36 protein-coding genes, 1 tRNA gene and 2 pseudogenes (2 of these 39 running past the window's edge) are annotated in these 57671 nt (G+C 42.1%); 21 read left to right on the top strand and 18 right to left on the bottom strand.

Annotation, left to right across the window (positions count from 1 at the left end):
• Nucleotides 1-1362, top strand: the 3' portion of a protein-coding gene (locus tag AC07M6_RS13595; protein WP_494890219.1) for a DUF5686 and carboxypeptidase regulatory-like domain-containing protein. Its footprint begins 1095 nt before the window's first position; only the last 1362 of its 2457 coding nucleotides appear in the window; the start codon falls outside the window, past its left edge; the stop codon is at nt 1360-1362.
• Nucleotides 1363-1627: 265 nt separating this feature from the next.
• A complete protein-coding gene (locus AC07M6_RS13590) occupies nt 1628-3610 on the top strand; it encodes a sensor histidine kinase (RefSeq protein WP_494890217.1) in 1983 nt (660 codons plus the stop codon).
• Nucleotides 3611-3614: 4 nt separating this feature from the next.
• On the opposite strand, the gene AC07M6_RS13585 is transcribed toward AC07M6_RS13590, so the two are convergent.
• Together AC07M6_RS13585 and AC07M6_RS13580 are read right to left on the bottom strand one after the other, a co-directional pair.
• Entirely contained in the window at nt 3615-4667 is a 1053-nt protein-coding gene (locus AC07M6_RS13585; protein WP_494890216.1) for a TerC/Alx family metal homeostasis membrane protein, read from the bottom strand.
• Nucleotides 4667-5638: a polyprenyl synthetase family protein gene (locus AC07M6_RS13580; protein WP_494890215.1), complete on the bottom strand. Its 972-nt coding sequence runs from the start codon at nt 5636-5638 to the stop codon at nt 4667-4669. The genes AC07M6_RS13585 and AC07M6_RS13580 overlap by 1 nt, the downstream gene beginning before the upstream one ends.
• A 286-nt stretch (nt 5639-5924) precedes the next feature.
• On the opposite strand from AC07M6_RS13580, the gene AC07M6_RS13575 reads away from it, so the two are divergent.
• A tRNA-Ser gene (locus tag AC07M6_RS13575) sits at nt 5925-6012 on the top strand.
• Between the two features lie 728 nt (nt 6013-6740).
• Here AC07M6_RS13575 and AC07M6_RS13570 read toward each other — a convergent pair.
• Both AC07M6_RS13570 and AC07M6_RS13565 read right to left on the bottom strand, forming a co-directional pair.
• Nucleotides 6741-7523, bottom strand: a pseudogene (locus AC07M6_RS13570) (recombinase family protein); the annotation flags it as partial.
• Complete coding sequence (locus AC07M6_RS13565) at nt 7492-7677, bottom strand: hypothetical protein (RefSeq protein ID WP_494890213.1); 186 nt, start codon at nt 7675-7677, stop codon at nt 7492-7494. The pseudogene AC07M6_RS13570 and the gene AC07M6_RS13565, both read right to left, overlap by 32 nt.
• Before the next feature lie 284 nt (nt 7678-7961).
• On the opposite strand from AC07M6_RS13565, the gene AC07M6_RS13560 reads away from it, so the two are divergent.
• Both AC07M6_RS13560 and AC07M6_RS13555 read left to right on the top strand, forming a co-directional pair.
• Nucleotides 7962-10412, top strand: coding sequence for a hypothetical protein (locus tag AC07M6_RS13560; protein ID WP_494890211.1), 2451 nt, complete (start codon nt 7962-7964; stop codon nt 10410-10412).
• 1 nt (nt 10413) lies between these two features.
• Nucleotides 10414-13038 (top strand): tetratricopeptide repeat protein, encoded by a 2625-nt coding sequence (locus tag AC07M6_RS13555; protein WP_494890209.1) that lies wholly within the window; start codon nt 10414-10416, stop codon nt 13036-13038.
• On the opposite strand, the gene AC07M6_RS13550 is transcribed toward AC07M6_RS13555, so the two are convergent.
• The 5 genes from AC07M6_RS13550 to AC07M6_RS13530 are packed head-to-tail and all read right to left on the bottom strand — an operon-like array spanning nt 13039 to nt 20232.
• Nucleotides 13039-13935: a protein kinase family protein gene (locus AC07M6_RS13550; protein ID WP_494890207.1), complete on the bottom strand. Its 897-nt coding sequence runs from the start codon at nt 13933-13935 to the stop codon at nt 13039-13041.
• 9 nt (nt 13936-13944) lie between these two features.
• Nucleotides 13945-15024, bottom strand: coding sequence for a DUF262 domain-containing protein (locus AC07M6_RS13545; RefSeq protein ID WP_494890205.1), 1080 nt, complete (start codon nt 15022-15024; stop codon nt 13945-13947).
• Nucleotides 15025-15028: 4 nt separating this feature from the next.
• A complete protein-coding gene (locus AC07M6_RS13540) occupies nt 15029-16138 on the bottom strand; it encodes a phosphoadenosine phosphosulfate reductase domain-containing protein (RefSeq protein ID WP_494890204.1) in 1110 nt (369 codons plus the stop codon).
• Entirely contained in the window at nt 16128-19364 is a 3237-nt protein-coding gene (locus AC07M6_RS13535) for an ATP-binding protein (protein ID WP_494890203.1), read from the bottom strand. The genes AC07M6_RS13540 and AC07M6_RS13535 overlap by 11 nt, the downstream gene beginning before the upstream one ends.
• Nucleotides 19357-20232, bottom strand: a complete 876-nt coding sequence (locus AC07M6_RS13530; RefSeq protein WP_494890202.1) for a DUF4007 family protein — start codon at nt 20230-20232, stop codon at nt 19357-19359. The genes AC07M6_RS13535 and AC07M6_RS13530 overlap by 8 nt, the downstream gene beginning before the upstream one ends.
• A 386-nt stretch (nt 20233-20618) precedes the next feature.
• On the opposite strand from AC07M6_RS13530, the gene AC07M6_RS13525 reads away from it, so the two are divergent.
• The 10 genes and pseudogenes from AC07M6_RS13525 (at nt 20619) to AC07M6_RS13480 (ending at nt 30238) form a co-directional block, all read left to right on the top strand.
• On the top strand, nt 20619-20993 hold the full coding sequence (locus tag AC07M6_RS13525) for a hypothetical protein (RefSeq protein ID WP_494890201.1): 375 nt from the start codon (nt 20619-20621) through the stop codon (nt 20991-20993).
• 41 nt (nt 20994-21034) lie between these two features.
• Nucleotides 21035-21841 (top strand): annotated as a pseudogene (locus tag AC07M6_RS13520) (DUF932 domain-containing protein); the annotation flags it as partial.
• Nucleotides 21842-21894: 53 nt separating this feature from the next.
• Nucleotides 21895-22275, top strand: coding sequence for a hypothetical protein (locus AC07M6_RS13515; protein WP_494890200.1), 381 nt, complete (start codon nt 21895-21897; stop codon nt 22273-22275).
• A gap of 10 nt (nt 22276-22285) precedes the next feature.
• Nucleotides 22286-22435 (top strand): hypothetical protein, encoded by a 150-nt coding sequence (locus AC07M6_RS13510; protein ID WP_494890198.1) that lies wholly within the window; start codon nt 22286-22288, stop codon nt 22433-22435.
• Between the two features lie 117 nt (nt 22436-22552).
• Nucleotides 22553-23584, top strand: a complete 1032-nt coding sequence (locus AC07M6_RS13505; protein WP_494890196.1) for a hypothetical protein — start codon at nt 22553-22555, stop codon at nt 23582-23584.
• A gap of 405 nt (nt 23585-23989) precedes the next feature.
• Nucleotides 23990-28312 (top strand): 5'-methylthioadenosine/S-adenosylhomocysteine nucleosidase family protein, encoded by a 4323-nt coding sequence (locus AC07M6_RS13500; RefSeq protein ID WP_494890195.1) that lies wholly within the window; start codon nt 23990-23992, stop codon nt 28310-28312.
• 288 nt (nt 28313-28600) lie between these two features.
• Nucleotides 28601-28792, top strand: a complete 192-nt coding sequence (locus tag AC07M6_RS13495; protein ID WP_494890442.1) for a GIY-YIG nuclease family protein — start codon at nt 28601-28603, stop codon at nt 28790-28792.
• A 163-nt stretch (nt 28793-28955) separates the two neighbouring features.
• Nucleotides 28956-29273: an ArsR/SmtB family transcription factor gene (locus AC07M6_RS13490; RefSeq protein ID WP_494890193.1), complete on the top strand. Its 318-nt coding sequence runs from the start codon at nt 28956-28958 to the stop codon at nt 29271-29273.
• Nucleotides 29273-29764, top strand: a complete 492-nt coding sequence (locus AC07M6_RS13485; protein WP_494890191.1) for an SRPBCC family protein — start codon at nt 29273-29275, stop codon at nt 29762-29764. Before AC07M6_RS13490 ends, AC07M6_RS13485 begins: the two co-directional genes overlap by 1 nt.
• A gap of 45 nt (nt 29765-29809) precedes the next feature.
• Nucleotides 29810-30238 (top strand): VOC family protein, encoded by a 429-nt coding sequence (locus tag AC07M6_RS13480; protein WP_494890190.1) that lies wholly within the window; start codon nt 29810-29812, stop codon nt 30236-30238.
• Nucleotides 30239-30669: 431 nt separating this feature from the next.
• Here AC07M6_RS13480 and AC07M6_RS13475 read toward each other — a convergent pair whose 3' ends face one another.
• The gene (locus AC07M6_RS13475) at nt 30670-34800 is read right to left on the bottom strand and encodes a hybrid sensor histidine kinase/response regulator (protein WP_494890189.1); all 4131 of its coding nucleotides are present in this window, start codon (nt 34798-34800) and stop codon (nt 30670-30672) included.
• Nucleotides 34801-35241: 441 nt separating this feature from the next.
• On the opposite strand from AC07M6_RS13475, the gene AC07M6_RS13470 reads away from it, so the two are divergent.
• A complete protein-coding gene (locus tag AC07M6_RS13470; protein ID WP_494890188.1) occupies nt 35242-37317 on the top strand; it encodes a beta-galactosidase in 2076 nt (691 codons plus the stop codon).
• A 16-nt stretch (nt 37318-37333) separates the two neighbouring features.
• Here the strand turns inward: AC07M6_RS13470 and AC07M6_RS13465 are convergent, their stop codons facing one another.
• The 5 genes from AC07M6_RS13465 to AC07M6_RS13445 all read right to left on the bottom strand — a co-directional run bounded on the left by AC07M6_RS13465 (nt 37334) and on the right by AC07M6_RS13445 (nt 43185).
• On the bottom strand, nt 37334-38221 hold the full coding sequence (locus AC07M6_RS13465; RefSeq protein WP_494890187.1) for an AraC family transcriptional regulator: 888 nt from the start codon (nt 38219-38221) through the stop codon (nt 37334-37336).
• 146 nt (nt 38222-38367) lie between these two features.
• Nucleotides 38368-39615 carry an NAD(P)/FAD-dependent oxidoreductase gene (locus AC07M6_RS13460; RefSeq protein ID WP_494890185.1) on the bottom strand — a complete coding sequence of 416 codons (1248 nt, stop codon included), beginning with the start codon at nt 39613-39615 and terminating at the stop codon, nt 38368-38370.
• Nucleotides 39616-39650: 35 nt separating this feature from the next.
• Nucleotides 39651-40652 carry a 4-hydroxyproline epimerase gene (locus tag AC07M6_RS13455; protein ID WP_494890183.1) on the bottom strand — a complete coding sequence of 334 codons (1002 nt, stop codon included), beginning with the start codon at nt 40650-40652 and terminating at the stop codon, nt 39651-39653.
• 1 nt (nt 40653) lies between these two features.
• Nucleotides 40654-42237, bottom strand: coding sequence for an aldehyde dehydrogenase (NADP(+)) (locus AC07M6_RS13450; RefSeq protein ID WP_494890181.1), 1584 nt, complete (start codon nt 42235-42237; stop codon nt 40654-40656).
• Nucleotides 42238-42246: 9 nt separating this feature from the next.
• Nucleotides 42247-43185 (bottom strand): dihydrodipicolinate synthase family protein, encoded by a 939-nt coding sequence (locus AC07M6_RS13445; protein WP_494890179.1) that lies wholly within the window; start codon nt 43183-43185, stop codon nt 42247-42249.
• Between the two features lie 338 nt (nt 43186-43523).
• Between AC07M6_RS13445 and AC07M6_RS13440 the strand changes: the two genes are divergently transcribed.
• The 5 genes from AC07M6_RS13440 (at nt 43524) to AC07M6_RS13420 (ending at nt 54586) form a co-directional block, all read left to right on the top strand.
• Nucleotides 43524-44378 (top strand): SdiA-regulated family protein, encoded by an 855-nt coding sequence (locus AC07M6_RS13440; RefSeq protein ID WP_494890177.1) that lies wholly within the window; start codon nt 43524-43526, stop codon nt 44376-44378.
• A gap of 13 nt (nt 44379-44391) precedes the next feature.
• A complete protein-coding gene (locus AC07M6_RS13435) occupies nt 44392-47994 on the top strand; it encodes a BamA/TamA family outer membrane protein (RefSeq protein WP_494890175.1) in 3603 nt (1200 codons plus the stop codon).
• Between the two features lie 21 nt (nt 47995-48015).
• Nucleotides 48016-50358 carry a hypothetical protein gene (locus tag AC07M6_RS13430; protein ID WP_494890173.1) on the top strand — a complete coding sequence of 781 codons (2343 nt, stop codon included), beginning with the start codon at nt 48016-48018 and terminating at the stop codon, nt 50356-50358.
• Nucleotides 50359-50471: 113 nt separating this feature from the next.
• Entirely contained in the window at nt 50472-53039 is a 2568-nt protein-coding gene (locus AC07M6_RS13425; RefSeq protein WP_494890171.1) for a BamA/TamA family outer membrane protein, read from the top strand.
• Between the two features lie 725 nt (nt 53040-53764).
• On the top strand, nt 53765-54586 hold the full coding sequence (locus AC07M6_RS13420) for a class I SAM-dependent methyltransferase (protein ID WP_494890169.1): 822 nt from the start codon (nt 53765-53767) through the stop codon (nt 54584-54586).
• A 63-nt stretch (nt 54587-54649) separates the two neighbouring features.
• Here AC07M6_RS13420 and AC07M6_RS13415 read toward each other — a convergent pair whose 3' ends face one another.
• The 3 genes in view from AC07M6_RS13415 to AC07M6_RS13405 are tightly spaced (at most 14 nt apart) and all read right to left on the bottom strand, a layout consistent with a single transcriptional unit that may run on beyond the window.
• Complete coding sequence (locus AC07M6_RS13415) at nt 54650-55936, bottom strand: serine/threonine protein kinase (protein WP_494890167.1); 1287 nt, start codon at nt 55934-55936, stop codon at nt 54650-54652.
• Nucleotides 55933-56724: an FHA domain-containing protein gene (locus AC07M6_RS13410; RefSeq protein WP_494890165.1), complete on the bottom strand. Its 792-nt coding sequence runs from the start codon at nt 56722-56724 to the stop codon at nt 55933-55935. The genes AC07M6_RS13415 and AC07M6_RS13410 overlap by 4 nt, the downstream gene beginning before the upstream one ends.
• Before the next feature lie 14 nt (nt 56725-56738).
• Nucleotides 56739-57671, bottom strand: the final stretch of a protein-coding gene (locus AC07M6_RS13405; protein WP_494890163.1) for an FtsW/RodA/SpoVE family cell cycle protein. Its footprint extends 3192 nt past the window's final position; 933 of the gene's 4125 nt are visible here — the last part of the coding sequence; its start codon lies off the right edge, out of view; the stop codon is at nt 56739-56741.

The raw sequence follows: 57671 nt of genomic DNA, 5'->3' as shown, positions 1-57671 counted from the left end.
AACGAGGTGATGCGCATCACCAAAGGGGTAAACAAAAAGGATTCAACCTATTGGGAAAACTCCAGGCCAATCCCGCTAACCGACGAAGAAATTACCGATTATAAAAAGAAGGAAGTACTGGCTGCCAAGCGCGAATCAAAACCATATCTTGATTCGATAGACCGGAAACGTAATAAATTTACTATCGGTAAACTCCTGGTAGGTTCGGGCTATTACCATAACAACCGCTATACGCGTCAGTATTATCACTTTAATTCACTAAGTCAGTCGCTGTTGTATAACACAGTTGAGGGCTTTGCCTTTGATTATGGCGCTTCTTACACTTTACAGATTGATAGTAACACCAACCGCTACTTAAACCTGGGCGGCAAAATACGTTACGGCTTTGCTAATCAAAAATGGCATGGCAGCATTAGCGGCAGCACCAGCAACCGCGATGGCTCGTTTGGCTGGGCCGTTGGGTCGGATGTGATGGATATGAACAACCGCCAGCCTATATCCACCTGGTGGAATACCACGCACAGCCTATTGTTCCGTCAAAATTTTGAGAAATTGTACGATAAGCAATTTATTGCCCTAAATTATAATACCCGTGTTTCGGGCACCTGGACAGCCGGTATCACCGCCGAATACGCTAATCGCAAATGGCTGCCCAACAGCGCCAGCTACAGCATATTTAAACCCCAGGGGTACGAGTTTACCTCAAATAACCCGTTTGTACCCGGGGCCGATGTGCCGCTGTTTGCCGAAAATCAGTCGTTTAAAATCAACCTGCGCACCAGTTACGATTTTAGCAACAAATACTCTACGTATCCAAACGGCCGCCGTTACGAGCCGTCAAAATACCCGCGTGTGGATCTTACCTTTACCCAGGCGTTCCAAAATGTATTTGGGTCGGATGTGGGTTACAGTCTGATTGCCGCCGATATTAATAAAAGCAACCTGAACATGGGTATTTTTGGTAAAACATCGTTCTACATTGGGGCGGGTAAGTTTTTAAATGCCAAAAACCTCACCTATGTTGATTACCGCCACTTTTCGGGTAACGAGATCCGTTTTTATACCGCCGATATCAACAAGTTTATGCTGCTGGATTATTATACCTACAGCACTCCTGACGAATACCTGGAAGGCCATCTGGAACAAAATTTTTCGGGTTTTTTCCTGAACAAGATCCCGTTGATCCGCAAGCTGAAGCTGCAGGAAATAGTTGACCTGAACTACCTGAGCACCCCCGCCCTGCGCAACTATACCGAGCTGGGCATAGGCGTACAGTACTTTGGTTTCAGGGTGATGTTTGCTAAATCGTTCAACAGCGGCGCTAATTTAACGCAGGCCTTGAGGATAGGAGTGAAGTTGTAAACTTACCCCCCCCCCCTCCAAGTTTAGAATTGTACATGGTGTAGTACTGAATTACGGGGTCATGCTACACTTATCAAGTAATTGTCTCGTGCTGCTTTCGGCATTTTATACCACCCAAAAGTTCCGCTGGAACTTCCTACAGGTGAATAATCCGCTTGCAGCCCATCATTAAATATTTATACATTAGCCATTTAAAACAATTAGGAGTATTTATTGTAATTATTGAATGTCAAAAATCCTCATCCTTTAATCCGGCTTTAATAATATGACAGGGAATACAGGGCAGCTATCGCCTAATCAGTTATCTAATACGCTTATCGACAATTTACCTGTAGCTGTTTATACCTGCGATAGCAAGGGTTATATTACCGCATTTAATAAAGCCGCCGAGGCTTTATGGGGCCGCAGGCCTGAAATAGGAAAAGACCTGTGGAGCGGAGCGTGGAAAACATATTATCTGAATGGCCTGCCGATGGACCTGGACGCCAGCCCAATAGCACGGACGCTTAAAGAACGCAGGCCTGTAGAAGGTGAAGAGATCATTATTGAGCGCCCCGACGGTACAAGGGTGAAAGTTAAACCATTCCCGGTACCAATATTAGATGATAAGGGCGAATTGACCGGCGCTGTTAACACACTGGTTGATGTAGCCAGGTTAACCGAGAGCGAAACACAGCAAGCCACCCTTGCTGCCATTGTTAATACATCCGACGATACCATTATCAGTAAAACGCTGAACGGGATCATTACCAGCTGGAATAAATCGGCCGAAAGGATGTTTGGCTATACCGAACAGGAAGTGTTGGGCCGCCATATCTCTCTTATTATTCCGCCGGCCCGTATTAAGGAAGAAGAACATATCATCAGCGAGATTAGCAAGGGTAATTTGGTTGACCATTTTCATACCATCCGCGTTGCTAAAGATGGCCATGAAGTCCCAATTTCCTTAACCGTATCGCCCATTAAGGATAGCAGCGGAAAAATCATAGGCGCATCAAAAATAGCGCGCGATATCAGTGAACAACAAACCGCCCTGGCAGCGGCAAAACAGTACACCAACCGCCTGGAAATTATTAATATGGCAGTGCAGGCAATATCGGAAGAGCTTGACCTGAATAAGATATTGCAAAAAGTAACTGATGCCACTACGCAGTTGACAGGCGCAAAATTCGGGGCGTTTTTTTATAACCACCTGGATGAAAACGGCGAATCGTTTATGCTTTATACCTTATCGGGCGCACCCAGGGAGGCATTTGAAAAATTTGGAAAGCCGCGCAATACCGCGGTTTTCCATGCCACATTTTCCGGCGAAGGGGTAGTAAGGGTTGATGATATTACTAAAGATGGCCGATACGGTAAAAATCCCCCGTATTTTGGTATGCCTGAAGGTCATTTACCGGTGGTGAGTTACCTGGCTGTTCCGGTTATTTCCCGGTCGGGTACGGTTATAGGCGGCTTGTTTTTTGGGCATCCCGAGCCGGGCAAGTTTACCCCGGAGCATGAAAGCCTTGTTGTATCGATAGCGGCACAGGCAGCAATTGGGATTGATAACGCCATTTTATACGAAGAAGTAAAAACGCTTAACGAAAGAAAGGACGAATTTATCGGTTTGGCCAGCCACGAATTAAAAACGCCGCTAACCAGTATTACCGGCTATCTTCAAATTCTTAGCCGCTTAAAAACAGATGATCAAAGCCAGAAATTTGTTGTCAAAACCCTCCATCAGGTTAAAAAATTAACCTCCCTGGTATCTGATCTGTTGGATGTTTCAAAGATAGAGGCAGGTAAACTGCAGTTGACCATTGAGCCATTTGATATCAGGGCGGTACTGGATGACGCGATAGAACTGATTCAACATACTAATAACAATTACAGGATTTCGCTGGAAACGGATCTTGATAAATTAATCATTAATGGCGACCCTCACCGTATTGAACAGGTGCTGATCAATTTGCTCACCAATGCTATTAAATACTCGCCCGGCACAAATCGGATAGAGCTGTTTTTAAATGCAACCGGAGGCGAAGTAAAAATAGGGGTGAGGGATTATGGCGTAGGCATTGCGGCTAATAAATTGAAACAGATATTTTCCCGGTTTTACCGGATAGAAGGGGCCAATCCAAATATATCCGGACTGGGTATAGGCCTTTACTTGTCGCACGAGATCATTACGCGGCATAAGGGCAGGATATGGGCCGAAAGCGAATTGGGCGTAGGGAGTTCTTTTTGGATTAGCCTGCCGGCCTAATAGACTAACTACGTGCCTTGCTGGCTTTGGGAAACACCAGGGAGGCTACCACGCTTACTACCAGTATAGCCAGGATGATGAGCAACGAGCGCATAGTGGTTAAACCAATCTTCTCGGCGTATTCCCCCGCCAGCATTTTACCCCCGATGAAGGCCAGCAAAATAGCCAGGCCGGTTTTAAGATAATGGAACTTATCGATAATATTTACCAGCAGGAAAAACATGGAACGCAGCCCCAGTATGGCGAAGATATTAGAGAAAAATACAATGTAAGGATCTTTAGTTACCGAAAATATAGCCGGGATAGAATCTACAGCAAAAACAAGGTCGGTCACCTCAATGATCAGCAGCACCAGGAACAGCGGGGTGATGAACTTTTTACCATTTAGTTTAATGAAAAATTTATTCCCCTCAAACTTAGGGTGCACCGCGAAATACCTGGATGCAAATTTAACCACCTTATGGTTTTCGGGGTCGATCTCTTCTTCACTGTTGCGGTTAATAAACATCATTACCCCCGTATAAACCAGAAAGGCCCCGAAAATATACATTACCCAATGGAAATGTGTTATTAATGACGCTCCTATAAATATGAACAGGAAACGCATCACCACCGCGCCAATAATACCCCACAGTAAAACCTTATGGTAGTATTTAGGCTGAACTGAAAAAGCGGTAAAAATCAATACAATAACAAAGATATTATCAACCGAAAGGGCATATTCAATCACATAGCCGGTAATGTATTCCAGCGCCAGGTTTTTGCGGTATAGCTGCAGGCTGCCGGCAAAATCGTCGGGGTTAAATTTAAGGCGGTGCAGGTGGTCTGCATTCACTTTTTGTAAAACAGCAAAGCTATCTACATGGTGCAGCAAATGGCCGTAGTGATATATCAGTACATAAAAGCTAAGCGATAGCAACACCCAAACGCCGCTCATGATGCCGGCCTGTTTAATAGATACCGGTTTATCAGCTTTTCCAAATAAGCCCAGGTCTATAGCCATCATCAAAAAAATGAAGACCACAAAACCTAACAGAAAGATTAGCTCATTCGACATTATTTATTTCTCTCCGTTGTAAAACGGACTAACTGTTCAAGCCCCGTGCGGGCATCGCCCGGTGCAAACGTGTTTAATATTTCAAAGGCCTCGTCCTGGTATTTCTTCATCTGCGTTTCGGCATATGCCAGTCCGCCCGCACTATTTACAAATTTGATGATCTCGGCAATCTTCTTAGGGTCGTCATTATGGTTTTTCACCAGGCTAATCATGCGCTTTTTCTCGGTTGCCGGGCAGTTTTTTAACGCGTAGATGAGTGGGAGCGTAACCTTTTTTTCTTTGATATCTATCCCCAAAGGTTTACCCACATCATCGGTGCCAAAATCAAACATATCATCTTTAATCTGGAACGCAATGCCTATCTTCTCTCCAAATAACCGCATTTTCTCGATAGTGTTTTCATCGGCCCCGGCCGATGCTGCCCCGCAGGCGCAGCAGGAGGCGATCAGCGATGCCGTTTTCTGACGGATAACCTCATAGTACACTGGCTCATCAATATCCATACGGCGTACTTTTTCTACCTGCAGCAATTCGCCTTCGCTCATTTGCTTTACAGCTTCAGATACGATCTTAAGCAGGTTAAAATCGCCGTTATCGATAGAAAGCAGCAGTCCCTTGGAGAGCAGGTAATCGCCTACCAAAACGGCTATCTTGTTTTTCCATAACGCGTTGATAGAGAAAAAACCCCGGCGCTGGTAGGAGTTATCTACCACGTCATCATGCACCAGGGTAGCTGTGTGCAGCAGCTCAACCAAAGCGGCGCCACGGTGGGTAGCCTCGGTAATACCGCCACATAAACTGGCCGAAAAGAAAACGAACATAGGCCTGATCTGCTTGCCTTTGCGCTTAACAATATAGTGGGTAATGCGATCGAGCAGCGGTACCGAGCTTTGCATAGAGGCCTTAAACCTGTCCTCAAAAACATCAATATCGGCGGCTATGGGTTTTTTAATCTCGTTAATGCTCAGCATTGGGCAATGGCAGAATTGTTTTCTGGTGTGTGTGATTGTATTTGCAGCAAACATAAGTTAAAAAAACCGTTCTGCATTTGGGCAATAAATTTTTTTGACGATTAAACCATTACCACATTTTGGTATCTGACCATATATAAGAGACCGGGAAGGCTAATTTTGGTTTTTTGGCCGGCCGGACATTATTTTTGTACGAAAAGTTTTTGGTTGAAGCGTAGCCCAAACAGGCTGCGCTTTTTTATTGGATAAAAGCAGGATTGTGTTACTTTTGCAATCCCAAATACCAGGAGAGGTGTCTGAGTGGTCGAAAGAGCACGCCTGGAAAGTGTGTATACGCCAAAAGTGTATCGAGGGTTCGAATCCCTCCCTCTCCGCAAGACGAGAAAACGTCAGAATTATCAGAGGGCTGCTCGATTTCGAGCAGCCCTAATTCTTTTAATTTCAATAGGTTGTGAGCAAACCTCGGATTGATTGAGGGTGTTCTAAACGTACCCCCAACATAGGTCAGACCCTGTTTGAACACCGCGTTTACAATAGCGTGCTGCTGGTTCAGAGAAGCATCCTTAAAAATAGCCGGGAAATTCATCATATACGGCAATACCAATAGATCCTGCCTGATCTGGTCTTCCATATCTTCTTCAAGGTAGTTGATTTCATCTTCAAGTCTTGCTTTTTCTGCGGAAAGTTTACGCATTAATTTTTTATAAGTCCGGCCATTGATATTCTCCTCAATCAAATTCATCTCTGTATTATCAATCTTCTTTTCGGCAGCAGCCAATTGCGTTTTGATAACCACTAATTGTTTATCACGAATTTTAAGGGTTTTGGTCATGCCCTCCGTAACTTCGACTACGATCTCATTGATAAAGTCCTCGGAAAAACTCAAGTTCCTTAACAACTCATTAAACCGGTCATGCACCTCGTTCCCCGATATGTTTATGTTGCTATGCTTGATACAACGGTAATACAGGTAATATTTCCTTTTACCCTTGCTCCAGCCAGCCGTCATCGTGGTGTTGCAACAAACACTCTTTAAGATGCCTTTCAAAGGATAATCTTCTTTGGGTTTGGTGCGCATTGACCTTTTTGTTTCATCCAAAATTTCCTGTACCCGCCAGTATTGGGACGGCGTTACAATTGGTTCATGAAGCCCTTGTATGATTTTTTCAGGATATTTGCCGGAAGCACAAACCCTAACCAGCCCTGCGTATAAAGGATTAATTAGAATGCGGAATATTGCGCCGTTGCCACTATGCGGAAAACCAAGTTCCCTGATTTCCTTGTGGATTAGAAAACGTGGCACTCCTGCGAGAAAATCCCGGTATATCTTCTGCACAATAAACGCTTTGGTTTCGTCAACATGCAATAGTGGTTTGCCGCCAATATCCTTACCGTTTAAGTAGGCATAAGGTGCCTGGTTAATATACCTCCCTGATTGTTGTGCATGACGCGCACTCATTTTAGCCCTGCGCCTGATGGTTAGTAATTCCTGATTGGCGATCAGGTATTTAAAAGCTCTTAAAAGGAATACTGAAGGGTCAGATGTATCAATATCCAGTGGCTCACTCGTTGCGATTACTTTTAGGTTATGCTTTTTTTCAAGATACTCGATCTTTTGCAAAGCTTCCGGCAGATTTCGGCTGAAACGGTCATGGTCAAACACGATCAGGTATTTTACCCTGCTTTTATGCTCTTTAATAAAGTTTTCAAGCGCTTTATAATCCGGCCTGTCGAAGGTGTAACTGCTTTCGCCGTCATCTATAAATACAGAACCCAAACTGATTTGATTACGGTCGCAATATTCAGTAATACTTTTTTCCTGATATTCCAACGAGTGTACTGACTGATCTTTCTTACTTATCCTGATGTATCCTATTGCGTCCATTTCTATGCTTCTTTACAATAATTTCTATGATAATCTCTGCTATTAATTTAGTTAAATTATCGGTGTTTACCTCATTTTCACTAAGGTTTTTAGCCGTTTCTTCATTCTTTTTTTCTATATTTTCCGGCTGATATATAGTTATTTCCTTACTCATATTGCTAATACTTTTACCCTAAAAATGGAGCAGAACGGGATATGCATTTAACACAAGCGTACCACAGTTTTATTCTTTTATTGGATAATGTGTTAAAATGTTTTTTTAATGGTAACCGACGACCCAGGAAATAAAATCGAACTCAAAATCTTTCGCGACAAAATACAAACCTGGATTTGAATAACCAGATATAACAAAGTCTCTTAAATGACGCTGGTTGTTATTATTAAGTTATTTATCTTATTTTTAGCTTATCTAATATTAAACCTCATCCTCAGAACATAATGCCTGAAACCAACTTAACGCAACAGCAATTATTTGAAAAACTGTATGCGATCCACACCCAGGAAGATATTGATGCTTTTATCAATGATAATCCCAGCATATTTAAGCAATCAAACTGGTATCCTTTAGGTGGAAATGAGAATAATTATGGTGTGATTGAGAATCAACAGGCATCGCCCATAGCTGCATTAATTGAGAAAATCACCAATTCAATTGATGCCACACTCATGAAGAAATGCTATGAAGCAGGTATCGATCCAAAATCTAAGGATGCTCCTAAAACAATGGATGAGGCACGCGAGCGATTTTTTCCAGACTATAAGAACTGGGATCTCTCCGGTCCGCGAAAAAAGCAGGCACAAAATCTGCAAATATTAGCGGACGGGCCTAAATTGACACCATCGCTGACAATTTATGATAATGGCGAAGGTCAACATCCGGAGGCTTTTGAAAAGTCGTTCTTGTCTTTGCTAAGCGGCAACAAGAACGAAATACATTTTGTACAAGGAAAATACAATATGGGTGGTAGTGGTGCCATCATATTTTGTGGTAAGAAGGGATATCAATTGATCGCGTCCAGGAAATATGATAAGACGGGCGACTTCGGCTTCACCTTTATACGCGAACATCCACTGAGCGATGAGGAAGAAGGACGCAAAAAGAATACTTGGTATGAGTTTTTAAAAATCGACCAAAAGATACCAACGTTCAAGATAACAAAGTTAGACCTGAACCTTCACGAAACACTATTCGAGACCGGAACGATCATCAAATTATATTCCTATGATCTGCCATCAGGTAGCCGCTCTGTAATTTCACGCGATCTCAACCAGAGTATTAACGAGTTTTTGTTTGAACCAGCTTTGCCAATTTTAACTGTAGACCGAAAATACCGTTATCCCGATGACAGGAATCTGGAAAGAGATTTATATGGTCTGAAAAGAAGATTGGAGATCGAGGACAACAAGTATATTGAGGATTATTTTTCGGAGAACTATGCAGAAGAACCGTTTGGTAAGTTCAAGGTAACTTGTTATGTTTTTAAAACTCGGGTTGACGACAAGAATATCAAGGAAACAAAAGAGTCGATACAGCGGGAATTCTTTAAAAACAATATGTCGGTAATGTTCTCAATCAATGGACAGGTTCACGGCAACTTTACTTCAGAATTTATAACCCGATCCCTAAAATTCAACCTACTTAAGTACCATTTGTTAATCCATGTTGATTGCACTCACATGAGGTACAATTTCCGGAAGGAACTTTTTATGGCATCGAGAGACCGGTTGAAGGACGGGGAGGAAACAGCTCAATTACGGAAATTTATCGCCAGCAAACTCGGTAGTAGTAAAGGGCGGTTAGCAGAAATTGAGAAAAAAAGAAAAGATTCTATATCTGTTGATTCGAAGGACACAACGGAAATGCTCAAATCCTTTTCTAAAAACCTGCCGATGGATAGCGCTTTGATGCGTTTATTGAACCAGACCTTTAAGCTGGAACAAAAAGACGATAAACCAAAACCAAAGGAACCGGAAAAGAAACATCATCATAAGCAAGAAAAAGAACCATTCAAACCGCAAAGGTTTCCGTCATTCCTAAAGATCAAATCTTCTACAGATAAGGGCATTTCAGCTGTTAATCTACCGAGAGGACAGGAAAAAACGATCCATTTCAAAACCGATGTTGAAAATCATTATTTTGACCGGATTGAAGAGCCGGGCGAGTTTAAGATAGGAATAGTAGACTACAAATCTCAAAATGAATCAGATGGCGGCACGGCTCCTGGTAAAAAGGACAATATTGAACAGGTGTTTAATGTTACTACATCGAGTCCACATGAAGGCACCATCCGACTGAATTTGTCCACCAAAAATGAAGTCCGAGTAGGCGACGAAATTGAAATGAAAGTTACCCTGACAGGGGCCGGAGAAGATTTTGAAGAGTTATTTTGGATCAAAATCGGAGATCCTGAACAGAAAAAAGAAGAAGTAAAAAAAGAAGAGAAAGAGGAAGATCAAAATATTGGCCTGCCGCCTTTTGTGTTGGTTTATAAAGAATCTAAAGAAGGATTTCAAACCTGGGATGAGGTGTCTGAAGGTATAGACTCTGAACTGGATTATGATACGGTAATGGTTCCGCAGGTCAGCGGCGGCAACTTAGATAAAATCATTATTAATATGGATAGCCATGTTCTAAAGAATTTTAAATCCAAGCATAAAGACGCGATAGCTTTAGAAATAGCCGATAAAAAGTATATTTCCTCCGTGTACTTCCATGCTTTATTTCTTTACACGATCACAAAGAACCGGAAATATGCGATTATAAAAGAGGGTGAGGAAAACAAGGAGATTGATCTGGAAACCTATTTACGGGATCTGTTTTCCAGCTTCTACTCTGAATTTATTCTGAACTTTGGAACCAATGATTTATTGCAAATGATCAGCGAATAAGATGTTTTATCAATATCCTTCCATAGGCGATGAAAATATATTCCAGCAATTTTGCATAGATGTCTACAACGAGACATACGACACAACTGATTTTCAAAATTATAAAACAAAAGGTGCTCCTCAATACGGAATTGACGCCTATTCAATAAAATTCAAAATTGTTATACAGAGCAAAAAGAAGAAATTAACACGCTCCGACAAAGAAATTGAGAAAGAATTATTGAATGACCTTACAGAAACTATAGAATTGCTGAAAGATCTTCCTTTTAATTTCGATCAATTAATCTTTGCCAGCAACACAAAACGGTATAGCGCCGTGGAAGACATGGCAGCCAAGTTATCGCAGTCTCTCTCATATACTGTCAAGTTTGTCTCATGGGAGGATTTTGAATACAGGATTACAAAGTTTAAGAACCTTAGGAAAACGTATTTTCCTGATTTTTACCATGATACAAATAGCTACCCCAAAACACTTACCTTATTACCGAACGTGGATGTCACTTCCATAGTAGGTAGGGAAAGTGATTTAGAGGGTTTACAAACTGTATTGCAAACGAGAGAAAATACAGTACTGGTGAACGGTATGGGAGGGTTGGGTAAAACCACACTCTTGAAATTATTTGTCAGACAGGTAGGCCAAAATTATGAGCACATCCTATGGATCAACTACGCAGGGAGTGATGATATAACTAATAGTGAACATGAGCTAGTTCAAGCATTTGCTCAGGACGTTACGTTGTTAACTAACTTAAACATAAATCTCAGCGGAGATGTCACTCACTATGATACATTAAAATTAATCAATAATAAATTGACCAATATCCCGGGGCCAAATCTGTTAATTATTGATAATGCACCGCGAACATTTGCAAAAGTAAGGCAGTTTCTGCCGGGAAATCCTAATTGGCAAATATTAATCTCCTCAAGAGAATATGTATCCGGTTGTAACCTATACGAACTAACCTTTTTAGATGGTCCGACATCCTTAAAGTTATTCTATCAATATTATTATTTTGAAAAACATGACGAACTGATTAATGAAATTTTGAATTACGTTGGTTATCATACCTTAACGGTTGAATTAATAGCGAAAACTGCGAATAAACGAAGATTGAGTATCCAATCATTAAAAGAATCTTTGGACCGTGAAGGATTGAATATTTCAAGATCAACTAAAGTTACGTCCGCCCACGATACTACGCAGACACCTACAAACTATTTCGAATATTTACTCGGAATTTTCTCAATCTCCAACCTGGTACCAAGCCAACAGTTTGTCTTGAGAGTTTTATCCCTATTGCCTTCTGAAACTATTGATTATAGAAACTTAAAAGCAATATTCAATATTGGGCTTGATGACAATGATTTCTTTGAAACACTAAACAGTCTTGCAGACACCGGCTGGCTGATACAAACTGATGATGTCTACCAAATGCATCAGGTGTTACAGGAGGTGATCCGTGAAAAATTGCCGCCCAATATTGCCGCCATTAAAGAGATCATTCAAAATTTGAATGGTTTGCTAAGTATCGAGTTTGATAAAAATCCGTTTAAAATAAAAAAGTTTATTGATTATTCTGAGAATCTGTTAGGATTTGTCGATGCCTGTTCGGCCGAGTTTGGAGACTTTTGCAATATATTGGGCTTGCGGAATGAAGACTTGAATAATTTAGATAAAGCTTTAGTGCGTTACCATCAAAGTGAGTCTATTTTTCAAAATCTTGGAGAAAATCACAAGCCCGGTCTGGCAGGCGTTTATAATAATCTTCAATCTGTTTATAAGACCTTAGGCGACATTGATAAAGCCTTTGATTATCAATTAAAAGCTATCGCCATTCAAGAAAAATTGCCACAGGATGACTTTAATTTATGCACATCTTATAACAACATAGCCCTGCTATTTGAAATAAAAGGAGACCTAAATCGCGCTTATGAATACATGAATAAATCGATTGTATTTGCCGAAAAACATATCGATGGCGATCATGCATATTTAGCATCTGCTTACTCCAGTTTCGCTAATATCCTTAATCGAATGGGGAATGAAGAAATAGCCCTGGCTTATCAGCAGAAAGCTTATGAAATGCGACAAAGGGTATTAGACGAAGATCATCCCCAATTAGATGAATCACGAAGTAACTTGGCGGCTTTATACCAAGCGCTCGGGGAACTTGATCTTGCAGAACAACTTACCAGACAATCTATCGCTTACAAAGAAAAAACTTATGGATCGGATAGTTTCGAATTGGGTGTTACCTATAACAATCTAGCGGCAATATATATTGAAAAAAAGGATTTTGATACCGCAGAAACTTTGCAATTAAAAGCCATACAGCTTGAAGAAAACGGCCTCGGTATAAATCATTTTGAAGTTGCTACATCCTATAGCACTCTCGCGGTAATTAAAGCCGGGCAAAGGAAATTTTTGGAAGCGATTAAATTTACTCAAAGAGCAATTACGATTTGTCGCTTAAATTTTCCGAACGGACACCCGAACATTCAGACATATCAACAATTTATTGATGTGATGAATATAAAAATGCCTCAGACTAACTCAAAAATTGGCAGAAATACTGCATGTTACTGCGGAAGCGGTAAAAAATACAAACATTGTTGTGGGAAGTAGTTAAATATCGTAAGCCCCACTAAGCTCTGCAAAAGACGCCTCTACTTCTTCGACGGATAATCTTCGATCTTTAGCATATTCAATCATTCCAAAAAAAACATTATAAAGATCCGTGTTGTCATTGAAAAAGTCGTCACGGTCTATTTGACCGATAGGGATATTACCCTGAAAAATAAACCAGAATAATTTTCCGAGTTGAAAAACATCAGACAAAGTATCTAAGTCACAGTCGTGTCCGTAATAATTATTTTTTTCACACAGAAATTTGTTCATGGCCTCAGGTGACAACCATCCGTATGGTCCGATTTTTTTCCCAACCTCATAAACAGGAAAGTCAGTGTTGCGATTGTCAACTAACCCAAGATCGCCAACTTTCCAAGTTCTATCAATGTAGAAGATGTTATCGGGTTTAATATCTCGGTGGTATATGTCTATACTATGCAATTCTTTAATACCTTGTAATATGTCACTACAAAGAAATAGCTTTTGCTGTTCCGAGAGCCTGTTACGGAAGAGATATGTAGTCAAATCAGATTGGCCTTTTTCCATTATGTAATAATGGAATGTTTTCGCACCAAAACTAATGTAGTCATCGAAATAAAAATTGACAACATGCTGGAATCCACTGTCAGTAGCCAACGATAATGCCTCAATTTCTCGATTAAATCTGGCAATTGCATTTGCATTGTCTACATTATTTTCATCGTAACGGTTGAATTTTATGATATACTCTTCCCCGCTGTCAGATTCTTTACAATTGAACACGAAAGAATTCCCGCCACGCGCTTTTGGATACTTTGTGCTATAAGGAGTCAATAAATAGGTTCGATCTTTATATATAATCAAATCCTTATGAGATTTTCCAGACAGCAATATTTCGTCATTATATAGTCTCACAATATTCGATTATAATGATTCGATATTAAATGTGAAGTATTTGCTGTTTGAAATAAGGCTTTCAGATTTTACATCTTTGCCATAGAACTTCAAAACCTGCTTTTGTCTTTTATTTGCCTTTGCTGTTGAATTAAAGAATAATTCTGTTAATATCTTATTTCTAATATCTCTAGCATTTTTAGAGTTGGATTGACTAATACAATGAAAAGCATACTCTTGGAAAGGCTCACACCGATCATTTGAAGGATTGATATCATCATTAAATTTCACCAATAATTGATAAATGTAATCCCATTGAATGGTATTTAGTTCTTTATAATATTCTTTTATAATCGCGGTCAAAGAGTAGAAATCATTTCTCTGTCTGTAACGCGTTTTTTTTATTGGAGCGATTTTATTAAAAGAATTAAAAACATCTAAAATGTCTACAAACTCTTTATACACCTTTTTGTATTCAACATCTGTTAGATCTTTTTCGAACAGTCTATCAACTTTTATTTTTTTATCCGAAATGCCCTCACTTAATAAAGTTATTATTTCAGTTATAAAATCGATATCATTCATCCTTTTTGATGTCGCATCAGAAAACAAATCCAATGATTTAAAGGAGTTTAGATCTGCTATTTGGTTGGCAAGTTTTAATACGCCTGAATCAAAAAATTCAGCTTTTTTTAGTTCAGGCCTATTTAGATGAATGCCGGATTTGTTAACTAGCGAGTAAAAGTTTTCTATGATTTCCCCTTGCTCCAGACTGGTAATAATCGTTACAGGTATTGGGTATTGTAAAAATTGCTTATTTTTTTCTTTATTAAATTTCTCTCCCTCTTCAGTTTCAATTCCCCCATCCATGAAATTCAAAATGGTTCTGGTACGCTGCTGACCGTCCACCATTTCAAATTCTGTAGCAGATTTTTGATATAGAAATAAATTGGGTATAGCGAAACCATCTAAAATCGAACCTATCAGTGTTTGCTGATCATCGAGACTCCATATAAACTTTCTCTGGTAAGGAGGGTTTAAATTCAATTTCCCGGATTTGTATCGGTCGTAGATTTGCTTTATAGTCCAAATCTCTAGTTTAAATTCCATAATATTAGATAAAACAAGCCGCGCATCCTTCTTCCTCGGCATCGAGAATATCGATTAATCTTCCGGATTGTTTGCGTTGCTTGGCTAAGGTTTGCTTGGTTAAAAATTCTTCTTTGATTTGTTTGATACGGTCAGGGTCGATCAGTTCTTCCAGGCGCTCATTTTGCATCCATGTGTAGCCGTCTTTTTCGTATTCCATGGCGAGGAAAAACTTGGCCGGATTTTGCTCATAAAGCCATACCCATTCGATCTTTTGCTGAAAAAAGCAGAAGAAGCATCCGGAACGGCTGCGGTTATAGATGCCTTGTTTACCATTCACGGTATAAGGCATTTCCTCGTAGTACTGCGGTACGCCCACACCGCTTTCTCTCAGGATACGGAAAATATCATCGCGTATCAGGATTTCATCATTATCCAGTAGAGGAAAGTCATCAACCGCGGCTATAGGAAGATCGCTTGACCGCAAAGACTGAAAAGCGACATGATTGAATTCTTTAACACCCAGGTCCAGCAGGTTCTTTAGCTTTAGATCCTGGTCATAGCTTATTGACAACGGCGTTGCAATGATATCCAACGCACGCTCATAAAGGTTCTGGGTTAAGAACTCTTTATACAATCGCTTAAGTTCAGTGATATTGCTATTAGATAACACTTTGCCAATGACTTCTTCGCTCCATATATTTCTCCTAAACGGGAAAATTGACTGTACATTTGATTTGGTCGAGATATAACCTTCCCGGTCTTCATCACCGCGTATGCCGACGTATGAAATCACAGGTGTAGTACCGATGTAAGTTTCAAATGGCTCGATCTTTAACTTTTGCGTACACCAGCGCGCGTTAGAAGAGGGTAAAAAACCACCATAAAGCCGATGATAGTAATCAAAGGGGTTGTCCTCATCCGCTGTCGGCGCGTATAGTTTTTGGACATTAACACCAAGTTTAGATTCCAGGTTCCTAATCAGCTGGTAAGTTTCATCTAATTCCTTTCCCGTGTCGCAAGTATAAAATTCTATGGACATCGACGGATATAAAGATTGCATATAGATGGCTAAAGCCGCGCTGTCTTTGCCGCCGGAGATTCCCAAAACATGCCTTACTTTATTATTTTCCATCGTTTCCTAATTCCTTTTTGAGCATTTCAGCTAATATAGCAATTTTCATGAACCGGCTTTCGTGGGAAAGCATCTGCTCAATATCAAGTTGTGCGGCATTGAACGCCGCGGTCTTTTCTTTTGGTATGGTGATCACTTGTTGCCGGGTCTGTTGACCAGGTATGGATATTTCGAGTTTAAAAGTTTCCTCATCGTCCTTCGCGATTGGCTGTTTGCTTATGTCGCTTAAGTTATCCAGTTCATGAATAAGTTCCAGGAACCGGTCAAACAATCGCAATTCATCATCGTCATTACTTTGCTCCAGCGGTTTACCGATCACTGACTGCGCTACTGATGACAACCAGGCTTTTCGGTCGTCCAGCGGCGAAAATATGCGGTCGTAAAAGGTTCGCTGATAAGGCAATAATAAATATTGTTTTAGTCCTGATTCATAACGACTCCTTAAGCGTGCTTTATAATCCGCAAAATCCAACGAGGTATTCCACAAAGAGTTGATAACCTTCTCAAACCTGCCCAACAGGTCTTCATAAGATGATCTTAACTCGCGGATCGCATTTTGCAACGCTGTAGTGAAATCAGCTAATAATTCCGGGTTCTTATTTAATTGGATGAGATCAAAACCTAATGCCGCTGGAAAATCCTCAAAAAATAATTTTTCGGGATCAGTCGCATCAGTTAATGCTTTCCGGATCTTTTGGCTTTGTTTACTCACCCTGCGTGTATTTTTTGCGTAAGGGTGCAGGTCTTTATGGAACCGCATAAACGGCACGATAGTCTGAATAAACGCTTCATTATCGGTGCGGCTTTTCTTCGGCAGTTGCAACATCTCCCGGTAACGGTTGAACATATCAATCCTAATACCAGCCACGTCGAACGCTTTTAACGAATACTGATCTGGTTTTTTTACAAGCAGTTCCAGGATCTCTGTTGTCAGATCAGTGATATACCCATGTTCACCATAAAAGGCATAGTCGGACCTTTTTATTATCAAGTAGATTGGTATCCAGAAATCCAGAAATCCTTTCTTTAGTTTAAAGGGCGCCCTGCCTAATTTCTCATATAACTCCGCGATGTTCCGCTTGGCGCCTTTAGATGAATTTAAAAAAACATCACACGCTTCAAATAATGGCGAAAAATGGAAAGGGTCTTGTTCTTGATCAGGCTCATCAAAGATCCAATGGCCTTCTTCAATCCGGTGGATATCGGTTTGACGTAACAAAGAGTAATAGATGCTTTTATGAGGTGGAAAACCTTTTATTGCCAGATCTTCTTCATGGGAACATTCAAATATAGACTGGAAGAGATCCTTCCGTGCAGTGGAAGCCGCTGGTGACAATTTCGTTTTATTTGCAATCTCGCTTTTGAAAATCGGGGTCTCCGGATAAACAGCGCGGCATATCGTTGACAGCATTTCATTAAACCGCCTGTTGTTGGTAATGGTATCGATCTCTTGGCCGTTATAGAACCATCTGACAATGCCAGGGTTGAAAAAGCTATCCATCACATAATGATTCAGCAGGTTCTTTTGAAGATCAATAATAGCGTCAAGCTCACGTTTAGCAATACGGTCCTCCTTGTGTTTTTCCTGCGCGATCTCTGCCTTCTCGATCTCTTCGATCAAACTTTTGATCTCCTCCGGATTTTGATAAAGCCCATAAAGTATGGCCTGGTGATTACCAGCAGATACCACGGCAAGATCATTGGCTGAGAGGAACGTGTTAAATATCAAGTTGACGAAACCGTCGATCTCGCCATGCGGAATGGTGGATATGTACGGGTTGTCCGATATTTTGAACTGAAATACCCGTGGCGTGCCTCTTTCAAAATAAACACGCTTGGCCGACACTGTTGGAAAATTAAAGTAGGTGTTCAAGTATTTTACAACATCGTTGGCGCGGCTGACCTCAGAGGCAGCGTTCAATATCGCGACATCAATATCTACATCACTGGCTTCATATAAAGTGTAGCGGTGGGTGCGCTGGTAATACCTGATAATAAATTTATGCTCCAGGTCGGTGATAGCCTCTTCCACATCCGGGATATTAAGTGCATTGGATAAGTAACCGGAAAGGAAATCCTTATCCACAACAGCACTTCCCGGAAGAAATATCTGGAACATGCCTATCGCTTTTACAACAGCGTAATAGGTAGGTTGCTTTTTAAAGTCAAACTCCCCATCGACCCTTTCCAGCGCATTCCGGATCTCAGCCCATTTAGAATAATGCGGATTAATTTTAGAGTGCAGGAAAGAATGGAGATTGTAATTCAGGTAATCATAGACGGCATTCACCGCATAAAAATTAGCCTTAGCAGGGTCAAAATCTTTCAGGTCATAGTAGCTGTTGCCATTTAGGAAACTAAATAACGATCGTTCATTTTGCCCATATTGCTGTAAGGATAAAGCCAGTACCGATGCGGCAAGAATATCCAGTGGGAATAATTTTTCGGCTACTTCGGTTGTAAAAAAATCACGCAAAGGATAGACCTTGGCAGCTACAACCGTATCAAACAAGTTCTTGAAAGGGACTGTTAATGCTTCCGGCACCGTTGAATTTAATCGCTGACTGGCCAGGTAAAGCAATTGTTCAACAGGTTCACTAAATACAATCTCTTTGAACCTGCCCTTTACTTTGGTCCATTCATTTCTCTGGAGCCTTGAAAGTTGATTAGCGTAACCGGCAAAATCTTGGTGTAAGGTAGTAATCCAAACAATCTCATGGTCACTATTATTGATAAGTTCAGCCAGCTGTTGTAAAAAATATAGCTCTTTCTCCGGTTCATGTTTGGCGGCGTATTCCAGCATTTTGCCGAATTCATCCACGATAAGGACTACACACTTCCCGTTCCGGTTAGCCGTGCTGACCAATTTTTCAAGATCTTTTAAAAGACCGGTCGGTTTGGAACTATTTGACGAGATCAGCATACCGAATTGTTCGATGAACGAATCGTATTCGCTGACCAGTTTTAGTATTTCGAACTGTTGGTATGTAGACCAGGTAGCCCCGTCATAAAACACTTTCTCACCATCGAGGTGTTGTGTGAAAGCCGATAGAAAAGATGATTTTCCTGTGCCATAAGTACCGACAAGGTTAATGGCACGTATTCCCGAACGGAAATTATTGGTGATCGCATCGAACACCGATTGCACATTAGAGGTGACAAAATATTGGCCGAGATCAATGTCGTTGACCAAGATATTGACCGATGGGGAAAAGTTGTTATCCATAATATTCCTCCAATATACCCCATTTATTCAAAGGTGTGCGTAATTGCAAAACCTGGTTGCCAGCTGTTTCGCTAAAACTAATATCTCCCGCATAATGGTTAGCGAGGTCTTTTAGTTTAGTTTCCAGGCTACGCTCGCTCAAACTAAATATTGCCCCCGGGCTATCCGGCGATTCCAGTAATTCGTTGAAACTAATACTTTGTGATTCGTTGCCAAAGCGATCCAGAATCGCAAATAGAAATATCTCACGTGGCAGGTCATTTCTTTCCTGGCGCAACACACGGTACCATTGAACCTGTCTTCCGTCAGTAGTCTCTTTATTATAAGCACTGATTAGATTCAGGTCAACCAACAGGTTGGCCGTTTCGTCCTCAAGATCCGCCTTGCCATCATTAGAGCGCAAATAAGTGCGCAAAAAGACAGTGGCATCTGCTTCGTAGGTCTTTTCGCTGAAGAGCCTTAACTCGTCTTCTTCAGTTTTCCGCTTCATAAAGCCAATCAAATGCTCTTTCGTAAATTCATTTCGCTCTTTGGTGAACTCATTGAAAAAAGCGTTGAAAATAAATACTTTTTGATTTTTTATGACCGAGTAATGTAATAACCATAACGATGCGATATCTTCTAAAAAAGGGTCCTTGCCATCAAAAAGAAATTCACCTAACCTGGTAATGATATTTGCTTCACGGTCTAATATATGAAACCCGCGCATCCAAAAATTGATCGCCGTCACCATGTTTTTACCTACCCCTAACCGTACCACAGCGTCGTCCTGGGAAAAAGAATGACCTTCTGTAAAAAAGTCATACCCTTTTTTCAACCAAAAGGTCCTGCATACGAACGTCTCATGCCCTGAAAAGCCTATTTTCATTAAATCTCATTATAGTAAATACCCCGGCGTGCTCGCCGCGGTGTGATGATAAAATTTAGTTAACTTATTGTCAAGTTATAATTATCCAAGAACAAATCTATCCAATCTTTAAATGATGTGACTTATATATTTATTAACACTAAGCGTTGGTGTTTTTCGGCAATGAAAAATTCTCGAATAAATAGACTGATAATTACCTTATTAGCTGTTTTTACTGTTGAAAAAATCAAGTGTAAATGACTTTGGTATTATTTTCAGCAGAATAATATTCATAGCTGATGTTTAAACCGCCCTTGATTAAATGCAAAACTTTTAACACCATCCATCCATAGTGTTAAACCACCCCAAAACCAACCCCCACCTTTGGCTTGTAATAACAATAAGCCATGACAACAACTACCAACGAACAAAAGCCAAATAACGTCATTACCTACCGTGCCGCCATCAGTTCCGGCTACGAACCCCGCAGCTACAGTTATGATAAATATGATATTCCCACCGGCGAGTATCATGTCCTATTAAATTTTATGACCTGGGCCAAAAAGCTACCGGCCATCGACTTGTACTGCACCATCAAACAAACCGGGCAAAAGATCAGGCTTACTGTATTCCTGGATAAGGAACGCAGCTATAAGCTGCATCACACCAATGTGGCAGAACTGCCCTTCGGGATAACGCTTGCTGTACAGGTCGAGCGGAACACAAGCGGCAATCCCACACTTGATAAAATCAGCCGCGTAGCGGCAAATGCGGGCGGTTAAGACCGCTAGGTCAGCGTCCTTTTTTTGAAGAAAAAAAGGAGCAAGCCGATACCGAACAGGTTTTAGGGGTAGTTGGCAATGATTACGAAGTGGTGCAAAATGTAAACGCATTTGAATTTTTTGATGCGATTGTAGGCGGTAAGGACGGTATTTTATACGAAACCGCAGGGGCATTAGGAAACGGCGAACGTATTTTTATCACCGCCAAATTACCCGATTATATTAAGGTCGGCAGGAACGATTTAATAGCGCAGTATTTGTTTTTAACAACTTCACATGACGGTTACGGCAGTATCACCGCAGCTTTTACCCCTGTAAGGGTCGTATGTGAAAACACGCTTAACGCTGCCTTGCGTAACCATAGCAATTCCATTAAAATACGCCATACCGCAAGTGCAAACGACCGGTTAAAACAGGCGCATACATTATTGGGTATTACCAACCAGTTAGCGGGTGAGTTAGAGGAAGTGTTTAATCACTGGTCGAGGATACGGATAACCGACAATTCCATTAAACGGCTGATACAGGTTGCAATGGCACCCAACAAAGAAACCCTGCAATCCCTGCAAAATGGCAAGCAGGATGAATTATCTACTACCTATAATAATATGGTCAGTAGCGTAATGGAGTTTGCGTTAACCCATCCCACCCAACAGGAAGCAACCACTAAGGGCACGTTATACGGTGCGTATAATGCCGTGTCGGGGTACTTTCAAAATGTACGCAATTACAAGGACGATGAAGCAAAGCTAAAATCCATCATGTACGGAACTGGCTTGCAAAGGTCGCAAGTTGCCTTTGACCTTTGTAAAGAATTTGCCAAGCATGGCAATAGCGCGCTCAATTAATTAACCTATAGGGGGAGCAATCCCCTTATAACCCTTCATTAAAAATCGAAATCATGACAGCATTAAGCAATTTGAATAATATCGGGAAAGCCAAACTATTGCATGAGCTTTTTCCTGATGAAATACCACAACTGTTAGAACACATTAAGGACGTTTGCACCGACCTGAAAGCCAACAAAGAAGCGTATCAAAATACATGGGATTTTGGTTTAATGACTTTTGATACGTGGTTATCCCTTGCAGAAAAAGCCGAAACATTAATAAACAGACACCGCACCCACATGGTAAAGAGCAGTAAAACGTTTTCCGAACAATTGTTTCATTCTTACGATTATACGGTGCTTTTTGTAAATGACCGCATTGTGAAATACGCCGAGGGCAAAAGTGAGAACAGCAAATTTAAACAGGCGGTAGCCTTATTGTATAACCCTTAAATTTAAAAACATGAGTTTTATAGTGATTGAGACTTTTGGCGGCCTACAGTACGCTGCCATTTGCACAGATACAGACGGCAACAATCTTGTATTTGACAACCGTGAAGATGCCGAAGCCGAAGCAACGGATTGTCAAGATGGCGTAGTTGTAGAATTATAATCAGAAAATGCCCGCTGTTATCACACAGACGGGCATTTTTGCGCCGCGCCCTAAGTGCTTTTTACCTTTTTATAAGTGCCGATCGTTGGTTACTTTTACGCTGTCAGCACCAGTATTATGGAAAAATACAGAAAATTAGATCAATATTATATAGATCTATATGACCGAAATACAATTAACAGCCTTAAAGAAAAGGACGAGCTTCTACAAAAAGCCAAACATGATTTAGACAATAGGCACACCGAAGAAGATTTAAAGAAAGTTCTTTCCTTGTCTTTGAATTTTTCTGAAAGCGGGGTAAAAGCGGCGAAAAATAAAAGGGCAACCATTCAATCATGGGTAGAGCGGGATGAAAGAAAAGACCGGATTATCGAAAAACATCCGATACCGCCTGCGCCGTATTGCGATGTATGCAAGGCTGATATGAAATTTTTTGATTACGATTTTATCAATGACGATTATGACCTGAATTTTATTTTCTCCTGCGGAAACGGCACCAAGCATAACCAAATATTATTATCTAACGGCCTGCCTTATAAGGCTCCTGCCCGTTATTGTCCTTATTGTAATGGCGAGATCAACACGACTATAAAAAAGACAAAGTATAAGATCACCTGTAAAGAACGCTGCACAAAGTGTACCTGGTCGAACGTGATCGTTTTTGATTTGCCTAAACCCGCTGAAAGAAAAATCCAGCCGGTAAATGAAGATGAGAGGAAAAAATACTGCACAGATTTTGTGCGCAGAAGAAGTTTTATTGAAGACCTGGAAGCTATCGCCTCGATAAAGCTTGACGAAGATGTTACCTACAACCTTAACGACATTGACAAAATTAACTTGCCCCAAGTTGAAGAAAGATTGACCAAAGCAATTGAAAGCAAGAATTTCATTAAGTTTCGATTTGAACAGCCCAAGATCAGCGGCAATGTTGCCGTTAAATTTTCGGTTCAAGACCCTACTGACCGCACTGCCGAAAAAAGCGTAAAGACATTAAAGAAAACAATTATAGATGAATTGTTTCCCACAAACTGGCGTTTAATGACCACTGATATTAACTATCGGTTAGGCTATCTTGACGGCCAGATTAAAGGTGCTGACTTAAAAGACGACTTGATAAAAATTGCTCAAGAAATAAGGACTGGTAAATAACAAGCCCACTTCTTATTTACTCCCTTTATTTTTTAAAATCTCCTTTAGTACTATTCCTTAATAATTTGACGAATTAAAGCTAAAATTACAGCAAGTTGTTATAATCGGGTCCCTTGATTCCGCAGAAAAAGTTCAGTAGTACTTTAAATCACTGAAAGAATTTAATAAATTTTATAGGGCTGTTTCCTTTTTGGAGCAGCCTTTGCCTTTACTGGTACGGTGATAACACCGTCCATAGGCTAAATGGATTTAGGAGAAGGAAAATCGGTTGTAACTATCTTACTCTGTGTAAATTATCAGAAGGTTTTCTCCTGATCTTTATTATTTAATTTTATATTGCAACTGCCAAAAATAAGTTTAGCTACTTATTGGCAAAGCTTAACAATTATTACCTATTACCTTACGATGAAAGAAAGCCAAAAAAAATTTCTCGCGCAATTCGATCAACCATTAAGAAAACACATCATCAATTTTTGCAATACCATTACAGCAACGAAATATGATGTATATATTTTACTAGCTCGTAAAGCAGCTTGTTTCATAGACACTCTTATTGAAATTGACTTAATTGAAATTAATGGAACATTAATTTCAGATCGGGTACTTGAATTTAATGCAAACTGGCTAGAGGAGAAAACAGTAGCAATAATTGACGACACAATCATTTCAGGAACTTCTATTCATAAGTTGATCGATAAGCTTGATAAACTAAAGATCAAGAAAATTGACGTCTATGCTTTTTGCGTAAACGAATATTGGTTTGTCGACGATATGTTAGCCGCCAAAAACGGCACAAGTTATTTACAACGTCCTTATTTAAAACTTGACCACACTTCCAGCCTTAGATTTTGCAAACATATTGTTGATGCTTTGGCTATAGCGCCACGACCGTACAATATCGATTTTCCAATTTATGAGCGAATAAAGTTAAATAATACCAAACTCGAAAAACTGTATTCATCAAATTACTGGCGAATCGTAAATACCACAAGTAACAAGCAAACTGACCACGATATTCTTTGCTGTACTATTAACCCTACGACGAAGTTCATAAAGATGTTTGATCAGCAGGTTGGCTGGAAAATTAGCGGATCAGCTCATTTTAAATTAAGGTTATATGCTCAAAAAAAGGTAGACCAAAACCACACGACTTATTTAGCGAAGGTAGTTCCGTATATAATTTTCAACCCAATAAGTATAAAAAATACAGATAAAATTATAGCTGCGATTTGCAACGCAGAAAGTATATCTATGACTGATATAAGTCATCTTTTTTATACTGAAAGCTCAAAGCTAATTTTTATCCAATTCTATTTTGCAGAAAAATTGTTCAATACCTGGCTTGATTGTACAAGCGATATCGTCGAGACCGGGGTCAAATATGTAAAAAATGTCAGAAGTCTATATTTCTTGTTCCCACCCGAAATAATAACCATCCTGAATGGTATGCCTCAAAATAAAGCTATTGAATTTGAGGTTGAGGATCATCTATTTTTAAGCGAACACCCTGTAATCGATAAACAAAAAGATGAATTTAACCCAACGCTAAACCTTTATAATTTAATTCAACCATTTTTGAATCTCTATTATGAGAAAGAGTTGCCCGCCAGAAGGATTGTAAAGAGACTCGGAAATAAAGCTTTTGAGGATATTGAATTTATTGATAAAATTAACAGACTAGATGACGGTATAAATATCCAAACACTAAAGCAAATCATTTCAGCCAGTGTAACCAGCATATCCGACGTTAATCAGATTCTATCTCTTTTCCTAGATACTTTTGTCGATAGCGGGGTCATTGTACCCATTACCGTGAATAAAAAGGGATATCTCTATCGGGGTTATCGTCATGGAGAAGAAGTGCCGTGGGGTAATTATAATAACCGATTATTAGGCAAGTATTTTCAAAGATATCTCACCAATATAAGTGCAAATGATTTAGCACAAACATATTTTCAAAAATTGCTTGTACTATTCGTAAAAATCGGCTTAAAAGAAGGGGTGCTGGAAGAGTACAGTACTTTAACACCAAAAAAACTAAAAGTCAAATTGCTTAGTATTAAAGCTCACTTATTCGGGATGGTCTCCGATTATACCGAATTAGAGCCGCTAACAAACAGGGAATATTTACCGATAATAGATCCCAATATTAAATCTTACTGGACGTCAAAGTTTCTGGAAGATCTCGGTATGATTTCTCTAAATAATAAAAGTAATTTTGTATTTGACTTTAATAAGTTTGACACACCTTATACAAGTGACCGAGAGCCAGATGAACCATCTGATCTTGACGAAGCTGATTTAGATAAGGTAAATGAAATTGCTGATCTGTTCGGTTTGTTGAGGAAAGAGAAACAACTAAACGAAGAACAATTAGTTCTACTAACCTCTTGCATAAACCTTCATGACAACACAGCTTCAATTGCTGCAGAATTACAGATATTTCTTAACTCCGTAAAAGCTTACAAAAATAAGATCAATGCGAATTTAAATTCGGGATTTACAATAAAAAGACTTAAGGATTTAAGAGATTTAAACCAAAATTATATTTGGACGGCAGTAAACAGTGGTTACTATAAATATAAAAGCTACGCGGAGGACCGGGGCTTAGCTTATATTCAAAAAATAACTGATTATTTAATTGCCGAAAGCAGAGATTTCGAAGTCAGGACCTGGAAACGATATTGGCGCACGGAAATAGACTTGTCTAAAAACGAGGAAAATGACTTGGACAATGTAAATGAGGAAATGGGGCAGCTTTTATTGGAAGTCAACATAAGTTTCGGCGTTATACATCAACTCATTTATGAATTCCTGTTTAGGGGAAAACATTTTGAGAGATACTTTGCAGAACTTGATCAAAATCTGTCACAGAATAAAGCTAAGGTTGCTGAAATTGATAAAAAAATCAATGCTATAAACAAAAAGCAGCATAAACAGCCGGATGTAGATGACATTCTAATCAATGCACTTCGCCAGGAAAGGCTGAATGTTAGTAAACTTATTAAAGATGATTCCGAAAATATTAAATATTGGAAAGCTTTTTCGGAAGATAATTTACAATTTATCGATGCGGTTGCAAAATTGTTGCTCACCAAAAGAATTTCATTTAAAAATGTCGGCGTATATGGAATAATTGCATCTAATCAATACAAGGATTTTAAAAATCAGGACATCACAAGATTGTTGAATGAATCATTTCAAACGTTGGATGAACTTACTGCCGATATCAAACGTGTGATGGATGATTATAAGCTTACAGTTCCTGAATGGGGTAAAGTTCAAAGAAAAGTTAGGTACAATACATTTATCCACATTAACTCTAACATCACTGACGTGTCTAAAAGGGAGGAGATATCGAAAATCATTAAGTATTATCTGGGAGAATTTGAAATTGAAGAGTTCTCTCATCCAAGTGAAAATAAAACGATAAACCTGTTAAGACCGGTTGATGCAAAAATCGGCGGCGGTCAGGTAGTAGGCCTAAGAGGACAGTTTTCTTTAGAGCGTATGGTTAAACTTTCCTGTAAATTATTAAGTGCATTTGCAGAAAAAAATATTGACGTTAACATATCTGCCTACCCATATTTTAGAAATGAGGGCATTGACGCTTACTTTAATAACCAAACGAAGAACTTTGATATTATTAAGGAACCACTGTTTTCGATGTTTGAAGCAAATCGGTTTATTAACAAAGTTGTTATTTACGATCTACACAACTATTGTAAACTCTCTGATATTCTTCATATCAAGCTGGTCAATTTTACAAATAAATATAATGTTAACGCAGGTAATTCAGAGGTGTCTGAAAAAAATAGCTACCTGATAACAATTAATGAAGCCATGAAAACGACTAACAAAACTATAGGTGTAGTCACTGCATTGCCTAAAGAGTTCGCGGCAATGAAAGAAGTTTTAGACTATGATAATGTTCCTTTTAAACGCCCGGAACATGATGACAATGACTATGCCATCGGCTATATAACAAATAATGACGCTGAAAATATTAAGATCGTGATTGCGCTAATGAAAGAAATGGGGACCAATAATGCGGCCAGTACAGCGACAAATTTATTCCGCTCATTTCCAGAAATAGAAGAGATTATTGTTTGCGGGATAGCGGGAGGTGTGCCTCATATTTCAAACGTTGAAAAGCACGTGCGTTTGGGTGATATTGTCGTTACCAACAGAGAAGGACTTTTGCAATACGACAACGTAAAAGAAACAGACACCGAAATAAAAATAAGAGACACTTCTCCTAAACCGTCTGCAAAATTACTTGGCAAAGTGAATCTTTTGATATCCGACTATGAGGGCAATAAAAAACCGTGGATCGATCATTTAAAAAAGCATGAAGGGAAACTAAGAAAATCTAATAGACCTGGCACCGAATCTGATTTGCTTCGAATTAATGGGGTACTCGTAGAACACCCTTTCGATTCAGACCGTGTTGCGTCAGAACCCAAAGTTCACCATGGGTCTATTGGTTCATCTAACACCTTATTAAAAAACGAAAAAAAAAGGGATATGCTTAGAGACCAACACGGTGTTATGGCCATTGAAATGGAAGGTCCGGGTATTGCAGACGCCACTTGGACACTAACAAAGGGATACTTAATCGTTCGAGGAATTGTTGACTATTGCAATACTGACAAAAATGATGATTGGCATAATTATGCAGCAATTTGTGCAGCCTGTTATGTGAAGGCAATTATACAGAAACTATAATAGTAGTCATTACCTTATTATTTCGCCTTGTAAATTTCACGAATAATGTTCAAAATTACCTCTAAGTGTTGTAGTGGGGTCCCTTGATCCCCGCCTTCGCTCGCCGAAGCGAGCTACGGCGGACAAAGTCCGCTGTACTTGCGAAGGAGAGCCGCCTGCCGAAATAGAGCGCGACTAAGAATTTAAAGCCTGATGAATTTTATATTTATCAGGCTTTTCTTATTTTCACACAATCATGTGGTACTAGGTTTACATCCTCGAACTTAATAACGGCAAGCATTATGTAGGCTGTACTATAAACTTAAAGGAAGATATACTCGTCACAAAAAAGGATATGTCCCTGCAACTAAATTCCATCTTCCTGCAAAACTGGTATGGTGTTGTTCGTTTCCTGACAGATATAAAGCTTATGAGTTTGAACGTTACCTTAAATCTGGATCAGGCAGGGCTTTCGCTTCAAAGCATTTATTAGTGAAATAAAAAAGTAAGGAAACGGATCAGGTATTCGATTGTGCTCATCGCTCTATACCTTGTCTATAATCGCTTCGCTAGTATACCTCAAAAAAAATGTAAATAAATTTGTGCAACTCAAAAGTTGCATATATATTTGCAACCTGAAGGTTGCTTATTTAGATATTGTAAAATGAAACAGGATATATTTCAGGCCATAGCCGACCCTACACGCCGGGCTATTTTGACTTTACTCGCCATCCAGGCATTGACGCCAAATGTAATGGCCGAAAAATTTGATATGACCCGGCAGGCCGTATCAAAACATATTAAAGTATTGCATGAATGCGACCTGATTAAACCCGAGCAGAACGGCCGGGAGATCTATTATCACTTTAACGCAAAAAAAATGCAGGAGTTTGACCATTGGTTAGCCCAATTCAGGCAAAACTGGGAAACTCAGTTTAACCAACTTGACCAATTATTAACAACAATTAAAACACAGGAATAATGAACAACGATTTGCTATTTGATTTTAACGTTGACAAGGCAGCGAAAACGGTTTACATCACCAGGGAATTTAATGCCGGGCAGTCTTTAGTATGGGATGCTTTTACCAAAGCCGAACTGCTGGACCAATGGGGCGCACCCGCACCCATGCGCGCCAAAACCAAGTATATGAATTTTGAAGTTGGCGGGCGGCGATTTTACGCGATGATAAGCCCCGACGGGCAGGAGCGCTGGGCGGTACAGGAATTTACATCGATTACCCCGAAAACCAATTTTAAGATGTACAACGCGTTTTCAGATAAAGACGAAAACCGTGAACTGCCGGGTTCTGAATGGGATTACCATTTCAGCGAACAAAATGGTATAACCAAAGTGGACATTACCATTTTTAACGAATCGTTTGAGCGATTGGAGAAATTATTGGAAGGCTTCAAAATAGGCTTTACCATGACGTTGAAAAACCTGGAAGAACTGTTGGCCACCTTATCGTAGAAAACATAAAAAGAAAATTTACAATCAATTTAAGGAATAAAAATTATGAGAACAATTAACCCATGGATTAATTTCAACGGAAATGCTGAAGAAGCATTCACTTTTTACAAATCAGTTTTTGGTGGCGAATTTGCAAAGATCACTCGTTTCAAAGACCTGGCAAGTGATGATTTTCCGGTAGCAGAAAGTGAAGCAAATAAGATCATGACCATTGCTTTGCCCATTGGCCAGCACAATGTGTTAATGGCCAACGACGTTCCCGAATTTATGGGGCGGGTAAACGAGAACGAAAACAGGTCTAAAATAGTAGTGAGCGCTGAAAGTCGTGAAGAAGCGGACAAAATATTTAACGGACTATCAGCAGGCGGAGACGTTGAAGGGCCCATTGGCGACAGTCCCTGGGGTACATACGCCGGAATGTTTAGAGACAAATATGGTATTGAATGGATTGTAGAATTTGACCCCCAATTATAACGGGTAAATTTAACCGAAGAAAAAAGCGCCCTTACATGGTGCCGGGTCAAATGTCATCTGTTAAGCCAACCATTTGCCCGTAAAGATTACGGCTTCGCTTTCCGCTGATCAAGCTTATAAAAGCCGGCAAAATCTTTTTGCAGGCTTTTTTGATTCACAGAACCTTACGTCTTACGCTGCTTTAATAGGAAGATTAACCGTTCCGCTGTTTTTATTTTGTAAAGTACTATAAAGGCACAGCATCTATCCCTTTTGCTTTCAGTTAGTCAAAAGCACTTGGGCCATTACAGAATAGGGGTATTCTTTTGGATTGGGAAAGTGGTCTGCGTTTTTATATGATGCGATATCAAACCAATCATCCTCTCTATCCCAAAACGGGGCAAGGGGTTAAGTAGCTATTGTTCCCGCCGTTCTGGTATAATGGGTTTACTTCAGGCCCTAATTGCCCATTTTTCGAGCTTATCGACCAGTTCATCCAGTTTATACGGCTTGCTGATATAGTCGTCCATTCCTGCATCCATACAAATTTTTATATCAAGTTGCAGGGCATTAGCCGTCATGGCTATAATAGCCGGGCGCACTGCATAGCGTTGCTTTATAATCCGTGTTGTCTCCAGTCCATCCATTTTTGGCATTTGTACATCCATTAAAATAATGTCATACGCTTTTTTGTCCACCAATTCCAGGGCTTCCAATCCATCGGCCGCCAGATCAGCCTCATAGCCTAATTTCGACAAAATTTTCATGATCAGTTTCTGGTTCATCAGGTTATCTTCGGCAACAAGGATATTTAAAGGGTGCAACAGCGAAAAATTATTAGGCAATTTATGTTTAGCCGCTTCAGCCGGCTGATGCCCGTTTACCTTTGAATTTGACTGCGAACCAAGCTCTTTAATAATTTGCTTAAACAAAACATGTTGTTTGGCCGGCTTGGTTAAAATGGAACAAAAAAGGCTCGGGTTAGCTTTATGATAAATGTGGCTTGCCGAACTCAGCAACATAATTGATAACCCGGGGTATTCCTTACGTATAGCAATTGCCAGTTCAACACCATCCATTTCGGGCATCTGCATATCGGTAATGACCAGGCTGAAACCATCCTCCTGTGCTAATATTTTAAGAGCTTGCTTACCCGACTGTGCTATAACGGGTTTTAATTTCCATCGTTCAAGCTGGCCGTTTAATATCCGGCAATTGGTATCATTATCATCAATTATCAAAATCTTACTGGATTCAAAACCATTCATGTTATAGTTTTCATGGATCTGATCGGGCAGGGAGCTTTTTTGGCACCGGACAGAAAAATGAAACGTGCTCCCTTTGGCAATTTCGCTTTCGACGGTAATTTTCCCACCCATCAACTTTACCAATTGCTCGCTGATCACCAGGCCTAAACCGGTGCCGCCATACTGCCGGGTTGTTGATGAATCAACCTGCGAAAACGCTTTAAACAGCCGGTCTAATTTATCGGCCGGTATGCCAATACCGGTATCTTTTACCCCGAAACCTAATTCAATCTGGCCATCACCGTAATTATGCAGCAAATTTACCCCAACAAAAATCTCCCCCTTTTTTGTAAACTTGATGGCGTTGCTTATTAAATTGATCAGTATCTGGCGCAGCCTTAAACTATCGCCTATGATTTGGGCAGGCACATCATCTGCTATCTGGTACGCCAGATCTAATTCCAATTGGGCGGCTTTGTTTATAAATACGTCAAAAACTTCTTCAAGGCAGGTGCGCAAACTGTAGTCTTTTTCCTCCAGCTCCATTTTGCCCGATTCTATTTTCGAAAAATCCAGGATATCATTGATCACCGACAGCAAATCTTCGCCACAGGTTTGTATGGATTGGGTAAAGCTCAACTGTTCTTCATCCAAAGTGGTTTCAGCCAGTAACGAGGCCATCCCGATAACGCCATTCATGGGCGTCCTTATTTCATGGCTCATGGTGGCTAAAAATATGCTCTTGGCCCGGTTAGCCTCCTCGGCTTCCAAAACCAGTTTTTTTTCATTTTCTATCGCCTCGGCCAGTTGCATGGTGCGTTCCTTAACCTGCCGCTCCAGTTCTTTTTTTTGTTGAACAACTGCATAGTGACGGATGAAATAGAACGCCAGAGCGCCCCCGATAAAAATCATGGCTACAGCCAGTTTAAACCACCAGGTAAGCCAAAAAGGCGGTGTAATTGTAATGTTAATAAAGGTGCCGGTGTTATTCCATTTACCATCGTTGTTGGATGCCCTTACCCTGAAGGTATAAGTACCGGCATCAAGGTTGGTATAAGTAGCCGTGCGTTTGGTGCCGCTATAATTCCAATCCTGGTCAAAGTTTTCCAGTTTGTAAGCATATTGGTTTTTTTCAGTCGCCGTATAATTCAGCGCTGCAAATTCAAATGTAATTACCGAATGCTTGTAGGACAGTTTTATGGCGGAGGTTTCGCTGATATCCTTTTCAAGAAGCGAATCCTTATCGCCTGGTATTATCTGTTTGTCAAATATCTGCAAACCCGTAATATAAACCGGCGGGATAAAAGTGTTGTCTTTTAAACTATCGGGATAAAAAGTACTGAACCCGTTTACCCCTCCAAAAAACATTTGCCCGTCGGCGGTTTTATAACTGGAATGACCTTTAAACTCATCTCCCTGTAACCCGTCAGAAATATTATAGTTCCTGATAGTCTTAGTTTGCGGGTTAAAGCGGGCAATCCCTTTGTTGGTACTTAACCATAAATTACCGTGATGATCTTCCAAAATAGTGTGGATCACATTGTTAGGTAAGCCGTCTTTTTCGTTGTAAGCCGTAAATGTTTGGGTATGCTTGTTAAAATAGTTTAATCCCCCGCCAATGGTACCAACCCATAAACCGTCATTGCCAGCCTCTGTAATAGACACAATAGTGTTATTTGATAGGCTCTGTTTGTTGTCCTCATCATGTGTGTAATGTATAACGCGGCCACTTTTAATATCCAGTTTATCCAGGCCGCTTTGGGTGCCTATCCATATATCGCCCTCGTTATCCTGAAACATGATCGTAATAATATCACTGCATATACTGTTATTATCTTTAGTATTGTGCTTATAGCGGGTAAAAGCACCGGTTTTTATGTTGTAAAAATTTACGCCGCCGTTCCAGGTGCCTATCCATAAATTGCCGTCCCTATCTTTAAACATGTTATTGACATCTGCAATGGAAAGGCTGTTCGGGTTGTTGGCCTGTGGCATATGGTGTATAAAAATGCCGCTTTTTTTATCGAACAGATCAAAGCCCCCAATATGATAACCAAGCGCCAGGCGTCCTTTGTCTATCGGCACAATAGACATGATATAATCATTACTGATGGTATTGATTTTTTTATCATTATGCTGGTAACGAACAAAGGTTTTTTTCTTCCTGTTAAATAGGTTAAGGCCGCCGCCATCGGTGCCGATCCAAATGTTTTCATCATAACGGTCTCCCGATATAGATAAAATATTATTGTTACTTAAACTATTTGGATCACCAGGGATTTGACGGTAGGAAATGAATTTATCACCAAAGTTGGGTAGAAAATTAACACCGCCAGAGTAAGTGCCGATCCACGTGTTACCAAGGTCGTCTTTATACATACAATAAACAGAATTGCTGCTCAGGCTTTCGCTATCGTTTGCATTATATGTGTAAGTAATAAAATTATTGGCCTGGCGGTCAAACACGCTGATACCCCCGTTTTCGGTACCTATCCAGAGTTTCCCGTCCTTATCTTCCATCATCGAAAGTATATCGTTATGGCTTATGCTGTTGGTGTTATCGGGGTTGTGGGTGAAGTTTGTAAACAAATTGGTCTTCTTATCGTAGTGGGCTACCCCGCCACCCCTGGTACCTATCCATATATCGCCTTTATGGTCCTTAAAAACGGTTTTTACCATATCCGCGCCAATGCTGTTCTTATTTTTGGGATGATAGGTATAATGAACAAATTTGTGGGTCTGTGGGTCGAACTTTGATAAGCCGCTTGCGGTGCCTATCCAAAAATGGCCGTCGTTATCTTCGGCTATCTGATAAATAAAATCGTTTAAAGCGGTACCGGTTTTATGGTCAGTGCGGCTATAATTTGCAAACGAACCTTTTTGCACATTTAGCAGGTATAATCCTTTGGCGGTTCCCAACCAGATCCTTTTCCTGCTATCCAAAAAAATATCTCTTATGGCGCCCATTGAACCGGCAGGATAATGGGTAAAAGTGTTTTTATCCCGGTTAAGCCTGTCCAGCCCGCCGGCCGTGGCAACCCACAAATTGCCGGCCGGATATTCCAGGATATCGTATACCAGGTTATCAATAATACTCGATTTGTTGTTCCTGTCGTTTTTATAATGGGTGAATTTATAGCCATCATACTTATCAAGGCCATCTTCGGTGCCAAACCACATGAAGCCCCTGCTGTCTTTTAAAATAGCGCTTACATGGCTTTGCGAAAGACCTTCAACCGTAGAAAGATGTTTAAATTTAGGGCTTAAGACCTGCGAATTGGATAAGCCCGGATAAAACATGAAGAAAAGGAAAATAAAAAGGGTTGTTTGTCTCATTTTGCTTGCAACCCTTTAGAGGGAATGCATGTTATGATTAATTCATAATTAATTTTCCTTGTGTCTTATATTTTTATTGAGGGGGATAATTACGATTTTCTTTTATCTCAAATTTAACTAAAAATAGTTGCATTTTCTTTCTTTTTAGTTAAAGTATGCTAATCCTTATTATATGAAGAAAATGGATAAATAAATGGGAGAGAGGAGATTGACATTCCGGATCCACTAAGCGCCTTGTTCCGGAATATCAAACCTATCATTCCGAAGTACTCTAATCGGCTACGCATTTCCCCGCAACTTCATAAGTTATCAATGGTCAAACCCGCTTAAATTAAATTTGAGGGGTTTTCTCATCAGTCAATTTAACCCTGCTTTATCAGGTTTATTTGTCTTAATCGTTGATTATGTCTATTTTGATCATCCAATTTAATAACCTGATTTATGCGTAAAAAAAATTTACTCGTTGCAATAAATGTCGTTTGTACAATTATATTTAGCGTTGATATAAGCTTTGCGCAGATAGGGAAGGATAAATTGTTATTTGGCGTTGCTTATTATGACGAGTACATGCCCTACGACCGCCTTGATAAGGATATCAGCATGATGAAAGAGACGGGTATTAACGTTGTCCGGATTGCCGAATCCACCTGGAGCACGATGGAACTGCAGGAAGGCGTTTACGATTTTAGCCATATCGACAGGGTACTTAACGGCATGCATCAGGCTGGTATCAGCGTAATCATAGGTACTCCAACCTATGCGGTGCCCACCTGGCTGGTTAAAAAATATCCCGATGTGTTGGCCATTACTTCCAGGGGCCCTAACCAGTACGGGCCACGGCAAAATATGGATATCACCAATGTCCACTTCAGGGCCTATGCCGAAAAAACGATCCGTAAAATGCTGGAACATATTAAAAACCATCCGGCCATTATCGGTTACCAGATTGATAATGAAACCCGATCGTACGGAACAAGCGGCCCTAATGTGCAGGCCCAGTTTGTGGCTTATATGAAAGCCCGGTACCCTTCGCTGGATAGTTTAAACAAAATATTTGGCTTGGATTACTGGAGCAACCGGATCAATAACTGGGATGATTTCCCCTCGGTGAACGGAAGTATTAACGCCAGTCTTAATGCCGAGTTTGCTAAATTTCAGCGCTCGCTGGTCACCGATTACCTGGCGTGGCAGGCGGCCATCGTGCGCGAATACAAAAAGCCGGAACAGTTTATTACGCAAAACTTTGATTTTGACTGGCGGGGATACAGCTATGGCATACAAACCGAGGTTGACCATTTTGCGGCGGCAAAAGTATTGGATATTGCCGGTGTAGATATTTATCACCCCTCGCAGGATAAGCTTACCGGGGCCGAGATCTCGTTTGGCGGAGATGTAGCCCGGTCTATGAAAGGCGGTCAGAATTATCTGGTGATGGAAACAGAAGCTCAGGGCTTCCCTCAATGGGTGCCTTATCCAGGTCAGCTGCGGTTACAGGCTTTCAGCCACCTGGCTTCGGGGGCCGATATGGTTTCGTACTGGCATTGGCATTCGATACATAATTCGGCAGAAACTTACTGGAAAGGCTTGCTCAGTCACGATTTTGAACCCAACCCAACATATGAAGAAGCAAAAACCATTGGCGCCGACTTTAAAAAACTGGGGCGGAACCTGGTTAACCTGAAAAAGAAAAATGATGTAGCTATATTATTCAGTAACGAAGCGTTAACCGCGTACAATGCTTTTGGCCCGGGTAACTATAATAGCATTCTGCGGCCCATGTACGATGTTCTTTATAACATGAACGTGGGTGTCGACTTTATAGATCCATCCAGCAGGCAATTAGAAAAGTATAAGTTAATTGTGGTGCCGGCACTATATGCCGCGCCCGATAGCCTGTTACGGCGTTTAAACCTGTTTGTTAAAAACGGCGGCCATGTGGTATATACATTTAAAAGCGGTTTTGCTGATGAGCATAACAAAGTAAGATCGGTACGCCAGCCGGGTCTGATTAGTGAAGCCTGCGGAATCACATACAGCGAGTTTACAGTCCCTGAAAAGGTAAGCTTTAAAGGCGATCCTTTTCATGTAGGCAACCAAAACTATGCCGACAAATGGATGGAACTGATTACGCCCACCACCGCCCGGGTACTGGCCTGGTATGATCACCCCGCCTGGGGCAAATATGCAGCGGTAACCCAAAATAACTATGGCAAAGGCATGGCTACCTATATTGGCTGCGGTACCAGTAATGCCATCACCGAAAAAATACTGGAAGACGCGGTGAAAGGTGCCGGGCTTTGGGGAAAAGACCAGGTACTGAAGTTTCCGCTGATCGTTAAATCGGGTACCAACCAGCTGGGGAAAGCTGTTCATTATTATTTTAATTACTCGGCCGTGCTGCAGACGCTGATCTATCCGTACCCCAAAGGCAAAGCCTTGCTCACGGATGAACCCGTAGCGACGGAAAGCCAGATCACCCTACCTGCCTGGGGTTTCCAAATTGTTGAAGAAATATGATCTCCGGTTTTATGAATTAGCTGGCAACCTGAATAACGTTACTTACTTTATCCAGATATTCGCGGGGCGATGTGCCGGTAATACTTTTAAAAACCCGGTTAAAGTTGGTAATACTTTTAAAGCCGCATTGATAGGCCGTTAGGGAGATGCCTTCAAACTGATGCGCGGTTAGTTTTTTGCAGGCCTCGTTTATCCTGACTTCGTTTAAAAAGGAGATAAAGGTATGGCCGGTATGTTTTTTGAAATATCTGCAAAATGATTCCGGCGTCATAAAGGCAGCTTTGGCGGCATCGGCCAGGGTAATGGGCTCGCTGTAGTGCTGCATAATGAAGTTGTAAATATTACCTATCCTGATCCCCTCGTTATCGGTAATAGCCGGCAGATCGCCGTAGGATGATAGCGGTTCCAGTTTGGTGTTGATTAGCAAAAATTGTTTAAGCAGATTTAGAAAAAGCATTAACTGATCGATACCTGTGTTGACTTTAATCACATTCATGAGTTGGGTTACATCGGCAAAGGAATGATCAGGGATTTTAAAACCCTGCTGATGCTGTTGCAAAAAAAGCTTCAAAGCCTTCATCTCCGGCAGGCCAAACAAGCCCGACAGGATGCCATCCGGATCAAAGAAAAATGTTGCCGCCTTAACGGAAAGGCTGTCGCTGTCAAAATATTCGGGGTTGCTTTTAAACAGATGAGGGAGATTAGCGCCGATAAAGAAAATATCCCCGGCCTTATAATCATGCATATTGTTACCTGCAATTAAGGTGCCCTCGCCCTGCTGTATCCAGGTGATCTGGGCTTCTTTATGCCGATGTAAATAAGGATAATGATAAGGCAGTTCTACCTGGTCAACAATCACGCTCTTATCATGCGCTACCGGGATTGTAAATTGAAGTACCTTCATTATGCGTTAAATAATGATTGAATTTACATAAATTAACCCTCAAATGCAATTATTTGATAATTTAAGATAAAATATAAGAAGAGATAGGTAAAACAGGAATACGGGAAGCAGGCATCTCAGCATAGATATCACCAGGGGCAGGCCAATTAATTAAAACGATTGGCAGAAAAAGGTTCGATAGCTATTGCCGTTTGGGTGTTGTTAATTATCTGGCTTACCAGTAAACCCGTTGCCGGGCCCAGGCTTAGTCCCATCATGCCGTGGCCGGTTGCAATAACCAGGTTATTGTATTTATTACTCCGGCCAATATAAGGCAAGCCATCGGGCGATGACGGACGGAAACCATACCAGATATCTTTTTCAGCAGGCAGTTCGGGATGCAGATCGGGGAAGTATTGCGGTATGGCATTTACAATGCCTTGTACCCTGTTGATATTGATACGTGTATTGATCTGATCAAGCTCCATTGTTCCGCCATAGCGTAAATGACCGTTCATGGGGGTAATAGCAACCCTTGCTTCGGCTAATAAGGCGGGTATTTGCATCCGTTGCTGCTGTTCTTTAACCATAAACGAGTAGCCTTTGCCCGGCATTAAAGGTATCTTAATCTTAACCAGTTTGGCAACCGATGGCGACCAGGAACCGCCTGCTATGATGTAGTGGTCTGCCGCCCATGCTTTGTCGCCGGTGAAAACTTTGGTAATGCTGCCGCCCGTTGTTTCTATCCTGGTCACCTCGTGGTTCCGGGCAATTTTTACCCCTTTTTTAACCAGGTATTGCAATAAAGAAAACATCAGATGATTGGGATACAGGTGCGCATCGCAGCGGTAATGCACAGCGCCAAGCACATCCAAACTTAATTCGGGTTGCAGGGCAAGGCATTCGGCAACGTTAAGTACCTGCATATCTAAACCCAATTCGCGGCCTTTTTGTGCCAGGTGCGCTTCCTCTTCGGCGGCTTTATCGGTTTTGTAAAACATCAGGATCCCTTTTTCTTTCAGCCCGAAATCAAAATCGGGTTCGCTGGCAAGTTCCTGGTAAAGGCTTTTACTCAGCAGCGAAAGTTCGGTTAAGGGTACGGCAGATCGTTCCACATGCCGCGTGTTGGCATTCTTCAGAAATTTGATTCCCCACGAAAACAGATCCGGGTTTAACGACGGGCGCACATAAAAAGGACTCTTGCTGTTAAACATCCACCGGATGCCCTGACTGATCATACCGGGAGCGGCCAGCGGAACAAAATGGCTGGGGACGATCATCCCGGCGTTGCCAAACGAGCAATTATCGGTAAGGTCGCCTTTATCCAAAATAGTTACATCATACCCGGCCTTACTTAAATAATAAGCCGAGCTAAGCCCTATAATCCCACCGCCGATAATTAATACTTTAGACATATTTTATTTAACCAATCCCGATACAATTCAATTTTTTATATAACCTGAAACCCGTGAGCGTACGGGTCATCATCATCTATTTTAATGGTGTTATAGCCATATACTTTCGCCCATCCTTCTATACCCGGGATAATCGCGTCTATATTACCCACCTTTACTACATCCTCTACCGTGCCGGTAAACTTGCTGCCGATAATACTTTCGTGGATAAACGCGTCGCCCTTTTTTAATTTTCCTTTGGCATGCCACTGCGCCATCCGCGCCGATGTGCCCGTGCCGCAAGGCGAGCGGTCAATAGCCTTATCGCCATAAAAAACAGCGTTGCGGGCCGTAGCATCTGCAGATAAGGTTGCGCCCGCCCACAAAATGTGCGTACAGGTATTTATGGTAGGGTTTTGCGGATGCACAAAGGTGTACAGTTCATTGATCCGCTGGCGGAGGATACGGCTCCAGCCGATCAATTGTCCGGCGGTATAATGTTCCAGTCCGGCAAAGTTTGGCTGCGGGTCAACAATGGCGTAGTAGTTACCTCCGTAAGCTACATCAATAGTTAAAATACCCAGATCGGGGCATTCTACCTGCAGGTTTTCGGCGGCTAAAAAAGAGGGGACATTGGTTAACTTTACCGAGGTAACCTTGCTGCCTTCCTGCTTGTAGGCAATGGTTACTAAACCGGCAGGCGCTTCCATCCTGATCACTCCGGGTATTTTAGGCTGGATAAGTCCTTCCTCAATAGCAATGGTAATGGTGCCGATGGTGCCGTGCCCGCACATGGGCAAACAACCGCTGGTTTCGATAAACAAAACGGCCACATCATTTTCGGGATCATGCGGCGGGTATAAAATACTGCCCGACATCATATCGTGCCCGCGTGGCTCAAACATCAGCCCGGTGCGAATCCAGTCGTACTCCTTTAAAAAATGCTGGCGTTTTTCACTCATGTTAGCCCCAACAAGCGTTGGCCCGCCGCCGGCAACCAACCTTACCGGGTTACCGCAGGTATGCGCATCAATACAAAAAAAGGTTTTACTGCTCATCTTATTCTTTGGTGCGGTTATTATTTACCTGTCGCCATATATTTAAAGGGTTAGCCGCTTGTAATTCGGGCGGCAACAGGCTGTCTTCCCAATCCTGCCAGGCCAGGGGCCTTGCAAAGCGATAAATAGCGCCGGTACCTACCGACGTAAATCGACTGTCGCTGGTAGCAGGAAACGGCCCGCCATGCTGCATAGCCGCGCAAACTTCAACCCCGGTTGGTACCCCGTTAAGGATAACCCGTCCGCTGATAGCGCTCAGGGCATCTAATATCCCGGTATATTGCGATAGTTCGGCACGTTCGGCCATTACGGTTGCGGTAAGCTGCCCTTCAAGCGACTGGATAACTTCCTGCAGCTGTAAAACATCATCGGCAACTACTATTAATGACCATGGGCCAAAGATCTCATCACGGAACTTTTTATTGCTGATAAACGCCGATGCCGGCACTTGTGCTACAGTGGCTACAGATTGATTTATTTTCCCGGTATCGATGGTTTTTGATTGGCTGATCAGGCCCAGGCCGTTTTCGGCCAATATCCTGGCGGTTTTGTCCTGATAATTTTGCCAGATGCCCGGCGTAAGCATAGCTGCCGATGGCACGGCTTCAATAGCGTTGCCCAATGCCGTAATAAACTCTGCTAAGCCATCAGATTGTACGGCCAGTATTAAACCAGGATTAGTGCAAAACTGACCAGCCCCCAGGGTGATAGAAGCGGCATATTTGGCAGCAAGGCCCTTTGGGGCGCTACTTAATATCCCCGGTAGCAACACAACGGGGTTAACACTGCCCATCTCGGTAAAGACAGGGATAGGGGCCTCGCGTTCCTGCGCCAGCTTTATTAAGGCCATGCCGCCGTTAAACGAGCCAGTAAAGGCCACCGCTTTGGTTTGTGGATGCTTTACCAGTTGGGTGCCTACGCTATACCCGTCATCGTATAATAACGAGAAAACGCCTTCAGGCATACCGGTTGATCCGGCTGCTTTGATGATGGCCTGCCCAACAAGCGCGCTGGTACCCGGATGCGCCGGATGCGCTTTTACAATAACCGGGCAACCCGCGGCCAATGCCGATGCGGTATCGCCGCCGGCAACAGAAAAAGCAAGCGGGAAATTACTGGCGCCAAACACCACAATAGGGCCAATAGGTACCAGCATGCGCCGGAGATCCGGCCGTGGCAGCGGTGTACGATCGGGCAGGGCCTCGTCAATAACGGCATCTACCCATGATCCTTCTTCTAAAAGCTGGGCAAACAGCAGTAATTGCCCGGCGGTGCGGCCCAACTCGCCGGTGATGCGGCCAGGGGGTAAACCGCTTTCGGCAACCGCTCTGTTAATTAGCGCCTCGCCCAATGAATTGATTTCGGCCGCTATCGCGCGTAAAAAACCGGCTTTTTGTTTGCCGGATATGGTACGATAAGTTTTAAAAGCATCGGTTGCGGCCTGTAAAGCGTTGTTAACCGCTAAAGCATCGGCATTAATAAAATCCCCTTCCAGCTGATTCCCGGTAGCCGGATCAAAAGCGCTGAAGGATGGGCCATTAACGCTGGCATAAGCACAGGCAACAATATTATTCCCGTTGATCATTTAGATAGGTTAAGCATTTATTCCACTTAATACGCCCCAACTGCCTTCCGGTAACTCCGGACGGTTGCTTAAAGCCGAATGAATCGTATTCAATACCGTTTCGCGCTCGGTACCGCTTAACGGCAGGCGCGGGGCTCTTACGTTTTCGGTACCAATGCCTGTAGCTACTTCTGCCAGTTTGATATATTGCACCAGCTTGGGATGGATATCTAATTCCAGGACCGGCAAAAACCAACGGTGTATAGCAATAGCCTCCTGGTACCTGCCGGCTTTCACCAGGCGGTAAATAGCTACTGTTTCTTTCGGGAAGGCATCAACCAAACCGGCAACCCAGCCCACAGCACCCATAATAAGGCTTTCGGCAGCAAGCGGATCTACGCCCGATAAGATCTTATAACGGTCGCCAAAACGGTTGATGATCCTGGTGATATTGATCACATCGCGGGTAGATTCTTTAATAGCCTGGATATTATCATAAGCGGTTAATTGCTCAAACATATCCAGCGTTACTTCAATTTTATAATCAACCGGGTTATTATAGATCATAATAGGCAGGGGGGTACTTTGCGCTATGGCGGCAAAATATGCTACTGTTTCATCATCATCGGCCTTGTAGCGCATTGGCGGCAGCAGCATTAAGCCGTCGGCACCGCATTCAAAAGCTTTTTTTGCTATGGATACCGCGCTGCGGGTAGTTTGCTCGGCGATATTTAGTATGACGGGCACTTTACCGTCAACCAATGCTAAGGTATGGGTAAGCAGGGTGAACTTTTCCTCTTCGGTTAAGGAGCTGGCCTCGCCTAACGATCCGCCTAAGATGAAACCGTCTACACCGGCTTCCAGCTGCGCCAGGATGTTTATATCAAAGGCATCCAGGTCCAGTTCATCATTATCAGTAAACTTTGTAGTTACTGCCGGGAAAACCCCTTTCCATTCAAATTTTATCATGATCGTATCGTGTAATATCTATTGCAAAAATAGGCCGAAAATTTACCGTTTATAAGCTGCAATTTAACACATACTTGCTTGATATTATCCCGATGGCTGTTTTATATGTGCCATTCCGTATTTCGGATAGCTATTGCAAATTTTGATTAATTGTTTGTTTACAGGTGATATTCGGGCCATGGCGTAAACATTTAGTCGCGTAATGATGTATTACTATAGCAATTTTAATATCCTGTCATGTTTTTATGTACGGGTTAATTGTTCGGTAATTGCCTTTGTTATTTCATGACTGATGTAAATCCCGGCCTTATCCATTACTATACACAAATAAATAAAATATGAAAAATCCCCTAACACTATTAACCGCCGGTACCCTTTTATTAGGTGTGGCCTGCGCCCAAAAAACTGTTTACAGCAGCCCTGCCGGGTACGATTTTAACCACCCTGTAAAGTTAGCCGTCCCTGCCGGTTTATCAGAAATATCGGGTATAGCCTTTAATAAAGGTGATGCTAAAACCATTTTTGCCGAAGAAGATGAGAACGGCCGGGTTTACTATATGCGCCCCGGCGATAAAACCGCCAGATTTACCACGTTTAAGGAAACCGGCGATTTTGAAGATATGGCCATTATTAACGGCCAGGTAGTGATGCTGCAAAGTAAGGGCGTGTTGTTTACGTTCCCGGTTAATACCATTAATAAAGCCCGGCCCGATCAGGTGCAAAAGGCTAAAGACCTGCTGCCGAAAGGCGAATATGAAGGCCTTTATGGCAGCGAAAGAGACAGCAAAGTATATGTGCTGTGCAAAAACTGCGATATGGATAAAACGAGCAAGCAATGCAGCGGCTTTATATATGATTTAAGCGCCAATGGTCAATTAAAACAAAGCGGCGATTTCTGGATCAGCGTAAAGCATATAGAAGATATGCTTGGGCAGGACAAAATCCGCTTTCACCCCTCGGCCTTAAGCAGGAGTCCGCTAACCGGCGAGTGGTTTATTTTATCGTCGGTAAATAAAATATTGGTTGTTACCGATGGCAATTTTAAGGTAAGGCAGGTGTATAAGCTAAATCCTGATATTTTTGTGCAACCCGAGGGTATGTCATTTGATGTTCAAAATAACCTTTACATTTCAAACGAAGGGCAACCGCTTCACCCTGCCAATATTTTAAAGTTTATATTTAAAAAACCATAAACCCGGTAACCGGATGAAGAGAATTTTAATATCGGTCTTTTTATTATTATCCATCACTTTAACACATGCCCAGAATGTCATTATGCAACGCATTATTTTAATTGGCGATGCGGGCGAACTGGATCAACAGCAAAACGCGGTACTTTCAAGCGCGGCGGCACAGATTATTAAAAATAAAAGTACGGTGTTTTACCTGGGTGATAACATTTATCCGGTTGGTATGGGTTTACCGGGCAGTCCAGATGAAGAATCGACTAAAAAAATATTGCAGGCCCAATACCGGCCCATGCGGGCTGCCGGGGCGCCGGTATACTTTATCCCGGGTAATCATGATTGGGACCGCATGGGGCCAAAAGGCCTGGCCAAAGTAAAACGCCAGTGGGAGTTTTTAACCGAGCAGAAAGATAGCTTGTTAAAAGCTGTGCCTAAAGATGGCTGCCCCGATCCGACAGCAATTAATTTAGGCCCCGATGTAACCGTGATCGCTTTCGACTCGGAATGGTGGCTGCATATCTATAACAAGGATAACCCAAACGCCGATTGCGATTGCAACAGCAACGAAGAAATTATTAACCGCTTTGAAGAGCTGTTATACAACAACCGCAATAAAGTGATCATCCTGGCCGATCATCATCCGTTTAAAACCTATGGCCACCATGGGGGCAGTTACATCTGGCAGGATTATGTTTTTCCGCTTACATCGGTAAACCGGCATTTATACATCCCGTTGCCGGTAATTGGCGCCCTGTCCCCCTTTTTGCGTAAAAACTTTGATAACCCCGAGGATAACGGGCATCCCCTGTACAAAACCATGATCAGCCAGATTGAAAACGTTTTTAAGGGCGATCCTAATGTGATATATGCATCCGGGCACGAGCATGGCCTGCAGTTTATTAAAGACGACGACCGGATCCAGGTGGTTAGCGGATCGGGCGCAAAACGGGCTGCTGTTAAAAAAGGGAACGACGCGTTGTATGCCGAAAGTGTCCCCGGCTATGTTACCATTGATATTATGGACGACAAAAGCGCTAAATTTACTTACTACGCCAGTAAAACCGATAGCAACCTGGTACAGGTTTTTACCTATACCAAACCTTTTGTACCGATTATAATTCCCGTACCCAAGATCTATTCGGCCATAAAAGGCGACAGCGTAAAGGTGCAGGCCTATGGTAAATACGATAGCGTGGGCAGGGTACACCGTTGGCTTTATGGCGAGAATTACCGCAAGGAATGGGCGGCAACCGCTACAGTCCCCGTAATCAGGATCAGTGATTTTAAAGGTGGCTTAACGCCGGTGCGGTTTGGCGGCGCGCATCAAACACAATCCTTACTGCTGACTGATAAGCAGGGTAAGGAGTGGATAATGAGCAATATTGAAAAATACCCCCGGTTTGAATTGCCGCAGGCTCTGCGGCAAACCTTTGCCCACTCGTGGTTTAATGATGCCATGTCGGCCCAGCACCCTTATGCCGCCATCATGTCGCCGGTATTGGCTAATGCCGTAAAAGTTGCCCATACCAAGCCTACCATTGGCTGGGTAGCGCCCGATCATAAGCTGGGTTTTTATGAAAAGAACTTTGCAGGTTCGCTGGTTTTAATAGAAGAGCGCGAGCCGGGAGATAGTTCTATCAATACCGGTGTGATGCTTAAAAACCTGGATAGCGACTATCATAACCATGTAGATACGACCGAATTTTTCAGGGCGAGGCTGTTGGACTGGTTTTTGGGTGATTGGGACAGGCACCAGGACGAGTGGCGCTGGATAGGTGTAAAAAAAGGGACGGAAACCTATTATACATCGGTACCGCACGACCGGGCCGAGGTGTTTTACATTAACCAGGGGTTGATACCCCGCATTGCATCCAGGCAATGGGTAGCGCGTTTCCTGAAAGGCTATTCGGGTGGGCCAAAATCCATCAGCGATTTTTATTTTAATGATCATACGCTTAACGTCCGCTTCCTGACGTCCATTAATCATGAAAAATGGATAGAGCTGACACAAAAATTTGCTGATGCCTTAACCGATGCGGTGCTGGAAGAAGCCTTAAAAAAATTACCACTGAATGTGTACAAGCTTAGTCATGATAAGCTTTTGCTTGAAATGAAAAAGCGGCGCGATAAACTATTAACCGCATCAGAAATTTATTACAAATTTTTTAACAGAACGGTTGATATTAAGGCCACCGATAAAAGCGAGCTGGTTACCATAAAAGATACCGTGAACGGCGGAATTGATATCACCATAGATAAATTACCTGCCGAACGCAAAAAATATAATACCATATTTCACCGCTCGTTTGATCCGGCTGTAACTAAAGAGATCAGGCTATATATCTCTAAAGGCGATGATAGTGTATATGTGAATACCACATCGCATATCAAATTACGCATTATTGGCGGTAACGGGCATAAGCTTTATGATTTTGAGCGGGCCAACCGCCGGGTAAACGTATATGAAAAGTTAAACACGGCCACTTTTACAGGCAACGGTAATGCCCGCGTGGATAAACATCTTTCAAATGATTCATCAAACGTGGGTTATATACCAACCAATGAGTATAATACCATTATACCCCTGCTTAAAACAGGTTATGATATAGATAACGGGTATTACGCAGACGTGGGTTTTAAATACCTGCACCAGGGTTTCCGTAAACAGCCGGGCAGTACGCAGCAGTTTTTGTTAGGGCGGTCTTTTGCCACAGATGCTAACCGTTTAAGTTATACCGGCGAGTGGAACAGCGCCATCCACAAGGCTGATGCTGAAATTAAAGCAACTATATTTTTACCAAACAGCATTAACTTTTTTGGGCGGGGCAACCAAACCTCCTTTATCAAATCGGGCGATTATTTTGATTATTACCGGTCGCGGTTTAACTTTTTTACCTTAGATGCTACACTCCGTTTCAGGAACAAGGCCGGGGTTACCAGCTTGCGTTTAGGCCCCTCGGTGCAGTATTACCAACCGGTTAGCACTGCCGGCGGCCGCCTGATCGACAACAGCAGCCTGATACATACTTACGATAGTACCACTATTGGTAAAGCTAAAATGCACATTGGGTTTGTGGCAACCTATATAAACGATAAGCGCAATAACGCCTTATTGCCTGCCTGGGGCGTATATGTTTATTTACGGGTGCAAAGTTATGCCGGGGTGGGTAGCTATGCCCGTTCGTTCGCGCAGTTTACCCCTCATTTCGAACTATATAAAAGCTTTGACGCGGCATCAAATTTTGTATTGGCCGAAAAATTGGGCGGTGGTATAACAGTTGGTAAAACTACTTACTACCAATCGATGTTTTTAGGTGGAGAAGAACATATGATAGGGTATAAAGAAAATCGCTTTGCGGGCCAGCACATGTTTTATAATAACTTAGAAACACGTATTAAATTAAGCGGCTTGCTGCCCTATATTTTACCGGGACAGTTTGGTGTAACCGGCTTTTATGATATCGGGCGGGTGTGGATCAGGCAGGAAAAGTCGGCCACCTGGCATAACGGATTTGGTGCTGGCGCCTATTTTTCGCCGGCTGATATGGCTTTGGTACAGGTAAAAGCGGGCTATTCCAAAGAAGGCTGGTACCCATATGCAAATTTAACTTTCACTTTTTAACAGATAGGATGTTAAACTAATATGCAAACTAACGTAATTGATATAAAAGGCCACTGGAAAAGCGGGCAGCGTTTTAACGAAGCCTTTTCTTTCTGCGCGTTTTTAAATTACCTGAAGCAACGTATCGAAGTTGAAAAAACCATTAAATCGGAATTTTACCGGTTTGTTTTAAATAAATTTAACAAACACCCGCAACTGGTTAACAGCGAGATAGCCATTAATGAGGTAGGCAGGCACGAAGAACTATTGGAGCTGCTTTATACCATCCTGTCGCCGGCTATTAATGACGATAGTAAAGTATACTGGGCGCTCAGTACGCCAATTCCCTCAAAAATAATTTATTGCACTAACGATTTTTATAAGTTTTTAACCGGCTATAACGCTTTGCATCCCAAACCGGTTACCGGCAGTTCGGGGTTATTTCAGCAAAACCAGCTGGATTATATTTACAGGCTGATCCTGCAAAAGCTCTATAATTTCCCACCCGATTTAATTAACGATGTGGTTTACCCCGTTGTTGACCCTAAGACCAATCTTTCTAAATTTTACCGCATCCACACTAATTCAAAGTTTGTGGAGATCACCGCTAATAAAGAATTGCCCGAACTAAATCCCGAAATTATTGAGCCCTGCATTTATGACGGGGCCGGTATGGAGGTACTTAAAGATATTATCCCTTTAAGCATGTTTAGTTTTAAAGGGTTTTCTATTATCACTATTCACGAAATTACGGCCGAGCATGCTGTAGAAACTATCCGCGCGGCACTGGTTAATAATGTAAAAAGCCAAAAGCTGCTTTATAAGCAAGTGATACAATCCCTGCAAACCCTGGCATCAAACGCGGCCATTAAGTTTGGGCTATTACCCTTTATAAGGGTAAACGGCGAATTAATATTTGATGCGGAAGAGTGCTCCCACAGTTTCATCATCAGGCTGTCTAAAAAATATAAAGTACCCGAGGATGTGTACAGCTCTTTCATTACAGCATATGCCGCGAAGCCGGGACCTATGTTTTTCAGCACCATATCCAATAAAAAGGTTGAACAGTATCCGTTTCTTAAGGCCTTTCAGCGGGCGGGCATCAAATCGTACGCCATATTGCCTGTATATTATAACCGCCATCTGGCGGGTATAATGGAAGTATGCGCCGATCAAAAGATCATATTTTACGAAAAACTATTGTCGAGGCTGCAAACGGCTATCCCTTTAATATCGCAGTTACTGAAAGACAGTGCCGATATACTGAGCAGCAAACTGGAAAACATTATTAAAACCCGGTTTACCACGTTACAGCCATCGGTAGAACGGAAGTTTAATGAAGCAGCATGGCAGTTTTTAAAGAAAAACAAAGGCAATGCCGAACTGCAAGCCGTTACTTTTAAAAATGTGTACCCATTATATGGCTCGATTGATATGCGCAATTCAACAATGGAGCATAATGCGGCCTTTAAAAAAGACCTGACTATGCTTAGCTATGTTTTAGCCAAAACCATAAAAGCGCTTGCCGGTATACTGCCAGCCATGTATAAGGCCACACTTTCCGCACAGTTAGACTCGTGGAAAAGGAAATTGAAGAAACTTGAAAAAGCCAACGAAGAAACGCTGTTAAAAGAGTTTTTATATGCCAAAACCGGCCCCTATCTGCTTCATATAAAAGACGAGTACCCTTTAACCGCACCTATTATTACTGAGTATTTAAAAGCGGTTGAAGAAGAAACGGGCGAGGTGCATTTTTATCGTAACCAGCTGGAGTTATCAATCAGAAAAATAAACGGCGTGCTTACGCGATATTTTGATGGCCAGGTTAATAAGCTTCAAAAGATGTATCCCTGCTATTTTGAAAGGTTCCGGTCGGATGGTATTGAGTATGATATTTATATAGGGCAGGATATGGCCGCGAACCAGCCTTTTAAACCAATGCATTTAAAAAGGTTCAGGCAATGGCAGTTAAAATCAATGATAGAGGTCAGTATTTTAACCAACGCCTTGTTATCCAAACTGCCTGTGTGTATACCAACGGCATCGCTGATATTTGTACACTCGGGCCAGATAGATATTTGTTTCAGGAGCGATGAACGCCGCTTTGATGTAGAAGGCTATTACAATATCAGGTACGAGGTGATCAAAAAAAGAATTGATAAGGTATTGGTAAAAAGCAGTGGCGAACGCTTGACGCAGCCCGGAAAAATAGCTATCGTTTATTTTAATGATGATGAAATTGAAGTGTATTTAAACCATATCAAAAAGATGCAAACAAAAGGCGCCCTTAAAAAAAATCTGGAGTATATAATGCTTGAAGAATTGCAGGGTGTAAGCGGCCTTAAAGCACTGCGTGTAAGTATTAACTACCCAAAAGATAAATAAATTTTGGCTGATCTTTTAAAAATAACAAACTATCAACTATATTGTTATTAATCCACACATGGGCGAAACGGGTAGGGCAATTGATGTAGTGTGAATTTACAACCCAACATTGCATGAAACAATTATACCTGATTATATTATTGATACTTACTGTTACAGGTTTTAATGCCAATGCTCAAAACCAGGCGGCTAAACCAGATAGCATTACCGTAGCGGCCCACCCCAGGTATAATAAGGTAAACGGCGTTCATAAGGTGTTTTTTGGTAAAAACTACCGCAATATCTGGGCTATACCGGTTAAAATGCAGGTATTACACCTGGATAAGGAACGGGGCGGACTAAGCATAACCGATATTGGAGGTGGTAACCAAACGCGTTCGCTGCAGCTAAAAGACTCGGCGGGGCATGAGTGGGCTTTACGCACCGTTCAAAAATACCCGGGCAAAGCCTTACCTGATTATCTTAAAAAAACCATTGCCGAAGACATATTGCAGGATCAGGTTTCAACCTCGCATCCCTACGCTGCCTTAACTGTGCCGCCAATGGCCGATGCATTGGGGATATCACACACCAATCCTAAAATTGTATACCTGGGCGACGATCCCGGCTTAGGGAAATACCGTAAAGACTTTGCCAACCAGGTTTATTTATTTGAAGAACGTCAACCGCTTGATGGCACAAAAACGGATAAAACCGAAAAGGTACAAAAGAAGCTGGAAGAGGATAATGATAACCGGGTAGATCAGAAACTGTTACTGCGGGCCCGCTTGCTGGATATGATCATTGGCGATTGGGACCGCCATGGCGATCAATGGCGCTGGGAAAAGCAAAAGGATTCGGCAGGGCAGGATATTTACGAGCCGTCACCGCGCGACAGGGATAAGGTTTTTTACTCCACTTCGGGCTTGTTTCCAGGCGTGCTGGCGTTTATCAGGCCACAGCTGCAGGCTTTTAAGGGCCATATCAGGATGCCGGATATGTGGAGTTTTAACGCGCGCTTTTTTGACCGCTATTTTTTAAATTCATTAAGCGAGGCCGACTGGCAGGAACAGATAGCTTATGTGAAAACCCACTTAACCAACCAGGTAATTACCGGCGCGGTAAAATTGCTGCCCGCAAACATATATGCCGTTTCGGGTAAAAAACTAACTGACATTGTTATTGCCCGGCGCAATCATATCCAGGTTGATGCTATTAATTATTACAAGTTCTTATCTAAAAATGTAGATATCCCCGCATCGGATAAAAAAGAACAATTTACAATTGACGAACTGCACGATGGTAAAATCACCGTCACCATTAACCAGATAAAAAAAGACAGTATCCGCAAGGTGATCTACCAGCGCACTTTCGATGCGGAGGTGACCAAAAGCGTAAGGCTTTTTAGTTTGGATGGTAATGATGTTTTTGTGGTGAAGGGGGCGTTACCCTCGCCTATTAAGGTGCACATGATAGGCAGCGGCGGGAAGGACGTTTTTAAAATCGACAGCACGCTGCACAACCGCCGTAAGCTTTATGTACATGATCTGCCCGGGGCAAAAGCGGTTTTGCCTTCCTCATCACAGGCGCATATTGATATTACTACCGATACCACTGTTAATAAATTCAACCGGGAATCTTTTGATTATGATTATTACCTGCCTGTTTTAAGTCTGGGTTATAATACCGAAGACGCGACGAAAATACTGGCGGGCTTTACCATTATCAAACATGGTTTCGGCAAGGCGCCGTACGCCTACAGGCAGGACTTGCAGGTGGGCTATACCCTTTCCCGACAATCATTCATCTTTACTTATGCCGGCGATTTTAAAAAGGTTTTTGGCGAGAGTAACTTAAAGATCAACATCCTTTCGCGCGGACCTAAAAACGTAAATAGCTTTTTTGGTTTGGGTAACGAGACGCCGTTCCCCAACGAAGGCAGCCGCAAGTTTACCTATTACCGTAACCGGTACGATTACAGCACGGTTGATATCAGGATCTATCATGATTACAACAAGTGGCAGATTAGCGGCGGGGTAATGGGGCAGCTTTATACCAGTGCCGCGGTTAATAACCAAAACCTGTTTTTTGGCGAATACAATGCCGCCCATCCCGATGCCAACTTGTTTGCTACTAAAGTATACGCGGGCTTAGTTGCGGGCGTTAAGTACGATACACGCAATAGCACCGTATATCCCACAAAAGGGGTATTGTGGAACACCAATATTACCGGGCTTACGGGTGTAAATATTAACAATCGTGTTAATGGGCAAATCCTGTCGGTGTTTAGTTTTTATTTAAACCCTGGTGGCGATTCTACACTGGTAATTGCCAATCGTACCGGTGCAGGCCGCTTTGCAGGTAAGGGTGAGTTTTTCCAGCAAATGAATTTGGGTGGACCGCTTAGTTTGCAAGGTTTCCACACCAGCCGGTTTATTGGTAACACCATTCTTTATAATAACCTGGAGTTGCGCTTAAAACTGTTCGACTGGCAAAATTATATATTCCCAAGTACATTTGGCGTGGTTGCCTTTAACGATGCCGGTAGGGTATGGCTCCCCGGCGAAAACTCTGATACCTGGCATGATACCTATGGAGGCGGTGTATTCATTATACCTTTCCACGCGTTTATATTCCAGGCCGTAATGGGCAAATCTCCGGATGGGTCGCTGCTTTACCTGTCATCGGGTTTTAGGTTTTAGGATATAGTAATCATCAATATACAAAAATGTATAATGGCAGGTTCAAGCGTCCACGCTGGAACCCAACTTCTCATTGAGCGTCCACGCTCAATCTATCTTAAAGTAAGCGTGGACGCTTACTTATCCTATGGTTCAAGCGTGGACGCTTGAACCTGCAGGGGTAAATATTGGGTTAACATAACTTAACATAATTCAAGGAAATTATTCATATAAATTATTGATTATCAATAATTTATCTTGTTTTAGGCCTTGAAAAGTGTTAACCCTGAAAAATACACATTTTTTGCCCCCGAGGTCTATTCTCACAGACCTCTCTGTCGCAAACTATCTTGCATTACATTGATTTAACGTAATGAGGTACCCCGTTAGGGGTTCAAGGTTTGTAGCAACAACCGCCCCTGTTAGCTCCCCGTAGGGGCGCAAGATTTTTGTTTGGGGCATTGAACAAACCTTAAACCCCTACGGGGTTGTGTTACATACATTTCATCGCTACAAACCTTGAACCCCTAACGGGGTATGCAGGCTTGTTCCATGAGAACGCAGAGGAAACTTATATTTATTTGTAGCTGGTTGGTCTTTTGGAGATACATTTTATGATATCTTTGGCCTATTAGAATTGTTTCATAAATATACACTAAACAGCAACACTTATCTGTGTTCCTGTTAGCTGGCAGATCGCCCGATCAGCCAATAAGATTCTTATGTATATTTTTTTATGAAACCCAATGAACTATATTGATCCCTCAATTGATGACTTTTATGCACAAAGTGCTGAAGAATCAAGGCTAAAAATGGGGCTTGGCCCCCTTGAATTTGAAAGAAACAAAGATTTAATAAGTCGTTATTTACCTGAATCGAATGGTGTTATAGCTGATATTGGCGGAGGAACAGGCCATTATTCCCAGTGGTTAGCAAATCTTGGCCACCAGGTTTTTTTAATCGATCCTGTTATCAAGCATATCCAGCAAGCTGAAAAACGTTCACATAAATCCAGGCATCCCTTTAAGGCAATACTTGGTGAAGCGAGACAATTGCCTTTAGCAGACCACTGCGCAGATGTGGTCATTTTACACGGCCCCCTTTATCATCTTCAAGATGAAGCAGAGCGTATTGCTGCAATTAAGGAATCGCATAGAATATTAAGAATTGGCGGTATTGTGTTAGGTTTCGCGATTACTTATTCCGCTTTTACATTAGCTGCGCTTCAAAATGGCATGATACACAACCCTGACGTCTTTTCGATGTGTAAGGAAGAACTTTCGAGTAGCTGCCATTATCCCCCTGGTTCCATTCCTGGCATGTTGGCCCAAGCCTATTTTCATCGACCTTCTGCATTGATATCCGAGTTTGAATCGGTCGGTTTTAAAGCTGTTGATCTTTTAGCAGTTGAAGGAATTGCCTGGATAGACAGTAAGTATTTTGAAAGCTGGTCGTCTACAGAACAAAGATTACGCCTGTTAGAGTTAGTGAAACTTACAGAGAAAGATGCTGAGTTGTTATGTTTAAGCCCTCATATCATGATTGCTGCTGAAATAGAACTATTCTAATATCAGAAGGCGGTTACCTTATCGGTTGCCGCCTTCTTTAAGATGATAGTTGAATCTCTATGCCTAAAATATCCCCAAAAACTTTTTCCTTTTATGTTTTTTCTTATTGTCGGCTGCTGCTTTGGCTTTTAAATTGCGTGCTTTGGTTATACTATCAGAAGTTCCAGGCTTTACGGGCGGGGTGTAGGGACGCAGCATAATGGGCACATACGGCGTTGCGGTAGTTTGCACCGGCTGATAGATCACATCTTTTGTAAAAATGCCATAGGCGCTTAAAGCCATCAATAAAACAATAATGCCTAAAGCTAACTTAAACAATGTTTTAGGGATGCTAATGGTGTTTTTTTTGTTAATAGCCGCGGCTTCCTGTAATTGTGAAAGCTGCATGAGCAGGGTTTCGTTCTCGGTTTTTAATACTATGAGATTGTTATCGGCAGGGTCGGCAGCTATGCTGTTTTGTACAATGGCGTCCTGCAGGTCCATGCCATTTCCGTAACGGTTTTCAGGTAGTTTTTCCAGGCATTTGCTAATCAAACTTAACAGCCAGCCCGGTACCTGCATTTCCCGTTGTTTTTGGGCTGCAGTCCAATTACCGGGTAAATTTTGCTGCCTTAACTCCAGCAGATCGGGCACGGGCGCTTCCATGTGTGCTATCATTACCGTGTTACGCGCGGTTTCGCCATTATCATGCAGCGGGAAAGGTACGCGGCCCGCAAGCAACTCATAAAGGATGACCCCGTAGCTATAAACATCCGTTTGAAACAGCATTTGACCTGCATTTTGCTCGGGTGCCATAAATTCTATCGCCCCGGCGTGGCGCATGCTGCTCCGCCGTTCCTCGTCAGACATAACCGACAGGCCGAAATCCAGCAGCACATAATTGCCGCTGTGGATATTGAACTTTACGTTATTGCTTTTAATATCGCCATGTTTAACACCAACTTTATGGCAATGCGCTATAGCCCCGGCCAGTTGGTCGGCTACTTTAATGGTTTCTTTTATGGTAAAGATCTTGTCGTGCGGTTCGGCCAGCAGTTCACCCAGATCGGGGCCTTCAATAAACTCCATTTCAATAAATGGCAGCGATCCGCTTTCGGTAATGCCCGAACTTAGTATTTTAACCACATTAGGATTGGGTACTTCGTTTACCTTTTTAAGCTTCTCTACCTCATTCATAAAATTGCGGTAGTTTTTATCGTCGGTACTTTCGTTAAATATGGGGGTAGGCAAAAGTTTTATCGCGCTTAATATGGGCCCCAGGCGGCGGCCTTTATATACCGATCCCTGTCCGCCGGTACGCAGCGCGCCCATATTCTCCAGCCCTTCCATTATGGTAAATACCTTGCTCACTGTTTTTTGCTTCCCTTCTTGTAGCTAAATTCTATGACCGCGGTTTCACCTAAGATAACCTGGTCGCCCTCTTCTAATTGATGGCCGATATGGCTTGAATGCAGCTTAACCAGTGTTTCATTAACAGCCGAACGGATCTTTACCTTATTGCCGGGCGGGATGCCGCCCTCATCTGCGAAAAGCATAAAGCAGCCTTTCTCGTTATTCCATTCCAAGTGCGCGTGCTGCCTGCTGATATACTTGTTTGCATCGTTACCGGTATCGCCGGGGAATGCGATGTGGTTGGTCCTGAAAAAGCCGCCTTCAACCTGGGCCTTTTTTTCGCGGCCGATGTTGAGTTTACCATCTTCGGATGTGATATGATATTCGGGCTTTTCAGCTTCGCCGTTTAAGATCCTGATATAAGCCGAGCCCGACCGTTGGATCACATGATCTTTGGTGCGGATAAATATCGCCGCGTTAACCTCATTCAGTTTAATCGCTTCGGGCGGGAATCCATCATCAAAATTAACCTCCATTATCCAGCTATCGGGCAAGCCGATATCAAAATCATCGGCTATTTTTTGTACCTCGTCTTTAAATCTTTCGGGTTCTTCCTGGTACACCGCGGCCTCATAGATGTGTTTATCGCTGGTATTTGCACCAATAAACAGGTTAATGCCTTTAATATTTCGCCCTTCTCCGCCTTCGGCCTTTTGCAGGTTTTCTTTTATAGCGCGCAGCAACGCATCCCTCACACCTTTTACATCATCAGGGCCATCACTGTTTTGACTGAAAATATTAAACATTGTTATTTCGTTTTTTAATTTGTTACCTCTTCTGTTGCAACCACTTCTTCTTTAGCAGGTGCAGCTATCGCTTTTTCTGCAGGCGGTATAATACTTTTGATATAGCCCTTTTTAATTAAGAAAGGGATCACATGGTTAGCCGCCAGATGCACCGCGTCCGACGATCCTTTTGTCGATTCTATCCGTACGCATACCACTATATTACCTTTGCTTTTTGCCATCGGCGCAAAAAATACGTACCAGCCATCGTTAATGCCCTCCTTTTTCCAGATCCTTTCGGGCGTACCGGTTTTGCCAGCTACGTTTAAACCCAGTATCCACTCTTTTGGCCGGCTTTGTTCAATCATGTACTGAGTAATCAGCGCCGCATATTGCGGATCGTTTGCCAGTTTGATGCTGCCTTTTACCGCCTGCGCAGTATCGCTCACTTTCAGCACAAAACGGTTGGCTATTAAATTGCCATTATTAGCTACGCCCGATACCAGCCGTGCAACTGCTGCCGGCGTGGCGATCAGCTCGCCTTGCCCCCAGGCCATACCCGAGATACCCTTGGCGCGGGTGCGGCGGATATTGTTCGGATCGTACCGGGGCCGGGTATTAAACTCGGTTTTGCGCCATAGGTCGCGCCATTTTTCTTCCTGTGCGGCATTATCAGGTTGTTTGCCGTAAAAATAACCGCCAACACCATGTAAAAACATGCCGGTTTTTAAATATAGCGTAGCCATATCCTCTTGCAAATGCTCCTGATTAGCTAACTTAATAAAGTACACATTGTTTGATTTGGCTACCGCTCTTTCCAGCGTGATCACCCCGGTCTCGTCAGGCTCTATGCCCTTGGTGCGGATTCGTTCCCAACTTGCAACAGTAAATTTTTTATCAGCGGCGGCTAACCCCAGTTTATTAAACGCGGCCATGGTGGTTAAAACCTTAGCCGTTGATCCCGGCTG

The sequence above is a fragment of the Mucilaginibacter sp. GW821-FHT07H05 genome, from assembly GCF_059418485.1.
Note: the sequence above shows the minus strand (reverse complement) of the source record. Positions and strands in the feature narration are given on the sequence as shown.

Coding starts and splice junctions, on each gene's coding strand:
- AC07M6_RS13590 (WP_494890217.1), top strand. CDS start 1,628: ATGACAGGGAATACAGGGCAGCTATCGCCTAATCAGTTATCTAATACG.
- AC07M6_RS13585 (WP_494890216.1), bottom strand. CDS start 4,667: ATGTCGAATGAGCTAATCTTTCTGTTAGGTTTTGTGGTCTTCATTTTT.
- AC07M6_RS13580 (WP_494890215.1), bottom strand. CDS start 5,638: ATGCTGAGCATTAACGAGATTAAAAAACCCATAGCCGCCGATATTGAT.
- AC07M6_RS13565 (WP_494890213.1), bottom strand. CDS start 7,677: ATGAGTAAGGAAATAACTATATATCAGCCGGAAAATATAGAAAAAAAG.
- AC07M6_RS13560 (WP_494890211.1), top strand. CDS start 7,962: ATGCCTGAAACCAACTTAACGCAACAGCAATTATTTGAAAAACTGTAT.
- AC07M6_RS13555 (WP_494890209.1), top strand. CDS start 10,414: ATGTTTTATCAATATCCTTCCATAGGCGATGAAAATATATTCCAGCAA.
- AC07M6_RS13545 (WP_494890205.1), bottom strand. CDS start 15,024: ATGGAATTTAAACTAGAGATTTGGACTATAAAGCAAATCTACGACCGA.
- AC07M6_RS13540 (WP_494890204.1), bottom strand. CDS start 16,138: ATGGAAAATAATAAAGTAAGGCATGTTTTGGGAATCTCCGGCGGCAAA.
- AC07M6_RS13535 (WP_494890203.1), bottom strand. CDS start 19,364: ATGGATAACAACTTTTCCCCATCGGTCAATATCTTGGTCAACGACATT.
- AC07M6_RS13530 (WP_494890202.1), bottom strand. CDS start 20,232: ATGAAAATAGGCTTTTCAGGGCATGAGACGTTCGTATGCAGGACCTTT.
- AC07M6_RS13525 (WP_494890201.1), top strand. CDS start 20,619: ATGACAACAACTACCAACGAACAAAAGCCAAATAACGTCATTACCTAC.
- AC07M6_RS13515 (WP_494890200.1), top strand. CDS start 21,895: ATGACAGCATTAAGCAATTTGAATAATATCGGGAAAGCCAAACTATTG.
- AC07M6_RS13510 (WP_494890198.1), top strand. CDS start 22,286: ATGAGTTTTATAGTGATTGAGACTTTTGGCGGCCTACAGTACGCTGCC.
- AC07M6_RS13505 (WP_494890196.1), top strand. CDS start 22,553: ATGGAAAAATACAGAAAATTAGATCAATATTATATAGATCTATATGAC.
- AC07M6_RS13500 (WP_494890195.1), top strand. CDS start 23,990: ATGAAAGAAAGCCAAAAAAAATTTCTCGCGCAATTCGATCAACCATTA.
- AC07M6_RS13490 (WP_494890193.1), top strand. CDS start 28,956: ATGAAACAGGATATATTTCAGGCCATAGCCGACCCTACACGCCGGGCT.
- AC07M6_RS13485 (WP_494890191.1), top strand. CDS start 29,273: ATGAACAACGATTTGCTATTTGATTTTAACGTTGACAAGGCAGCGAAA.
- AC07M6_RS13480 (WP_494890190.1), top strand. CDS start 29,810: ATGAGAACAATTAACCCATGGATTAATTTCAACGGAAATGCTGAAGAA.
- AC07M6_RS13475 (WP_494890189.1), bottom strand. CDS start 34,800: ATGAGACAAACAACCCTTTTTATTTTCCTTTTCTTCATGTTTTATCCG.
- AC07M6_RS13470 (WP_494890188.1), top strand. CDS start 35,242: ATGCGTAAAAAAAATTTACTCGTTGCAATAAATGTCGTTTGTACAATT.
- AC07M6_RS13465 (WP_494890187.1), bottom strand. CDS start 38,221: ATGAAGGTACTTCAATTTACAATCCCGGTAGCGCATGATAAGAGCGTG.
- AC07M6_RS13460 (WP_494890185.1), bottom strand. CDS start 39,615: ATGTCTAAAGTATTAATTATCGGCGGTGGGATTATAGGGCTTAGCTCG.
- AC07M6_RS13455 (WP_494890183.1), bottom strand. CDS start 40,652: ATGAGCAGTAAAACCTTTTTTTGTATTGATGCGCATACCTGCGGTAAC.
- AC07M6_RS13450 (WP_494890181.1), bottom strand. CDS start 42,237: ATGATCAACGGGAATAATATTGTTGCCTGTGCTTATGCCAGCGTTAAT.
- AC07M6_RS13445 (WP_494890179.1), bottom strand. CDS start 43,185: ATGATAAAATTTGAATGGAAAGGGGTTTTCCCGGCAGTAACTACAAAG.
- AC07M6_RS13440 (WP_494890177.1), top strand. CDS start 43,524: ATGAAAAATCCCCTAACACTATTAACCGCCGGTACCCTTTTATTAGGT.
- AC07M6_RS13435 (WP_494890175.1), top strand. CDS start 44,392: ATGAAGAGAATTTTAATATCGGTCTTTTTATTATTATCCATCACTTTA.
- AC07M6_RS13430 (WP_494890173.1), top strand. CDS start 48,016: ATGCAAACTAACGTAATTGATATAAAAGGCCACTGGAAAAGCGGGCAG.
- AC07M6_RS13425 (WP_494890171.1), top strand. CDS start 50,472: ATGAAACAATTATACCTGATTATATTATTGATACTTACTGTTACAGGT.
- AC07M6_RS13420 (WP_494890169.1), top strand. CDS start 53,765: ATGAACTATATTGATCCCTCAATTGATGACTTTTATGCACAAAGTGCT.
- AC07M6_RS13410 (WP_494890165.1), bottom strand. CDS start 56,724: ATGTTTAATATTTTCAGTCAAAACAGTGATGGCCCTGATGATGTAAAA.